Raw genomic sequence first — 57,671 nt, 5'->3', positions numbered from 1 at the left:
ACATGCAATACGGCCAATTTCACTACATAAAGCTTTAACTTCTTCCTGGATTGCTCCACGATCAGCAGTTGTATTTGTACCGTTAGCAGACTGTAGTGATAAGGTACGGATACGCTGTAACATGTTGGTTACTTCATCAAGAGCACCTTCAGCTGTCTGAGCAAGTGCAATACCATCATTGGCATTACGGTTACCCTGATTTAGACCGTTAATCTGAGAGGTTAATCTGTCTGAAATCTGTAAACCTGCAGCATCATCCTTTGCTGAGTTAATACGTAAACCTGATGATAAACGCTTGTAGGTTGTATCAAGAGAATGGGTTGCTTTACCTAACTGTCTGTTAGAGTTTAAGCTTGAAACGTTTGTATTTACATAAATTGCCATTTTAAAACTCCCGCTCAATTTATGAGCTAAATAATCTTTCTGTATTTGTTAACGGCAATTATTTTTTTTTCTTTAGAAATTATTTATCTTTTTTGGTAAATTTCTCTGTTTATTATTGATGCCTTATCACTCTTTTTTAGTATTACATATAAAGCACCTGCACCGCCTTTCCAGACTGGTGCAGAATGATATGCCATAACTTCAGGGATCTGTTTTAGCCAGTGAGCGACATGACTCTTCATAAGAGCTTTAGGATTTGATCTCTCGCCTTTTCCATGAATTATAAGGATTGTTCTAAATTCATGCTTTTTTGCAAAACCTATAAATTTCATAACTGTTTCATAAGCTTGCTCTATTGTTTTTCCATGCAGATCGATGTAATCTGCCTCAACATATTCACCTTTTCTTAATTTCTGTAAAACATATGGCTGAATACCAGGTCTTTTAAACACCAGAACATCATTTGGTTTAACCATATTCACAAAAGATGATGATGCTGTATCTGCTATTTCTTCTTTTGCATGTACTGCCGAAGACTGTCTTATTTTTGCAAGAGCTTCATCAATACCTTTTGATTTAAGTTCAATCTTATCTTGTACTATGACTTTTATCTCACCATCTAACAAAGATGAGAAATCTTCAGTTTTTTCTTTTGATTGCTCTTTTAACAGTTCTAAAAAATTTTCTTTATCTGACATTGTATTTATAGAGAAAAAACGATTTTCTGAATAACACAAAGGCAAACAAACATAACCCCTACAAATCTGATTTTATTGTACAGCCTTAAAGCAGATCTTGAATCAGGATCGTTTGCTCCACCAATACGGGTTAATCTTATTTTGCTGCCATTATATAAACGAGGTCCACCCAGAGAAATATTTGCATATGAACCTAATAGGTCCAGCACAGGTGATGAAATAAAACTTGTATACTCAGTTATATGCTGTTTTAAATGTTTTAAGATTCTGATAGCCGAAAATGAACACAACATCAGTGGAATAAATACAATCAGAACCGGAAATAATAAACTCTGTTCTAATTTATAAATAAATGATCCGAATACTTCGTTCTTTTTCTCTTTGAAATTAAAAGAATTATTCATCACAGCTACAAGCTGCATAACCAATGCACCTTCAAGATCAAGGATCATATACCAGACCATTATTGAAAACCAGTTTATGAACATTCTCATAGCTGTATATTCACAAAGCGCTTTGCATATTCCCATATCTGATAGTGTCATGCAGTCTCTTTTCATAAACTGCTGAAGTACTGCTCTGGCACTTTCTCTATTTTTGTTATCTATCTCCCTTTTTACAGAAAACATCTGGTACAGAGTACCTTTTGATTCAAGCAAAATAGGAAGAAGAATAAGAGACAGAATAACATCACTAGATACACAGAACCTTAGAAGTTCTAATGTCAGAACAAATGATGTAACTGTAGCTATCGGAAGAAAGATACCAGAAAATACAGTCTGTGAAATCGCATTCTCTGGTCGGTTTACTTTAGCGGCTGCCTTAGAAAAAAGGGGGGCCATTCCTGATAGGCACCACTTCTTTTTTGTAGGCAGAATCAACTCAACAACCATTGCAGTAAACAGAATTACTGCAGGATATTCAAGTATTGACACGAATGCAAAGAAAAGATCTTTTATTGAAGCTTCTTTTGCAGCATCAATTATCTGCTCTACAGGCATAAGCACTCCTATAGCATTTTTATTATTGCTAATACAAGTTTTGCACTATTCTCTGACGCGCTCTTAACGTTAAATTCGTAGGTTGCAACCTCGTTTTCATCAGCGTTATCAGAAAGGCTTCTGATAACAATGAAAGGAATATTAAAATTTGTTGCAACATGAGCTATAGGCGCACCTTCGCACTCTGTTGCAAGAGCGTCAGGAAAATTCTTTATAATTTCACTCTTTACAGCTTTATCGTTAATGAATTGATCACCTGAAACGATTAGGCCCTTTTTTACTTTAGTTCTTAACTCAGAAATTGTTTGTGACGCAATTTCAGCTTTTGCTAATAATTCTGAACTTGCATTGAATCTTTCAGGTTCGCCTGCCATCTGACCTTTCTTGTATCCAAATACAGAAAAATCAACATCGTGATATGCAACATCAGTTGAAAAAACAATATCACCGATATGTAGATTTGCTCCTAAGGCACCTGCAATGCCACAATTGATAACATAATCAACATCGTATAATGCAATCATTAAAGCGCATACAGAAGCTGCATTTGATCTGCCAATACCACTTCTTGAAAGAACAACCTCTTTTCCATCAGCAGTAGTTCCACAGTAAAAAATGCTCTTTCCTACAGTTTTTGTCTGACTGACGCTAATATTCTGTAAGAAATATTCGCACTCTTCGTCCATTGCACAGATAATACCGATTTTCATATTTTACCTCGTAATAAATATGTTTCGATTTTATCAGTTATGCATGTTTTAGTCACTAAAAGAAAAAAAACGATCGAAAAATCAACAAAATATTTTAAAAGTTTACTAGAATAAAACTTAATAAAAATGAGATTAGATTCTTTGATTTTGGATAAGAAAAGATCTCCTTTTGCAAGGAGATCCTTTACATAGAAGATTAGCCTAATAGGCTTAATGCAATCTGTGGACGGCTGTTAGCCTGGGTTAGCATTGATGATGCAGCCTGCTGAACAATTGTCTGCTGTGACAAGTTTGCAGCTTCCTCAGCATAATCTGTATCACGGATACGAGAACGAGCATCTGACTCGTTTTCAGCAATATTTGACTGGTTTGCAATTGTTGATTCAAGTCTGTTTTGTACAGCACCTAATTCACCACGTTTCTTATCAACAAAAGAAATATATGAATCAATACCTTCTAGTACATTTTGAGCTTTACATACTGTAGAAACATCAAATGATTTCTTATCGGTACTTAATCCCTTAGTTGATACTGAAGAGACTTCTTGCATTTTGCTCAACAAGAATGCAACTGACAAGTTTACTGTAACTGTATCATTAGCATTGGCACCTACCTGTAAAGATAGTTTACCTTTGCTATCTAAAAGACCTTTACCTGCACCTGCAAGAATAGAATTTCCAGCAAAGGTTGTTTTACATGCAATTCTTGCAATTTCACTTGATAACTGAGTAACTTCAGACTGAAGAGATGTTCTGTCAGTGGTAGTATTTGTACCATTTGCTGACTGAAGAGCTAGAGTACGAATTCTCTGAAGCATATTAGTAACTTCATCAAGTGCACCTTCAGCAGTCTGAGCAAGCGCAATACCATCATTAGCATTACGGTTACCCTGATTTAAACCGTTAATCTGAGCTGTTAATCTATTTGATATCTGTAAACCTGCTGCATCGTCTTTTGCTGAATTAATTCGCAAACCGGATGATAGACGCTTGTAGCTTGTATCTAATGCATGAGTTGCTTTTCCAAGCTGTCGCCCTGAGTTAATTGAAGAAATATTTGTTGAAACATATAGTGCCATTTTTCTCTCCTACGAATTAATTCCTTAATTCGAATTCGCTAGTTATATTTCTAGTTGTTTTCTTAACGGCAAATTTCGTTCACCACTTTAATATTTTTTTAAGATCTTTTTTGAATCGACACTATCATTTTGAATTTTATGCAAATTTTTATGTAATTTTTTTTTAATTTCTGTCGATATTTACCTCTTTTCATTTATTTGAGACAAAAAAAATTCAGGTCCCCTAAAAAGAGGACCTGAACTTTTTATCAGATTATAGCAAATTAGCCTACGATCTGACGGAGCATGCAGCGTAATGGCTCTGCTGCACCCCATAATAACTGGTCACCAACAGTGAATGCTGATAAGAAGTTATCACCCATGTTCATCTTACGTAAACGGCCGATAGGTACATATAAAGAACCTGATACCTTAGCTGGAGTCAGCTCCTTAAGAGTTACTTCCTTGTGGTTCTCGATTACTCTTACCCACTTATTCTGAGATAGAATTAACTGCTCTACATCATTTAAAGGAATGTTCTTGTTTAACTTGATAGTTAATGCCTGGCTGTGGCAACGCATTGAGCTGATACGTACGCAGTTACCGTCGATCTTTAATGACTCATCAGCGTAGCCTAAAATCTTGTTAGCTTCAGCCTGGCTCTTCCACTCTTCACGGCTCTGACCATTCTCAAGCTCTTTATCAATCCATGGTAAAGCACTGCCAGCTAAAGGAGCACCGAAATTGTCTGTTGGGAATGATGCATCATTCATCTTTGCACGAACCTTACGCTCGATATCAAGAATTGAGCTGTGTGGATCTGCAAGTTCTGAATTAACACAGTCATATAATGAACCCATCTGACATAAAAGTTCACGCATATTCTTAGCACCAGCACCAGATGCTGCCTGATAGGTCTGAGTAGAAATCCACTCAACATTACCAGTCTTGATTAGACCAGCTAAAGCGATTAAAAGTAAGCTTACAGTACAGTTACCACCAATATATGACTTGATACCGTCATTTAAAGCCTTGTCTAAAACTTCATGATTTACAGGGTCAAGAATAATCTTGGTGTCCTTTTCCATACGTAATGTTGAAGCAGCATCAATCCAGTAGCCATTCCAACCAGTATCACGTAGAGCTTTGTACATTTTAGTAGTGTAATCGCCACCCTGTGCAGTGATAATGATATCCATAGCTTTTAAAGCATCTAGATTATAAGCGTCCTGGAGAACACCATTATCTTTACCGCCAAATGAAGGAGCCTTCTGACCTGCCTGAGAGGTTGAGAAGAATACAGCATCGATTACAGAAAAATCATTTTCCTGTACCATACGCTCCATTAATACGGAGCCTACCATTCCACGCCATCCGATTAGACCTACTTTTTGCATTATATCCTCACAAAATTTGCAAAATTTAATTAATCTTCATTATGTAATATATTATTCTTATCACAGATAAACTCCCTGTGATAGGAATTATTCGATGCGTCAATGTTAACCTTTACGGTTTTTCCTGCCGCCGTTAGCTGAACAATATGTTCAATATTGCAGAATTTATTTGACACATTTTTAACAAAAGAGTCCAAAGCTGTTAAGAACTCTTGTGAATCATTTTTTGAATTTTCTGCTTTTACAATAGTCACAATCACGCTGTTATCGACAGTATCAATCTTTTGTAAGATAGTCTGCCCTTGAGCATCAAGCTTTAATGGTAATTGCCCGCGCAGAGATATCAGTGAAGGTTCATCACTGTTTCTGGTGAATTTACAGTAACCATAATAAAGTGCAAGTCCCATTATTATAATGATAAAAATCCTAAAATTGTTTCTTATTTTTGATAAATTAGTATTTTTTTCTGCATTAAAATAGGAAATTCTTCTGATAGCTCTGTCATAAAATCTGCTTTTTACCTCTGAACTATCTGTGTTACTATCTGTTTTTTCTTGATTTTTATTGTTTTCTATCTCTTCTTCTTGCATTTCATTTTCAAAGTCTTCTTCTAATTGTGCAATCCTCTGTTTTATTCCCTTTTTCAGATATTTAACTTTAAGAGGACTTTCTTTTCTTAATTCAAGAGATCTTTTTGTATTCCCTGTTATCCGTCTCATATGACTTACTGCAATAGATGCCATGGAAGGACCTGCAAGATTAACAGGTTTTTCCTTTTGCTCTGAACTTTGCAAAATAGTATTTTCAAAGTCATTTTTTACGCCATTATCTGTGATACCGACGGTGCAGTTATCAGTATTCTCATCATTTTGTTTAATAATGGAATTGTTTGTTTCTTCCACAGCTATATTTTTGTCCTTATCCGAATTTGACATATGAAAATCAACCTTAAAAATCACTGTTTATGTTATCATACGATATTTTCATAAATAATAAACAATTGCATAGTCTACAGGATTTATCATGACTCAGATTCTAGGCAAAGATGCACCGGTTGAACAGAGCATCGCTCATTTTGAGGAAATTTTAAAGAAATTAAATATCAGTGTGACTGAATCTAACTGGATGAACCCGCTTGAAGATGTGTACTCGGTTAATCTTTCAGTTACATCATGCCCTACACTCTACTCTAATGGAAAAGGTTCATCTCGCCTAGCCGCTAGAGCTTCAGCATATGGTGAACTTTTTGAAAGACTTGCAACTCATATGGAGTTTTCTGATTATTATCTTGGTTTGGATAACTCAAATGCCCCTTTTGTTCATTTCAAAGATGAAAAATGGACAAATATTGAGGAAAACCAAAATCAAATCCCAAATGAAATATTAAATGCATCATTGCGCAAATTCTATACTCAAGAATGTGATTTAACTCTTGAAAACCTTGTTGATCTGCAGTCTTCTTCATACTCAAGAGGTGTTTGCTCCATTCCTTTTACAAATGCAAGAAATGGAGAGATCGTATACTTTCCTGTAAACCTACTAGACAATCTGTACGGTTCAAACGGCATGTCAGAGGGAAACAGCGAATATGAAGCCTTAGTTCAGGGTCTTTCAGAAATTATCGAAAGACATGTGAAAAGAGAGATTATAAAGAAAGGTCTTGCCCTTCCTGCTGTTCCTGATGAAATTTTACAAAAATATGAAAAATCATATAAATCACTAAAAGATCTTCAAGGCGATGGATTGAAAGTCGTATGTTATGACGCTTCTCTTGGTGGAAAATTCCCTGTTGTCTGCATCGTAATGTTCAATCAGAGAAACGGAACTTGCTTTGCATCTTTTGGAGCTCATCCTATTTTTGAAGTTGCTTTAGACAGAACAATAACTGAACTAATGCAGGGACGCTCATTTAGCGATCTTGATAACTTTGATGAACCTGATTTTGATTTAAACAAAACATCAGATATTGTAAATCTTGAAAGCCATTTTGTAGATTCAACCGGAATTCTGCCAATGCAGATGTTCAGAAAAATACCTGACTATAGATTTGTAGCCTGGGATTTTTCAGGAAGCACAAAGGAACAGTACAAAGCTTTAAGATATATGATTGCAAAACTTGGCTTTGATATTTATATCCGCTCATACAATTATCTTGGTGTATATGTTTACAGAACCATTGTTCCTGGAATGTCTGAAATCTATCCAGTAGACGATCTAGTTTATAACAACACAAATCTTGGTATCGATTTTCAGGATGCACTGCTCTCTTTGCCAGATACTGATGAAACTGAAGAAACATATGAAAGCTATCTTCAGGAACTTGAAAATGAAGAGTTTGATAACGATACAAATGTTTGCTCTTTATTGGGTGTACTCCCAGATGAGAAATCCTCTTGGGAAAATCTAAGAATGGGTGAATTAAAATGTCTAGTTGCACTTGCAGCAAAAAATTATGAAGCTGCTTCTGAATATGCAAAATGGACTCTTCTATATAACAACGAAAGTATGTCTCTTGAGAACAGAGCTTTCTACCAGTGCATTATAAAAATTACAGACTGTCTGACTACAGGAAGTTTGAAGCTTGAAGATTATATTGATGGACTCAAGCTTTTATACGGAGAGAAAACAGTTGAAAACGCACTTGATCATATTGAGGGAAGAAAACGTTTCAACAATCTTGTGGGGAGTGATCTGAATATGAAGAGTTTTACCGCCCATCAGGAATTAATTAGAATCTACAACATATTAAAAGAGGCTCAAAGTTCATATAATGATTAAGATTGTATCTACCCTATTTTTGTTATTAACAGCAACCTTCATTCTTTCTGGTTGTGCACCAAAAGTTGAAGATAATAGTTTTAGTCTGCTAACTCAGGAGAAAAGAGAAAAAAAACTCAATGACATAAATGAGCTTGAAGAGTTTGGCAAAATTGGACTTTTCTCAAGATACAAAAATGCATCATTCTCTGTAAACTGCGCATATTCATATAACAAAAACAAGTTTTCATTGGCATTTACTGGACCTATGGGAATGCAATATGCGCTTATTGAAGTTTATGCAAATGGTACAACCTACATAAATGCTCAGGGAAAAGAATTAAAAGGAGAAAATGCAAGAGAGCTTTTAAAGGAGAATTTCAAGCTTGATATTCCAGTAGAAGATCTTCACAGAGTAATGATAGGTCTTCCAAGAGGAAAGGTAATTTATGACAATCTTGGCTATGCAAAAGAAGCATTGGTGGAAGATCAGTATAAGGTAATATACAGAAGCTATAAACCAATCAAAGAATATGTACTGCCAAATCTGCTTGAAATAATCACACCACAGACAAAAATTGTTTTAAGAATCAGTGACATCACCACTGTAAAGTAATAATTATGACTACAGTCACTACAATAAGCCCATGCAAATTAAATCTCTTTTTGTATATAACTTCAAAAAGAGATGATGGTTATCATAATCTTCAGACTCTGTTCGTTATTCTCAATCACGGCGATAAGATGACCTTTATCGATACAAATGACGATGAGATTTTGCTCTTAACTGATTTTGGCTTTCCTGTTGAAAAGAATCTTATTTACAAAGCAGCAATGGCTTTAAAAAGAGAGACTGGCTGTCAAAAAGGCTGCAAGATAAGTATCGATAAGATCCTTCCTCAAGGGGGAGGTCTTGGTGGTGGGTCATCAAATGCTGCAACAACATTGCTTATTTTAAATAAGCTTTGGGAGCTGAATCTGCCTGAAAATACTCTTATAAATATTGGAGCAAAACTTGGTGCTGATGTTCCTGTATTTATCAAAGGTTGCACTTGCTTTGCAGAAGGAATCGGAGAAATTCTTACAGAAAAGAAGATAAAAAATAGATACTACCTTGTTGCAACACCTGAGTGTTCAGTCCCTACAGCAAAGCTTTTTGCTCATGAGAAACTAAAAAAGGATTCAAAAGTCAGAACCTTTGATGAACTCATAAATACACCTTTTGCTAACTGTTTTGAAAAGGTTGTTGTACACGAGTATCCAGAAGTTCAAAATCTACTTTCAATTTTAAGTCAGTATGGAAGAGCCTTTATGTCTGGAAGTGGATCATCTTGCTTTGTGGGCTTTGACAATCTTGAAGACGCAAAAAAGGCACAAAAGCACATAACTAAACTTAATATCAAAAACTTTTTAACAGAATCCACAGATAGATCACCTGTACTTAAAACCCTTGATACAATTATAGAAAATCAAAGATAACCTTTTTTTTCATATTTCAAAAAAGAAATTTTCTTCTTTTATGTTTTCTGCAAAAGTTTTAAAATAGCCATGTTTCTGAAAATCTCAGAAACATGTTTTTTTCTAACCACTCAGGATCACATATCTTATGGCTGATATGAAGCTTTTTGCCGGTAATGCAACACCGGACTTAGCAAAAAAAATCGCAGACAGACTTTATACAAGACTTGGAAATGCAACTGTAGATCGTTTTTCTGACGGAGAAATTCATGTTCAGATTAATGAAAACGTTCGTGGTTGTGATATTTTCATCATCCAATCAACCTGCGCTCCTTCAAATGATAATCTGATGGAACTTATCGTTATGATCGATGCTCTTCGTCGTGCATCTGCAGGTCGTATTACAGCTGTAATCCCTTACTTTGGTTATGCTCGTCAGGACAGACGTTTACGTTCTGCTCGTGTTCCTATTACTGCAAAAGTTGTTGCTGACTTTTTATCAACCGTTGGCGTTGACAGAGTTTTAACTGTAGATCTTCATGCAGAACAGATCCAGGGCTTCTTCGATGTTCCTGTAGACAACTGCTTCTCTTCACAGATCTTTGTTGATGATATGAAGACTCTGAACCTAAAGAATCCTTGCGTTGTTTCTCCTGATATGGGTGGTGTTGTTCGCGCTCGTGCAATTGCAAAATTATTGGACAATGCAGATATTGCTATCATTGATAAGCGTCGCCCACGTCCTAACGTGTCTGAGGTTATGAACCTTATCGGTGATGTTAAGGATCGTGAATGTATCATCGTTGATGACATTATTGATACTGGTGGCACCTTGTGTAAGGCTGCAGCAGCTCTAAAAGAGAGAGGAGCCAAATCAGTTACAGCTTATGGTACTCATGCTGTACTTTCTGGTGATGCATACAAGAATATTTCAGAATCATCGATCGATCGCCTGATCGTTTCAGATTCTGTTCCTGCAACAGACAAGTTCCAGAAGTTAAAGTGTTTCCGCCAGTTAACTCTTGCTCCTATGCTTGCAGAAGCAATTCGCAGAATTAATAACGAAGAATCTATTTCTGCAATGTTTGAACAAAACTAATATCAGTTCAAACAAAAAAAACGTTATCTAAAAACGAAAAGTCTTTATGATAACGTTTTTTTTATTCGTAAATTATTCTTCTTCTTCTCTTTTTTCCTTAATAATGCCAACGGCACGCTCTACAGCATCAGTCCATGTCATTGCATGAGAGATATAACCATATATATCCTCTTTATTGAGAGTAACACCTGCATCTGATGCAATATTAAGAGCATCATCAATTCTGTGCTCTGTGAGTGCCAAAAGTACACTAATTATAACTGCAAGCTGTCCACCTGATTCTGAATAACATGAGGTAATAGCATTTAAAGGAAACTCATCAAATGTAGCTTCTTTAGTGTCATGCAACATCACCTGAGCAAAACGGAGAAAACCAGCAATAAAAGCCTGTGGCGCTGTAATATCGTCACACAAATTCTGAGCAAAAAGATCAACTAATTTGCCAAAATACAGTGAATGAATAAAAGGCTCATAATTTACATTATCAAGAGAAAAAGGCTTTTTATTCTGCTCGCAAACCTGTTTATCAGATAACACGAAAAGATTAAATGCTACTGCAATTGCAAGAAAATTTCTGATATCAAGCTGGGTAAGTCCCTGCTTATCAGCTAAATTACTGCCCTTCTTGATTGTAAGATTTGCTAAATGCTTTGAAGCAACCATGCCTTTCATTGCATTAGACATCAAAGGATAACTTGCTACAACTGAGCTGATTTCCTTATAGTCATAAATAGATGAAAACAGCTGAGCAAATGTTCTTAACATCTCATGCTGCCATCGTGGACGTTCCATTTTGTACTGATAATTGTCTGACGCTACCGTACCTAGAACAAAATCAAAATTCTTTGCCTCTGTACGATTGAAAGATACAACTGACATCTCACGTTTAAAGCCGATTGTCTTAACATCAGGGATCTTCTTTTTGAGCTGTTCAACTATACTCATAAATTCGGCAGCAGTTGCATAATCTATAAGCAGATAGTCAATACAAGCTAAAACCTCATCATCAGATCCGACCTCACCCATTGCATCTACTCGGATTGCGAATTTCATTCCCATCTTTCGCAATTTTAATATTGTCTCTTTATACTCGGGGTTAAGTTCTATAGAGTTTTCAAGCCACATGATGACATTAGAAACATCATATTTACGAACCTGCTTTAACCATATGGAAGTTGGCACTGTTGGTATCATAAGTGCAGGAGCTTTACCTAATAGTACTCTTTGATTATTGAAAGTGAAGACATCTCTAAGAAGAGATGGGACATTCTCTTTTCTGCAGAATCCAAAATTAAAAGTATTACCAGCAGAAAGCTCAAGACAGTAAAATGCAGTCTGGCCTTCAGCATTCTGAACAGCTATTCTGTCATAAACACGGCATAGTAATGATGGATTTACATCATCATTTTGTAGTACCTTACCTCTTAATGCCCAACTGTCAGTCATAAATATTCACCTGCTCTATTTTAATTTTTCTAATAAACGCTGATGGATACCATTAAAGCTTCCATTACTCATAACAAGAATGGAGGTTCCTTCAGGAGAAGCCTTTACAATATCATCGACAAGCTTTTCAAAATCACTTTCAACATGAAGAGGCTTTGTACTTTGAGATTCAAGCTCTTTTACATTCCATGTAACATTTGATGGTGCATAAACAAAAATCTCATCTGCATGCTTAAATGACTGAGCTAATTTTTCATGGTTTGCACCAAGTTTCATAGAATTAGATCTTGGCTCAAATACTGCAACCAGCCTCTTATTATCGCCAAGTCTTGCTCTAAGACCTGCAGTTGTAAGTTCAATAGCAGTTGGATGATGCGCAAAATCATCATATACGCTAACTCCATTAACACAGCCTTTAAGCTCCATTCTGCGCTTTGGAAGCTTAAATGTTTCAAGGGCTCTTGCCGCATCCTTAGCGCTAATGCCTGTATACATAGCAGCCCTTATAGCCATTAAAGCATTTTGAACATTATAGGTACCTGTTGCCTCATAATGTACGCTGTATACAAATGAATCACCATCATATACATCAAAATTTGAACCATCAGGAGTCTTTAAGATTGCATGTAAGCCATCTTTCCTGCCAACTGTATACAGCTCACTCCAGCAGCCCATATCGATAACCTCATCTAGGTATTTTTCACCTTCAGATTTGATTATCAGACCTTTTGACGGAACTGTTCTTACCAAGTGATGGAACTGCTTTTGAATATCTTTGACGCTATCAAATATATCAGCATGATCATATTCAAGATTGTTCATAACAAGAACTTGTGGATGATAATGAACAAACTTTGAACGCTTATCAAAGAAAGCACAATCATATTCATCAGCTTCAATAACAAAATACTCACTATCAGTGTTACGAGCAGAAATACCAAAGTTTTCTGGAATTCCGCCAATCAGAAAACCAGGATTTTTGCCATTGAACTGTAAAATCCAGGCTAGCATTGAGGATGTTGTTGTTTTTCCGTGAGTTCCTGCTACTGCAAGAACTGTCTTGTTAAGAAGGTAATGCTCTTCAAGCCACTGAGGACCTGAGACATATTTGTATTTTTCATCAAGCATGCGCTCAACTACTTCCATACCTCGTCTCATAACATTACCGACAACAATTAAATCTGGTTTATCATCTAACTGAGATGCATCAAAGCCCTGAATGAGTTTGATTCCAGATTGTTCAAGCTCTGTTGACATTGGTGGATATACATTTTTGTCTGAGCCTGTAACCTTATGTCCTGCTTGTTTAGCAATCATTGCGATACCTCCCATGAATGTACCGCAGATGCCTAAAATATGAATATGCATTATTAATCCTTATTTAATATTTTTTGCACAGTCGATATATTTTTTAAAGTTATTTGTATGACGAATAACAGTTTTCCCGTTTTCATATTCTACCGTTGCTATAGGAATATTATTCTTTTCTCCAAATTCAAGAGCCTTATCTGCACCTAATACCAATAAACCAGTATCAAGAGCATCACTTTCAAATGCTGAATCACTTATTACTGTTACAGACAGTGTATGATGAGATACAGGATAGCCTGTTTTAGGATCTATAGCATGAGAATAGACTGTTCCTGTCTTATCATCCTTAAAGAAATTTCTATAGGATCCAGCTGTTGTTACCGCTTTATCAAGAGCACAGATTGGGAATAAGACTTTTCTTTCAGGAGTAGTCGGATCTTCAACTCCAAGTCTCCATTTAAGCCCTTTTGAATTAACGCCGTAGGAACGGGATGCACCTGCAACGCTAACCATAAAATCTGTATAACCAAGCTCTATGAGCTTTCTGCAAAGGGCATCAGCACCTAGACCTTCACCTACAGTTGCAAGATCAAGTCTTACATTCTCATTATGTTTTACCAAATAACTCTTTTCACTGTCGGTTCTTATTTCAAACTTATCAAGACCTACAAGTTTAAGAGTCTCCTGAATTTCCTCAGAAGTTGGAGCCTGATTTTTCTTCTTATCCTTTCCAAAGCCCCACAGATTTACTAAAGGTCCAACACTAATATCTGTAGCACCGTCTATTCTTCTACCCTGATAGACTGTTTCCTGAATAATCTTTCCAAGCTCTCTTGAAATCTCATATGGCTTTGTATCGTGATATTCGTTAACTTTTGCAAGCTCTGCATTCTTATCAAAGGTCGAAATGATATCGCAGATCCTATTGAAAGTATCATCAGAGAGTTTCTTTAAAGCTTCCTCTCCGCCTTTAAATCCACCTGTAACATTAACTGTATAGAAAGTTCCCATGGTTTTGCCATGAACTACAGTCATCTTATGTTCATTTCTTTTTTCATCATTACAGCCTGTAACAGCAAGAGCTGCTACACAAGATAAGGCAATAGCCGCAATTGAACGCTTTAACATAACTTTATTTAAACCTGTTTGTGAGGAATTTCTGAAGCTTGACATGTTTTAAGAGGTTTCTGATTTTTCTTTCCTGCAAGAGCACATAATTTAGAACATGCAGCACAATTTCCGTCATCTAAAAGAGAGTTTCTTGCATCATCTTCAGATACTAGAGGTTTTCTTTTGATGAACAAGCTCATAGAAAGAGCTAAAACAAAAAGCAGAAATATTAAAAAGCTAGCTAAAAAAACCATATTGAATTATTCTCCTAATCTATCCTATCTTATCACATCTGTATATTTTGCTTAATACATGCTTTTTTGCATTAAGTCACGGTTTAATCTCAACAAATGAAAAAACCTACTATTTGTTAGCTGACAGATAGTAGTTTTCTTATTACCAAATTGTTCCGAAAAGCCCTTGGCTTCAGCCATGGAGAGCTGTCAATTATTTCTACAATTACTTCTTTTTAAGAACAATATTAATGAAGTTTAGATATTTTAACGCACCAGCTTTTATGCTCTTTGCATCGTTTCTTGCATATTCATTATCCATTTTAAGCCAGTCGTCCCAAACCTCCTGATTTGACTGCATTATCCTGATATCCTCTATCTTTGCATGCTTTGATTTTTTCATGATAGATAGGTAGTAATCCATATCATGAATGTAATCTAACTGTTCTAGACTCCAGGATAAAAGAAGCTCCTCTGGTAATTTATCGTGCAGATCCTTATTCATGCCGGTAACACATATATATACAAGACCATCTTTTTTAACAAAAGGCATTAGATGATCATCAAGATAATTGTCTGTTCTACCAAAAATTTCTAATACGGAGCAAATTTCTTTTACAATACGCACTCAAAGGAGATGAAGATGAATCCAATTATTCTTGTAATGGCACTTTTGGTAATTCTGACCTATACAATTGGTCTGAATCTTAAAAAAGAAGATTTTCTGATGCTTATTAAAAAGCCTGTTCCAGTAATTTCAGGTCTATTTGGACAGCTTTTGGTACTGCCACTTACTGCATTTCTTATTGCAAAGGCTTTTAGTCTTGAAGAAGTATTTTTTATAGGACTTGTGTTGATTGCATTATGCCCTGGCGGATCATCTAGCAATATCTTTACCCTTATTGCTAAAGGTGATCTTGCTCTTTCAGTTTCACTTACAGCTCTAAGCTCAGTTATTACACTATTCACTCTTCCTTTCTTTATGGCTCTTTGTTTAAATACTTTCTACCAAGACACAGAGTATTCATCTAACATTGAGTTTCCTCTTAAGAATATTCTTATTCAGAACTTTCTTCTGATGTTTATTCCAATAATTCTCGGAGTCTTTACAAAGATTACATTTAAAAACGGATCAAAAAAACTATCAAGAATTCTTGAAAAGATAGCTTTTCCATCTTTAGTTTTAATTGCAACAATGTTCTTTATAAAGAACGCAAAAACAATTTCTTCACATCTTGATATTATTCTTGTCGCTGTTGTCTGTCTTGTTCTTGCAGCAATTGTTGTTTCATCACTGCTCTCAAGAGCACTTTGCCAGGATTCCAAAACAAGACGCACCATCGTTATTGAGGTAACAATGCAAAATGCCGCACAGGCTATTGCTCTTTGTGTTTCTCCATTTGCATTCAATAATGAAATCATGAGTATACCTGCAATCATCTATGCACTTATCATGAATATTATTCTGCTTGCATATGTTGCACTCATTGTAAGAAAGGATAAGAGAATTCAAAAAAGTGCATAAATTTTGAAACAAATAGATGTTTTTTTGACAAAACAATCTTCATGAATGCTTGCTTAATTTGTGATAAAATTCATAAAAATTTTTTTATGGTTTGTCACAGATAAATAGGACATAGCATGCGTACAAGTCAATTTCTTATCTCTACTTTAAAAGAGGATCCTAAAGAGGCTGCAGTTGAAAGCCATCGTTTAATGCTAAGAGCTGGCATGATCCGCCAGATTGCCTCTGGTGTATATACCTGGTTACCAACAGGTATGAGAGTACTTTCTAAAGTAATTAATATTGTTCGTGAAGAAATGAACAAGACTGGTGCTTTAGAAATTGCAATGCCAATGGTACAGCCTGCTGACCTTTGGAAAGAATCAGGCCGCTATGAGAAGTATGGTCCTGAGCTATGCCGTTTCAAGGACAGAAAGCAAAACGAATTCTGCTTAGGTCCAACCCACGAAGAAGTTGTAACTGATATTGCTCGCAGAGAAGTTAAGTCTGCAAGACAGCTTCCACTATGCCTATACCAGATCCAGAACAAGTTCCGCGATGAAATCCGTCCTCGCTTTGGCGTAATGCGTGGAAGAGAATTTTTAATGAAGGATGCATACTCATTCCATACTGACAAAGAATCTTTAGCAAAGACCTATCAGGATATGTACGATGCATATTCAAGAGTATTCACCCGTATGGGGCTTGAATTCAGACCTGTAGAGGCTGACACAGGTTCTATCGGCGGTAACCACTCTCATGAATTCCAGGCTTTAGCTGAGGCCGGTGAAGATACTATTGCATGGTCTGATGGTTCTAATTATGCAGCTAATATCGAAATGGCTGAAGCTTTAGCTCCTGAATATGACAGAGAGCCTTGTGCTGATGCTTACTCAGAGGTGGCAACTCCTGGCTGTCATACTGTTGATGAGGCAGCAAAAGCTTTAGGTGTTGAATCAGAGAAGGTCTTAAAGAGCCTAATCGTTCATGGCAACAAGAAAGAAGATGGCAAGCATGAGCTTGTTATGATCTGTTTACGTGGCAACCATGAACTTAATGAAGTTAAGGCAATAAAGATTGACGGTATTAACGATCCTCTTGAGATGGCAACAGAAGAAGAGATTGCTGAATTTACCGGTGCTCATACAGGTTCACTTGGTCCTGTTGGTTTCAAAGGCCGTATTCTTGTAGACAGAACTGCAGATAAGATGTCAAATTTTGCCTGCGGTGCTAACAAGACAGGCTTCCACTTGATCAATGTTAACTGGGATCGTGATGTACCTAATTACGAGGTATTCGATCTTAGAAACGTAGAGGAAGGCGATAAGAGCCCAGACGGTAAAGGTACCTTACATTTACGCAAGGGTATTGAAGTAGGTCAGGTATTTATGCTTGGCACTAAGTACTCAGAGGCTATGAAGTGTACTGTAAAGGATGAGAATGGTAAAGACGTTCCAATGATTATGGGATGTTACGGTATCGGTGTTACCCGTGCAATTGCTGCAGTTATCGAACAGCACCATGACGACAGAGGTATCATCTGGCCTGAGTCTATCGCACCTTTCAAGGTTGCTATTATTGCAATTAAGCCATCTAAGTCTCAGATTGTAAAAGATACAGCAGAACAGCTTTACAAGCAGCTTCTACAAGCTGGTGTTGAAGTTATTTATGATGATCGCGATGAGCGTCCTGGTGTTATGTTTGCTGACATGGAACTTATGGGTATTCCTCATATCGTTACAATCGGTGAAAAGAGCCTTAACGACGGCAACATCGAATATAAGCTTAGAAAGACTGGTGAAAAAGAGAATATCCAAGCTTCAAATGCTTTAGATATCATCCTATCTAAGCTGGAGAAATAAAGCATGGCAATGAGCATAGATGAGCTTATAACTATGTCTAAGAATGTAGGGCTTGCAGCTTTAGATGGATGCCCTGCAGATACATATGAAAAAATGACTGCTCTTATTGAGCAGATCATTGCTATTGCCCCATCAATGAAAGACGGATTTATTCATGGCTTAAATGAAGTGATTAAAAATCTTTTAGAAGCTCAGAAAGTTGATGATCTAAACAAGATATACGATTTTGTAACTTATGAAATGGTTTATCTTCTGAACAACTACAGAAAGTAGTTGTCACTACTGTTTAATATCAAACATATTAAGAATAGATAAGGAAGTTCCTTCCTTGTCTTTTTTTATTTATAGATTCTGCACAAAAATAATTTCTCTATTTCATTTCAAAAAGAAAGATTTATAAAATTATTTTTGGTACATTATCTATTGTCGTAATTTTCTGTAATTCAATTTGTTTTTCATTTAAACATAAACGTTTTTTTATACTTGCTCTATAATTTTTACTAGAATTTATAGCCAACCACTAGCTGGATGCTACAAATAGGAACACAATATGGATGTAGTATTTGAAAATAGACCTTCTCTTCCTTTAAAAATAAACATCCTGACATCAAAAAACAGCTGGATGAACCATTTTGATAAAACTTTAAAAGCCAAGCTAGAAAAAAGAGGGCATATCGTTCGTTTAGTTGATTCAAAAACTGAATTAAAAAGTGCAGATATTTCTTTCTTTTTAAGCTGTTTTGAAGTCGTAGGTCAGGAATTTTTAAAAATTAGCGATCATAATATCGTTGTTCATGCCTGTGATTTACCTAATGGTAAGGGGTGGTCACCAGCAAGCTGGCAAATCCTTGAAGGACGAAATCAAATACCTCTAACATTATTTGAAGCCGTAGAAGCCGTAGATGCAGGCATGATCTATCTACAAGATTCCATTAAACTTAACGGTTTGGAACTTCTAAAAGAATGGCAGAACATCCTTGGTGAAAAAATCATAAAGATGTGTCTTTATTTCACTGATAACTATCCTGATATCATAAAAAAAGGTCAGGAACAAAGTGGTGAGGAATCTTTCTATCCTCGTCGTCTTCCTAAAGATAGCGAACTTGATATAAACAAATCGATAGATGAACAGTTCAATTTATTTAGAATCGTAGATAACGATAAGTATCCAGCATTTTTCATCAAGAATGGAAAAAAATACGTTTTAAAAATTTACGAAGAGAGTGCTGATAAATAAATTGAAACCTTTGCCATTGAGGTGAGTGGTGGGGGTTGGCAAAGGCTTCAAATTCTTTTAGATTATTTCAAGCTTTCCGTCTATTGCTCCTGCATTATCTAATGCTTCAAGTACAGACATCAGATCACCTGGTGCAAGTCCAACTTGATTGATAGCTCTTACAAGATCATCAAGTGTTGCACCTGTATCTAACTTAAACATCTTACCTTGCTTTTCTGCTACAGATATCTGTGAATCTGGAACAATTGTTGTCTGACCATTTGAAAAACTGTTTGGCTGAGATACTCTTGGATCTTCTGACACTGTAACAGTAAGACCGCCATGTGTTACAGCAACTGGCTTTAATTTTACATTGCTGCCAATTACAATGGTGCCTGTTCTTGAATTTACAACAATCTTTGCAGCATTTTCTCCCTGTTCAATTTCAAGATTCTCAAGAGTTGCAAGATACTCTACTCTTTTAGCAGGATCACGAGGAGCACTTACTCTTATAGATGCACTGTCCTGAGCTACTGCACAGCCGTTGCCATATAAATCATTGATAGAATCAACTACATTCTTTGCTGTTGTAAAATCAGCTCTGTTTAAATTGAATACAAAGAAATCGGTATCTGCAAAGTTATCAGGAACCTCTCTTTCAATAATCGCACCGTTTGAGATCCTTCCAACTGTTGGTGTATTTACAGTAACCTTTGAACCATCAGCACCTTCAACGCCTAAACCACCAACTACTAAAGAGCCCTGGGCAATTGCATATACATTGCCATCGACACCTCTTAACATTGCCTGGAGAAGGGTACCACCTCTTAATGATGAAGCTTCTCCGATAGCAGAAACTGTTACATCAATTGTCTGTCCTACTTTTGAGAATGCCGGCATTGTTGCATGAATGGCAACTGGTGCAACATCCTTGATTTTTAAGGTAGTATTATCACCAATTTTAATACCGAAATTATTCAGCATTGATCTGAAACTCTGCTCGGTGAATTTTGAATTCTTTTCACCTGTTCCTGACAGACCAACAACAAGACCATAACCTATAAGCTGGTTATCTCGAATTCCACTTATTGAAGCTATGTCCTTTAATCTTGCTGCATTTGTGACAGGAGCAAAGGCAGCTGCCACAAAACACAGTGCCATTACTGACAATAATCTGAAAAACCTCTTCATACCCCACCTCAATTTACTAGAAGAATATATTCAGTGCACTGTTAAACAATCTTGAAATTAAACCACGCTCCTGAGTATCTGCAAAATCTCCAGTTCCACCATACTGAATTCTTGCATTGGCTATTCTCTGTGATGACACTGTATTATCAGAACTGATATCAGAAGGTCTTATAATACCAGTCACACGAACATACTCATTACCGTTGTTCAGCATAAGCCACTTTTCGCCCTGCACCTGAAGGTTACCATTAGAGTATACCTTTACAACACTTACAGAAATTTGACCTGTAAGACTGTTTGACTGATTAGCAGAAGAACTGCCTTTGAACTTTGAGGAATTATCAGTTGATAAAGTCGGTGTCAAATTTTTGTAATGCAGATTCTTACCTGCAAGACTTATACCACCGTAATTGTTTGAGCCAGATTTATCAAGTGATGTTCCTGCACTCTTTTTTGCAGAAGTGCTTTCCTCAAGAACAACTGAAATAATGTCTCCAACTTTATGAGCAGATGTATCTGAATACATTCCGTTATTGAGAGTATATGGATTATAGATACCACCTGTTGGAACCACATTAGCATAGTCCTCTTCAGGTAGAGCAGGAGCATACTTAGGATCATCAGGTTTCTCATTAAATGCGTTGAGAACACAGCCTTGCAGCAGTAAAGCCTGTGATAATGCAACTACCAATAATACCTTTTTCATATTACCCTCCTATCAGACTTATACAGACTGAATTAGTGAACCCATCATGCTGTCAACTGTTGTTAATACCTTAGAGTTCATTTCATAAACTCTCTGAGCCTGAATAAGGTTTACTAGCTCTTCGGTAACCTTTACATTTGATGTTTCAAGCATATTCTGACGGATCTGGCCCATGCCATCCTGACCGCCTATACCCTGCTGAGGAGCACCTGATGCAGTTGTCTCTAAATAGAGGTTATCACCGATTGATTCAAGACCTGATGGATTGATAAAATCAGTTACTGTAATCTGACCGATATCCTGAGATGTATTCTGGTTTGCAACAATAACTGAAACCTGACCATCACGACCAACAGTCATAGATGTTGCATTCTCAGGGATCTGAATCTGTGGTAATAATGGGAAACCTTCACCAGATGTAACCATTATTCCTTCCTCATTCTTTGTAAACTGACCGTTTCTTGTATAGGCAGTAGTTCCATCTGGAAGTTCAATTTCAAAGAAGCCTCGGCCATCAATCATAAGGTCAAATGAGTTATCAGTTGACTCTACGTCACCCTGACCGAATTGTCTTTGAGTTGCAACAACCTTAGAACCGCAACCTACCATTAAACCTTCAGGTAGATAACTGTTAGCTGATGATCTGCCACCTGGCTGATTTACCTTCTGATAAAGTAAATCCTCAAAAATCGCTCTGCTGCGCTTAAAACCTACTGTTGATGCGTTAGCAAGGTTGTTAGATGTTACAGAGATATTAGTCTGCTGTGAATCTAATCCTGTTTTACTAATCCATAATGCCGGTATCATAGTTCACTCCCTGCTACTCGTAGCTCAATAATGTATTCTGTCTTTCATCCATAGTACCAGCTGTTTCCATCATTTTAACCTGAGTTTCGTACTGTCTTTGAATGCGGATTAAGCTGGTAAGTTCTTCTACAGGATTTACATTTGAAGATTCAAGCATGCCGCTTCTAACCTTCACTGTTAAATCCTGATCCATAGCTGAACCGTCTATATTTCTGAATAGACCGTCATAGCCTTTTTCAATTTCTTTATAAACCTCTGGTTTTACTAGTTTGATCCTGCCAAACTGCTCGATAACATTATTATCACCGCCCTGAGGTCTACCTGAGATTACACCATCTGTGCTGATTGCTACGTTTTCTAGCATAGCTGGCAGAAGAATAGGATCACCATCTTCATTTAACACATTAAGACCTGTTGCAGTCTTTAAGTAACCTTCAGTATCCAGTTGGAAACTACCAAATCTTGTATAGGCTTCATTTCCTTCTTTATCATTAACAGCAATAAAGCCTTCACCTTCAACGGCAATATCAAGATCCCTACCTGTAGTTTCAGCAGAACCTGCTTCCATATTCACACCAGGACGTTCTGTCATGGAGAATGCTCTAGTTGGATATGCATTAGCAAAAACTGACATGGCTCTAGCATTTTCAAAATCTGCTTTAAAACCTGTGGTATTTGCATTTGCAAGATTATTGCTTCGAACTGCAAGGCTATGGAAGTTTTCCTTAGCTCCTGACATTGCAACCCACAATAATTTATCCATGATATAAACCCTCAACGAGAATTATTTAACTGAATAAACTTAAGCAAATTGCATGCCAACCAAAATAATCTATTTATTTTTCAAGATCTTATTTTAAGAAGTGATTTTCTAAGGGAGATATAGACAAAAAAATGACTGGAGAGGCAAGCTCCCCAGTTCTTTTTTATTAACTTTCTGCAATCTGCTCTACCTTGCTTAGAGGAATTGAACCTGCACCTACAAGATTTAAAACAGTTTCGCTTGGATTTGAACCTAATGTTACAGAACCAACGTTTGCATAGGCTTTGAATGGAAGATTTACAATCTTGCCACCCTGCTCAGCTGTAATTGAGAAGGTATACATACCGTTAGGAGCCTTTTCACCTGTCTCACGATCAATAACGCCGTCCCAGTTGAAATCAAAGTCACCGTCTGCAACACCGCCACTAAATGAGGCTACAACTGATCCTGATGCATCCTTAATATCAATCTTGATATCTGCTGCACCATCGCCAGCAGAAATCTTAATACCTGCACCGCTTCCATTGAAGTATGCATTCTTAGAATCAATCAGAACACTTCTACCAATCAGGCTAGAGGCTGATAAAGCAGAACTTGAATTGATTGCTGCAATTGCGTTGTCTACATTGCTAGAAATTGCAGATAAATTTTCTACAACTGACAGCTGAGACATTGTTGTAACCATCTGGTTATTGTCAACAGGTGATGATGGATCCTGATTTGCAAGCTGTGTTGTTAATAACTTTAAAAAGTCAGCCTGATCTAGCTTACTGTTAGATTTTAAATCTGTTTGGTTTGCCTGCGAAGCCTGTGAAGCAAGGAGTGAGGAAGATTTACCAATCTTACTGTAATCAAAGTCGCTCATTTTCAACTCCTAATATATACCGGCAATACTTGCCATAAACGCTGTGTCTGATATTACTTATTCAAGTTGTATGCCAAGATCAGAAATAATATGATAATTACTTGAATTTTATTGATTAATTAAATATTAATTGATTTATAACCTTTGTGATTATCATCTGCCATGTGGCAAGCTTTGCCTAGTGGCAAAATGCATCATTAAACAGGCAAGTATCTTTATTATAAACAAATTATATAAAAAAAATGCTGAAGAACTTTCATCCTTCAGCAACCGTGCATTACTTACTAAGTTGTCAGTTTACATATTCTGTGAATTTCCAAGCTGTAGTGTGGCCTGCATCATTTTCTTTGCATTTGCAGCTAACTGTACAGCTGTCTGATAAGAACGGTTAGCACTTATCATATCTGCCATTTCCTCTACAGGATTAACATTTGGTCTGTAAATATAACCATTTTCATCAGCTAAAGGATGGCTTGGATTGTATTCTTTGATAGTTGGAGCATCTGATTCTACAACACCTTTTAAGCTTACACCGACACCGTAAGGTTCTCCTGTAACAGGATCACATACGCCACCGTAATTCTTTTCTGCAAGTAAAGCTTCATCCATTGCTGCAGAGAATAAAGGCCTTCTTGCCTTGTAGGTGGTTTCCACAGATGAACTTACTGATTCAGCATTAGCAAGGTTTGATGCTGTGGCATTCATACGAACAGACTGTGCATTCATTGCAGTTCCTGCAATATCCATGATTCTAAACAAGCCCATTTTCTATTCCCCCACTATACCGATGTTCTTAATGCATTCTTAAGTTTAGCAATTCGACCATTGAGAAAAGTCATAGTTGCCTGGTATTCCATTGTATTGTTAACGTACTTCATTCGCTCGGCATCAACCTCAACAGTATTTCCGTTACCAGTATCAGCCTGATATGGATTTCTGTACTTTAAGGTAAGCTCTGGCTCATCAGTGATGGAGTTTTCATCCATATGCAGTTCACTTGTCTTGACCATCTGTGATGGTTTTGTCATCTGAACCTTTGCAGCCTGTTTGAATGCAATGTCAAAATCTAAATCACGTGCCTTATAACCTGGAGTATCAGCATTAGCAAGATTACCTGCCAATACTTCAGCTCTGTGGTTTCGAATTACCATGGTATGCTGATGCACACCAAAAACCTTATCAAAACCTATAGCCATTTTTTTAATCTCCACTGTCAAAAATGCAACACTATTTACTGTTAATCAGATAGTTGCAACTATCGTGCCATGTGTAGTTTTTAAAATAATTACTATATATTTCAATAAGTAATAATTATAAAATGACAAGAATTCTTTACAGATGCTTTTATAAAAAAAACAGTGCCAATAATAAATACTGACACTGCCATAAGGAGGTTAATCGGCTAAGTTATTATAAAAATGCGTACTTCTGTGGTTTGAGACGATAAATGATACCTGGATTACAACGCATCATTTCATATTTATCACTCACGCCAACTAGTGTTTCTGTTGAACCTAAAATCAGATAACCACCAGGGTTCAGACACATTGTTAATTTTCTTAAAATATCAGCCTTTACTTCATTTGAGAAATAAATAAGAACATTTCTACAGAAAATTACATCAAACTTACCCATAAGAGCATATGAACCAAGAAGATTCATTGGTCTGAACTCAACCATACTCTTTACTCTTGGATCTATCTGCATCATGTTAGGTTTATGACATGGCTTGAAGAACTTTGCTTTTCTCTCTGCAGATAAGCCTCTTGATAGAGCATGTACATCATACTGACCTAATCTGCATGTTGTAAGCATTTCAGGTGATAAGTCTGTACCGATAATCTGAGTCTGTTTAGGATCAACATGAAGCATCTTACCTAACTGCTCTTGCACAATCATTGCAATTGAGTAAGGCTCCTGTCCTGATGAGCAAGCTGCAGACCAGATTCTGACAGGATATTTAGCTCGTTTTGCAAGCTCAGGCAAAATAGTATTCTCAAGAGCTGTATAAGGATATGTATCTCTAAACCATAAGGTTTCATTAGTAGTCATTGCATCAATAACTTCTTCTTGAATCTTATTGTTTGGAGTTTCTTCCATTGCTCTATTGATAAGCTCATCAACTGTCTGAATATTGAATTTAGACAGAAGTGATGACAGTCTACTGTTAACAAGATACTGTTTACCGGCACCAAGAACAATACCTGATTTTTCTTCAATAAAAGCAGCAAAACGACGATACTGAACGTCAGTAACTTCCTGAGAATCCTTGATTAGTGATGTTCTTCCATCAGCATCAGTTCTCATTACAGATGCGGTTTTATTGTTTACTGTTGATAAAGCAGCTTTAGCCTCAGCTAGTTTCTTTGCAATATCGTTATTATCTACAGGTGACTGTGTTGATGAAGCTGCTGTTGTTGCAGTAGATGTATTTGTAGTTGCAGCAGCAGTTGCTGTTCTCGTAAATAAAGATGAAGAAGCTGTTCTTGCAACAGTGCTCTGAGATGTAGCTAATGAACTTATGCTACTTTGCGCTGTTGTTGCAGTTTTTACAAAAGAACTCTGTGCTGTACTTGCAGTGGTTGTGCTAGTAGCAGGTCTTGCGCTAGTAGCTGCAGGTGCTGTTGATACAGTGCCTGTAGCTGTCCTTGCACCACTCAAACCTGATGTTGTAGTTGTACTTGCTGATACTGCAGATCCACTCAATGGTCTGTTTTGCAACGTACTTGCACTAGCAGCGGATGCTGGTGTTTTTGAAGAAGCAGAAGTACTTGCTGATGCTGTGCTTACAGTAGATCTTGATAATGTTGAAGCTGTAGCTGCTGTTTTAGATGAAAACAGGCTAGATCCTGCTGTTACACCAGTTGATACAGCAGGCTTTGCAACAGCATTTAATGTAGAAGTACTTCTTAATGCTGAAGATGAGCTCTGTGCAGTACCACCTAATGTAGTTCGAGCTCCTAAAGAAGAAGATGTCTTAGAAACAGCTGTTTTCTTCTCCTCGCTCGATGTTGAATTTGGTGGTGAAAATCTGTTTTCACTATTATCTGTTAACGCCATAACAACAAAGCCTTAGTAATGTTATTCTTATACTGAGAGATCAGTAATGATCTCTCATTTATAGTTATTTTGAAAAGGTGTGATAGCTATGATTTTTCTAATGCGCTGCTAGCGTCATTCTTATTCATAATCAGATCAGCACCTGATGATCCGGCATTTGTTAGGATAATACCCTTCTTAACAGCCTTTGCAAGCTCTAAAGGATTGAATTTTGGAATAAAATCATTTGCACCGGCCTTACTTACCATACCAAGGTTGAATACACCTGACAGTGAGGTATGAAGAACAATATAGACTGGTTTTAAAACAGGATCCTGTCTCACGGTTGCACAAAGTGTATAACCGTCCATTTCTGGCATTTCAACATCAGAAATTACACAGGCAAACTGCTGGTTGATAGGGCCGTTTGCAGAAGCTTCTTTTAATATATTCAATGCTTCCTTACCATCATTTGCGGTTACTACCTCAAGATTGAGTTTCTCAAGAGAACTGCATACCTGTCTTAGTGCAACCTTTGAGTCATCAGCAACGAGAACTTTAGGCTTATGCTCTTCAACAAGCTTTGAGAACTGCTCGTCATATATCTCATTGAGATCTTGAGTTTCAATCTTACTTGGAGAAATTTCTTCAAGGATCTTCTCAACATCGAGGATTTCAACTAATTCACCGTCAATTTCAGTTACAGCGGTCATGTAGTTGCTGTCGCCTGCTCCTTTTGGTGGTGGCATAATCTTATCCCAGTTCATATTCAGAATTCTCTCAACACTTGAAACTAGGAATGCATGAGTAGAACGATTGTATTCAGCAATAATGATAAAGCACTTTTCAATATCTCTTGATGGTCTTCCACCTATTGCATAAGCAAGATCGATTACAGAAATAGTCTGACCACGAATATGTGCCACACCGATAACGAATTTCTGCAGTTTTGGCATAACTGTCAGATGAGGACAAGGAAGAACTTCCCTTACTTTGAATACGTTAATACCATATCGTTGACGTAGACCTGACAGCTTGAATAGCAGAAGCTCCATACGGTTCTGGCCTACAACCTCAGTCAACTCATTTACAGAATCCATTATACCTATCATATTGTTCACCTTAGCGAGTCATTTTTTATTTTAAATTGGTGGTAACTAACATAAAGAATAATAAGCAAATATAACTTAACCTAAGAAAAAATAAAGAATTTGCTATCATAATCACAGTCAGTTTTTAAATTATGCTATTGATATAGATTATTTTTACGATTTTTTCTTCTGCAAAAAATTACAGCTATATCCTTTTTTTGCCAATAATTGTAAAGATATTGACACGGCTAATTCTTTTAATCGATACTTTGCCATATAATTCTATCGTCAAGAACAATTAGGCCTTTAACAATGTTTAAGAAAAAAATTCTATCAATAATAGCTGTGCTCATATCATCAGTTTTTGCAAACTGCTCTTTTGCAACAACTGAGGAGGCCCTTTTTCTTGAAAATGTAGCCAGGCAGTATATTCTTGCGCAGTTTACAGAAAAGAATGACAACATAAGATATAACATCAAAGTCAGCAAAGTTGACAGAAACAGAGACTTTGGTGGTAAATGCTCAGGATATCTGAGTGCAAAACTGTTAACGCCAGAAATAAAAAAGAACAGTATCGTAAAAATTATCTGCAGAAGAAAAAATAATCCTTACTCCATTCAGATACCTGTCTCTATTATTGTACAAAGAGCAACAATTGTAGCCTCTGATAATATTCCAAAAGGAAGTGCTATCACACAAAGCATGTTAGAAAAGAAATTCGTTAATGAAAATCTTATCCTTAATCAGAGCATTACCGATGCATCCTCAATTATAGGAAGCAAGACTAAAAAGGATATACGTGCTGGTGATTTTTTGAAGATATCCGATCTTTGTCTTGTTGCTAAAGGTGATGTTGTTACTATAAGTGCGCGCTCTCATGGACTTGAGATAAAAGCTTCAGGTATTGCTATGGAAGAAGGTAAACTAAACGAAACAATTGCCGTTAAAAATATAAAGTCAGGAAAAATTATTCGTGCTCTGGTTAGAAGTGCAAATTCTGTAGAAGTTGTTTTCTAAATATAGAAAAAAAATTTTTTTTTAATAATTTTTTCTTATAATTCATAAAATTACGATTTATTTCATAAATTTTAGTAAAAAATTGTTAAAGGATTTATATAATTTGTCGTTAACAAATTAACTGAATAATATTTTATATATTAAAATCTATTAGAGAAATAATTTATTGAGGATAGTATTATGGCAATCGATGTATTAAATGACCGTTCGTTTAACGGTATGAAAGAATCCGTTGCTACAGCCCCAAAAGTGGCAACAAATACTACCAGCGCTCCTGTTGCCCAGGCAAAGCAGTCTGTAAGCGAGATGAGTGCTCGTTCAGCCGATGCAGTTATGCTTACTGACGGAGCTAAGACATTAGCTAAAGCAACACAGAAAGCTCGTGATGCAAGTGGTATTGACGAAGCTAAGGTTGAAAAATTAAAAAATTCCATCAAAGATGGCACCTACAAAATCAATTATGAGTCTGTAGCAAACAAGCTTATAGATGCAGAAGATGAATTAGGCACTATTTTTGGATAATGTACTCTAGCAGGAGTGAGTACATAGAGCAGGATCTTCATTTTGAAGATCCTGTATTTGTTTGTAGAGATTATTTATTAGTCTTATTAAACTTTACTTTCAGCTGCGAGATGACTAGTCCTGAAATTGCAAGAACCATTCCAAGCAGTGTATATTCAGTAATTGTTTCATCAATCAGTAAGACCGCGCTTACTGTTGTTACAACTGGGACAGCATAAATATAAACATTGGTCTTTACAGATCCGATATACTCTATTGCCTTGTTCCAGAGAAGAAAGCTTAAAGATGAAGCTAGAACAGCCAAAAACAGATAATTAACAATATTTACCTCTTTTAAAAGGCAATCAGCCTTCAGCTCATAACCTTCAATCATCATAAGAACTATTGTTTGTAAAACAGCATAAAAGAATGATTTAATTGTAATTACAAGAGTTTTGATATTTCTCTTTTGAACTTTACATACAAAAATATTGTAAAAACCCCATACAATAGAGCATCCAAGAGCTAGCAAATCGCCTAAAGGATTAAGCTCAAGCTTTATAGAGTTAAAGCTAAGACAGGCAATACCAGCCATAGCCAGGATAAAGCCAAAAATAAAATTATTAGTAAGTTTTGCTCCTTTATTGAAGAGTCTGTCAAAAATAGCAACAAATAAAGGAGTTGTTGAGACGATAAGACTTACATTTGAGGCATTTGAATAAATAAGAGCATTATTCTCAAATACAAAGTATATAGTTACACCAAAAAAGCCCGCTAACGCAGAATAGAGTTCTACTCTAAAAGATATAAATTTAAGTGCAAACGGAGATAGAAGCAGAAGACATAATGTTGCTATAACAAATCTGTCAAAAAGGATCTCAACTGGAGTGAAATCTTTTAATAGAACTTTGCAACTTACAAAAGTAAGGCCCCAGAACAAAATTACAATAACTGCAAAACTGTGACCTAAAAACTTATTACGATTCATACTGCCTCCGAAAATAGCAGTATGTGCCAAATAATATGGCAAATCAAGAAAATTTTGCTTACATAATAATGAGTTATGTATGTATATTATATTACTGGCCAGAAACTGACCAGTATCAATAAATTGAGTGTTTTCTATTCAGTGGTCTTTTTTCTTTTTCTAGTTAGTTTTGCACTCCCCTGACCATTTAAATTTGGAGTTATCTCCTCATTGAGATTATTCACACTTGTTTTTTTAAGAACATTCTTCTCGTGACCGAAAATATCATTACACAGTCTCATAACATATTCACACTCAACACAAGGAAGTCTTAGGGCGTAACACATTTTTATTATCCTGTGTATGCTCATCTGCGTCTGTAAACTTGCAATACTTGCGATTTTCAAAAGATTTCTTGAAGAAAACGGTGCTGAAATCTGACGGACACCATTATCAAATCCCTGTTTTACAACCTTTCTAATTTCATTTGAAAATGTTATCAGTTTTGTACAGATGTCATCTGATAGATCAGGGAATGCATTCTTTAAAAGAGCTCTTTCGATACTTTCTTTTGGATAATCCATTTCAATGAATCTCCATCGATCTAAGAAGGCCTGGTTCATCTGACGGGTTCCATTATAAAAACCGGTCATATCACCAAAACCTTTTGTATTTGCTGTTGCGATAACTCTGAACTGCGGATGAGGATGAATTATTTCACCTCCGTTTGCAAGAACAGTCAAACTCTTTCCATCAAGAACATCATTAAGTACAGACAAATCGCCTGCACTCATAAGATCGATCTCATTTAAAATAAGTATTTCACCGTTTATCATAGCTCTGCTCAAAGGTCCGTATTCAAAAATGAGCTCTCCGTTTCTCAAAGTGCTATGACCAATCAGATCTAGTGATTCACATTTGTTTGATAAGGTGATCTGCTCAACTCCCCAGTTAAGTCTTGCAGCAATCTGCAGAATCATTGTTGTTTTTCCACAGCCTGATGGACCTGATATATAAAGACAGTCCTTGTATGGATGAAACAGATATAAAAGAACATCATTTAAAAGATTGAGCTCAAAAACATATGTCGGATCAATTTTTGGAATATGATCACTTATACGACAAGGCTCAATCTGAACATCCTGTTCAATCACTTTTTCATTATTGAAAACATTAGCTAAATTTAAGTTCATAATTTTTTCCATAGGTTATTGTTGTATTTGTGTAGAAATTTTTGATGCAACAATGCTGTTTGAATAAAATTCCTCACCAAGAGAGTCTTTATATCTTGTTGTCCTTATAAAACCTTTAACAAAAACTCTACTTTGAGATTTCTGATATTCAGACAGTTTTTGTATCTGTTCTCTACTATCTTTCGTAAAAAACTTGACTCTATAAACATCAAAACAGCTGCAGCCATCTTTTTCAAAGCAGGTGCTTAAAAGGATATAGATATACCTTTTTGCTTCATGTTTATATTCTGGATATACGATACCTTTTACAGTACCGCTTAAGGTAACCTCATTTATGTCCATTAGGCCTCCATTTTGATGGACTAATTGTAAATGAGGATTTTTTTTAGGCAGGTAGCAAGTGGCGCATTACGCCACTTTTAAAAATTAATTTATGATTTATAAGAAAAAAATATTTTTTAAGCAGAGATTGACAATCTTGATGGACCTTTTGCACTGGCAGATCCCTTGGCATTGTAGGTCATGTTTCTTGTGGTTGCATCTCTAGCCTCCATAAGAACAGCCTTGAGCTTATTTGAAGCTTGCATATTCATTACAATCAGTCTTCCGTTTACTTCATTTCTGAACTTGCATTTTTTAAGCTTATCCTTGAGTATAAGAACATTTGCTGCAAATTCAGTTTTTAATTTATCAACATCAGGATGGAGCTTGATTTTCTGATCGTTTGACTGAAGCTTAAGCATTAGATCAGATTTTGCTGATGATAATTCAGAAAGTCTAGCAACCATTCTGTCTCTAAGAGCTTCATATTCAGACTGAATTACACGAGTTAGCTTGTCTAAAATACTCTCCTGCAGATCAAGATAATACTTTAGAGGCTCAACATCGTTATTTTTTGTAACATTAACCTTATTAAATACAAATTTTCTTGATTCAGTCATATTATTTCTCCTTACAGTGCGCCTCTAATATCATACAGATCATAGATAATCTTAGTATCAAGTTCTAATTCTGTTGCATATGTATCTCCGATTGGATACTGTCTTAGAACTCTTGCACCATGTACATAACCATCTATTGTTGCCTTGAGGCTACTGTTATGCTCTACAGTATTTGAATTTACACTACTGTTTGACTGAAGGTAGATGCCATTAACCTGCTCTGCAAGCTCCCTGTATGCTTCAAGCTTTGAGGCTCTCATAGCCTTAATCTGTTTTAATTCTTTTGTTGCACCTGACTGTCTGGAAATTGACGCATAGCCAGTTGCTCTTAAAACAGGAAATTCAGATGGACGTGACACACCATCATTGTTTATTAAAATGTTACTGTAATTACCTAAAAAACTTGTTGAAGAACAAGATGTTAGACAAATTGCCATAACGCTTATAATAATCAGATTAAGGCTTTTCATAATCTCTCCTAGTCATTCGTACGAGAATACTGACTTTTATCATGCACATCTCGTACCAGCTTTCCAGAATATTTATAAGTTTCTGCAGGATAAATTACAGGAGAATCTCCATTATTTGCGCTACCTAAGAAGGATTTTTCCTTGTTATACATATAGTGCTGATAGTTGCCTGCTGATGTTGCAGGAACCTCTGCACCCTTTGGATAGTATTTAGAATTGAATTCCTTTAAATCAACGCTGTAATAATTATCCTTAAAATCTTTTTCTTTTTGTTTTTCTATTTGCTCTTTTGTTCTTTTATCTACAGTGTAGCTTGCAGAAGAAACAACTGTTCTTTTTGTAACTCTATCTACAATTACACTTTTCTTTCCATTAGGAACTACAAGTGAGCCTGGATCATACAGATATGAGCTAACGCCATAAAGCTGACAGTCCTTTTTTGCAGTTCTGTAACAGTATGGTAGTTTCTCATATGGAATAAAACCTGTGGTTGAACCAACTACAGTCTGAGTCTGCATATTTATGATTCTGCCCAACAGCACAATGCCCTTGTCATTTCTAGTCAGAGTACCCGCAAGAATATGTTTAACCATTGCCTTTCTTGCAACTTTCTTCCAGTCTCTTGAGAATACAAATTCGCCATCTTTGGTAATGGTAATGGCACCTGTCAGTTTGTACTCAAAGACTCCAATACCTCTTCTGTCAAGCTCATGGACAAACATCTCAGCCACAGCTTTTCCAAGATAACCTGAATTCTCATATGTATCAGTATCAACAAATGAGGTGATTGCTACCTTTGGAATAGAATAAGTTGGAGCTGGGGCATTAGGATCGTCACTGTAAACAAGATCTTTTCTAAGATCATTGATTAAAGTTGTATGCAGTGTATCTGCCATAGACGATACGATTTTACTTATTTCCATACCCTGCTGATTGTAGACATTTGAAGCTGTGCTCTGAACATGTACAGAATTATCAGCTTTGCCACTTGGGGCAGGATTTGCCGTACAGCCAACTAACAGCGCAGTTGCTGTTATGGCTAACATATTTAAAATTTTTCTCTCCATCCTGACCTTCTTTTGTCTGTATAATCAAATAAATCGGTTATTTCTGCTTAAAAGTTATTTTTTTAACTTTTTTCGCAATCTTGGTTCAAATTATGCAAGAGTTGTGCCAATGACAAAATACCAACACACAGGTGACATCATGAAAAAAATGACTTTTATCAAATTCGCACTGCCTTTGATTCTAGCCTTTTCATCAGTTCAGGCAAATGCAAAATGGTATTCAGCAACAGGTGAAGGTGAAGACAGAAATGCGGCTGTAAATGATGCAATACGAAATATAATCCTTCAGTCTGGTGCAAGTGTTCATATTGAAGAGTCTTTTAAGAACGGTGTTATGCAAAAAGACAGTTTCTCCATAAAAAGCACATCTCCAATTAAAAGGCTTGTGGTGTTAAATGAACAAACATCTTTTCACAGAGTTACTGTAAATATTAAAGCTTTTATTAATGAGAACCAGGTAAAAAAAGGATGCTCTGTTGCAAATATAAAAAAGACAATGATTCCTGTAGCATTCAAATATTCAGATTCTCAGGCCTATCAGGGAAGCATGGGAATTGAGGGAATTGAAAAAATCATAACAAAGCAGTTTCATGAAAACCTAAGAATGATTAAAACTGTTAATGTAAAAACACCTCTTAATATAAATCTTCCTAAGGATTATTCAAAAGAAGTTGATAATTCATTCGTATTTAAGAATCTGACAAGTATAGCAAGCCGTGAAAATGCTCAGTATGTTCTTATTGGAACTATAAATTCTGTTGCTGTATCAAAGGTTGGAAACAATTTACTTACTAATCTTTTATTCAGTGATACTAGATCACTGAATTTTGACATTGACATTTATGATGCCATAAATGATGAGCTCGTATTCCATCAAAATTATCAGATGGAGGCTGACTGGCCTTATGCTCAGTCAGACTATATTGATATAAAGGGAAATAACTTCAAGAGCACAGCCTATGGTCAGAGAATGTATGGTCTTTTAAAGGATGCAGCAAAGGATATCAGTTATGAAATACAGTGTGCACCTGTCAGTGCCAAGGTAATTGATATAGATGGCGATGATATTATTATTAACATAGGTAAGAATAACGGTATTACAAAGAATACTGAATTTACTGTTGTTCAAAGAACATCTGTTCAGACTACAACAGGAAAAGAATATGAAAGTTATGAAGATGCAGCAGGAACATACAAAGCAGTATCAATTTATCCTAATGCATCAAAGTTAAAGCCAGCTGATCTTCAGAACAATGTTCTAAATATAAACATCAATGATGTAGTAACCGTTCAGTAGTTTTTTTATGTTGTATCAAAATATTTTACTGTTATAATGTTTGCCGTGCGGCCCCATAGTTAAATGGATATAATAAGCCCCTCCTAAGGGCTAGTTGCAGGTTCGATTCCTACTGGGGCTGCCATCTAAATCATAAGATCACTCTTTATCTGCATAGTCACTAACTTTATCTTATCAATAATTGATGGCAATGCATCTTTTGAGAATTTTCTTGTAGTTCCTATCGTTGAAATCGCGCCTATTAGATGATTGTCAAAATCAAGAATTGGAGCACTGACACTTCTAATATCAAGATTCTCTTCACCATTATCAAAGGCATAACCTCTGTTATGAATAACTGCAAGCTCCTTTCTTAAGGCCTCAGGAGTTGCAATAGAATTGGCTGTAGCTCTTGAATAATCAAGAGAGTTTATAATCTGTTCACGCCTTGAACTTGATGAATAGGCAAGAAGACATTTTCCAAGTGCTGAATGAAGTAAGGAAACTTCAGATCCCACTCTTGAATTAATTCTAACAGATGAATTTGGTGATGAAATATTCAAAGAACAGTAAGCTTTGTCATCATCCATAATTCCAAAATTGACAGCTATACAGTCAATAGATGATATGAGTCTGTCAAGGTAAGGGGAAATAAGCTCGTTTAAATCTAATGATGCTGAAGCTGAGTTTCCAAGAGAAACGAGTTTCATCCAAAGCTGGATTGATTTATCGGAATTCTGCCTGATAAGTCTCAATTTAATCATATCATCAACTAATACATATACTGAGCTTCTTGGCAAATCTGTATAGGAAATCAGATCAGATATAGTACAGCGACGGTGTTTTTGGAGTGTTTCAAGAATAATCAGTGCTTTTTGAAGGGCAGGAACTCTCATTTTTCAGCTTCTATATATCTGTTTAATATTAACTATCTGTCTACTATTTTAGACAGATAGTTAAAAAATTCAATTAAATGAAATTAGATTATGAAGGAATTATCATGCCAAGTTCGCGCATCTTGGCAATCTTGTATCTTAATGTTCTTGGGGAAATGCCAAGTCTTTGAGCTACATCCGTTCTTGAACCTCTGCATTCAATTAAAGCATCAAGAATAATCTGATATTCTTGCTGTTTGAGCTCCCCACCAAGATCAGATGGTATCTTCTGGTTTCTAACAGGATCGTCAATGCTTTCACAATCTTGTGAATCGTCATTTTCCTGAAGTACATTGATGGATGGTGAAACAAATCCATCATCAGCTCCCGACTGATATATATCATCAAGAGCGTTCTCATCAAGAATAATGCAACTGTCATCAACAATGCCATTAGAAGCTAGAATTAAGGCTCTTTGCATTACATTATCAAGTTCACGAACATTTCCTGGCCATGAATATGAAAGCAGCTTGGTTCTTGCCTTATCATTGAGTTTTGGTATTGCAAGTGATGATTCTTTAGCATGCTTTGATAAAAGATACTCTGCAATAGGCTCGATATCCAATGGTCGCTTACACAAAGGTAACCATCTTAGAGGAAATACATTAAGTCTATAATATAAATCCTCTCTGAATTTCTTCTCTGCAACAGCCTGTTTTAAATCTCTGTTTGATGTAGCAATAACACGAACATCAAGAGCAATTGTTTTTCTAGAGCCTAATCTTTCAACTTCCTTTTCCTGTAAAACACGAAGAAGTTTTGCCTGTAGCCCTAGATCCATCTCAGTTATTTCATCTAGTAATATTGTACCGCCCTGAGCCTGTTCAAATTTACCTGGACAGGCCTGAACTGCACCTGTAAATGCACCTTTTTCATATCCGAATAAGGTCGCCTCAAGCATAGAATCTGGAATTGCTGCACAGTTGATTGCTACAAAAGGCCCCTGAGATCTTGGAGAATTGTCATGAACATATCGTGATAAAACTTCCTTACCAGATCCTGAAGGACCTGTAATCATAACTGTTGCATCTGTTGATGCTACCTTTGCAGCCATAGAGAGCAACTCTTTTGTTGCAGGATCAGCAAAAACTGGTTGTCCTTTTATCTGCTTGCTTACAGGAACATATCTTGAAACCTGATTTAATAGAACCTCTGGAGCAAATGGTTTTGCAAGATAATCAATAGCACCTTCTCGCATTGCTCTTACAGCGCCATTGATATTTGCATATGCTGTCATTAAAAGTACAGGAAGATTTGCGTACTTTTCATGAATTGTATTGAGTAAAGTATGGCCATCCATTCCACCCATCTGGATATCAGATATAACCATATCAACTTTCTGTTTAGATAGGATATCTAAAGCCTGTTCACCACCATCAGCCTCAAGGCATACATAACCTGTAAGCATTAGTGTATCGACAATCGCTTCTCTTAACTGGCTGTCATCATCAACGATTAGAATCTGGCTATTACTCATTTGATATCCTAATTATCTTTCTTTCAAGCCACAGATCTATTCTCATCTGCTAATGATACAGTTGGCTCATTTATGCCATCATATTTAGGAATTATCATTGTAAATACAGTTCCACTTTCATCAGATTTAACTTTAATACTTCCCTGATGTACTTTTGCAACTGCAGCTACAACAGCTAATCCTAAACCTGTACCATTACTCTTTGTTGTATAGAATGGCTCGAATATCTTTTCACATACATTATTCGGAATTACAGGGCCGTCATTGCAAACACTTATGATAACATTAGCAACATCAGCCTCTAGTGTTATATTAACGTTTTTTGCTCCAGCTTCAATGGCATTTGTCACTAAATTTGTAATTGCCCCGTTTAAAGCTGTCACATTTCCTAAGATCTTCATAGGTCTTGGACCGATATTTGAAGTAAGTGTTGCACCACTTTTCTCAATTACTGATGCTACAGATGAAGTTACACCTTCAACAATATCAACAGCATCAAGACACTTGACTGACTGCTCGCCTGATCTTGCATACATGAGAATATCACTTACCTGAGCTTCTAATGCCTCAAGTCTGGACATAAGTTTCTTTTGAAATAATGCTCTTGATTGAGCAGGAAGTTTTGAATTGCCTAAATTTGCAGCATATAGAATAGCTGCAGATAAAGGAGTTCTAATCTGATGAGCAAGAGATGCTGCCATCTTACCTAAAGATGAAAGTCTTTCCATATGATTGAGTTTATCGGTAAGTTCTCTTGTTGCAGTCTGATCGGTCATTTCAACTAACTGACCGCTTGATAAAGGCTTAGTTGAGACCTGAAGACGCTTACCGTCTTTTGTAGAAACCTCCTGACCGTCATCTTTTTGAGGTCTGAAAACTTCCTGAATAACCTCATACCATTTACGACCAACTAGAGTATCCTGATTGAGCATACTCAAAGCAGACTGATTTGCAACACTGATAATGCCGTTTGAATCTAAAACAATAATTGCTGCAGGCTCTTTTTCAACAATTTCCTTGTATAAATCAAGTTGAGTATCTTTTACGTCAGTCATGATATTTACTCCATTTTATTCTTTACAGGAAATATTCAACTTTCATGCCATATTGTACTTTTGCTTATATATCAGCATGTTAGATATAAGCAATAGATCTTATGACAGTTTACTGACGCTATTTTGAATTAGATTGAAAGCAGCAGTGACTAACTGCTGCTATATAGATTTATCCAAGAATTGCTACAGTTAAGACTGCAACAATAAACAGAGCTGTATTGTAGTGGATGAATGTAGGAATACAGGTATCCTTAATATGATCATGCTGGCCATCAGCATTAAGACCAGAGGTTGGTCCTAAGGTTGTATCAGAGGCTGGAGAGCCTGCATCACCTAAAGCTGCAGCTGCAGCAATTACGATAACCATAGAAGGAACTGAAAAAGACATACTTACACAGATTGGAATGTAAAGCATGGTTAAAATTGGAATAGTACCAAATGAGGTGCCAATGCCCATTGTGATAAACAGACCTACAACCATCATAAGTATAGTTGCAGTAATTTTGCTTCCTTTCATGTAAGGAACAATTGAATTTACAAGTGCATCTACACCACCAGTTGCCTTCATTACGGATGCAAAACCTGCAGCTACAAGCATAACAAAAGCAATATAGCCCATCAGATAGATACCATCACTGATCAGTGAATCCATATTTTTAAAGAGTATTGCTCTAAATGAGAACAGGATTGTAAGACCACAAAGAGCACCTAATGGAAGTGATCCTGATGCCAACTGAACAATTAAAGTTACAACTGCAGACAACATAGTAACATAATGGGATTTATTAAATCTTAAATCCTCTTTATTGATATTTTCTAACAGAGGGGCATTTGCTAAAACCTGGTATGTTCTGCTCTTTAAATATGAAAAATAAATTGCAATCAATAAAGCTACAAACATACCTACACCTAAAATCCAGGTATATGTCCAGATATCCTGAGTCTTTACCTCAACACCACATGAGGTCATATTGTCTGCAATAAGCCCCTGGAATATAAGACCGAAACCAGCAGGAAGAGCAATGTAAGGTGCTTTAAGACCAAATGCCAAAGCACAGGCAACTGATCTTCTGTCTAATTTCATTTTATTCATCAAAGTAAGCAGTGGTGGTACAAGAATAGGTATGAAAGCAATATGCACAGGTATCAGATTCTGAGACATTACAGCCATTGCAACAAAGATCCAGATAAGAACAAATTTCTTTGATGTAATCATCAATGCAATCTTCTTTGAAATCAGATCGGCAAGACCGTTTTTATTTACTGCAACAGCAAAAGCACCAAGAAGGATATAGCTAAGAGCAGTCTCTGAATTTCCCCCCATTCCACCAACTAAACTGTTCATAACATCACTGACAGATAAGTGACCTGCAATGCCACCTGCAATAGCAGAAACAAGCAAAGATAGGAGCACATTAACTCTGAACAAGCAAAGAATGCATAGTATCAATACTGATATGATTATGGGGTTTGTAATAAAATCAATCATAGATTGTCCAACTTAAAGTATGATGAATGTATATGAAAAGTCTAAGGTAACACAATCAGAAAAATTTAATTTTTGCCAGAACAAAACTCACAAAAAAAAGGGACAATTGTCCCTTTTTTAAACTTTGAGACTATAGGTATTAGCCTACAAATACTCTAGCGTTTCTGAATAGTCTTACCCATGGGCTATCTTCACCCCAGTTGTCTGGGTGATATGAGTTAGCAACTGTGCGCATTACTCGCTCAGGATGAGGCATTAAAATGGTAAATCTACCATCGGTATTAGTTACAGAGGTAATACCATTTGGGGAACCATTAGGATTTAATGGATATTGCTCTGTTGTCTTGCCATCATGGTCAATATAACGAACTGCAATTAAGCCTGACTTTTCAAGATTTGCTAAATGCTCTGCATTCTTAAACTCTGCGCGACCTTCACCGTGTGAAACAACGATAGGTAACTTAGAACCTTTCATACCTGCAAACAGAACTGAAGGAGAATCCTGAATCTCAACTTCAACAAAACGTGCCTCAAAACGCTCTGACAGGTTAGTAACAAATCTTGGCCAGTTATCAGCACCAGGAATTAATGGGGCTAGAGTTGACATCATCTGGCAGCCGTTACATACACCTAAAGCAAAGGTATCTTTACGGTTGAAGAATTTGGAGAACTCATCTGCTGCAGTTGAGTTAAACAGAATTGACTTAGCCCAGCCCTCACCAGCACCTAAAACGTCACCGTAGCTGAAGCCACCGCATGCTGCAAAGCCCTTGAAGTCATCTAGTTTTACTCTTCCTGATAATACATCTGACATATGAACATCAACGCAGGTGAAGCCAGCACGATTGAAGGCTGCTGCCATTTCACCGTGTGAATTTACACCCTGTTCACGAAGGATTGCAACCTTAGGTGCAATTCCCTTGCTGATATATGGAGCTGCAACATCCTCATTGATATCGAAGGTAAGCTCAGCAAACAGACCGCGATCGTTTGACTCATCCTTAGCTTCATATTCCTGACGAGCACAATCTGGGTTATCACGAAGAGATTGCATCTGATAGGTTGTCTGAGCCCAGATCTTACGGAACATCTGACGAGGCTCGTTGATAACATCATTACCATCTCGTGTGAATACGATTCTGTCATCAGAACGTAATGAACCGATCTCAAAAATGCAGTTTGCAAGACCGTGACCTGAAAGGATGTTCATAACTGTTTCAGCATCATCAGTCTTAACCTGAATTACAGCACCGATTTCTTCTGCAAACAGAGCTGGAATATCATATTCACCAAGGTTATCAAGACGTACGCTAACACCTGTATGTCCTGCAAATGACATTTCACAGATTGTAGTGAATAAACCACCATCAGAAATATCATGATATGCAAGTAGTAAGTCTTTTCTGTTCAGGAACTGAATAGAATCAAACAGCCCCTTTAGACGTACAGGAACATCAAGATCAGGGCACTTAGAACCTAACTGACGATATACCTGAGCTAAAGCTGAACCACCAAGACGATTCTGTCTTTCACCTAAGGTGATATAGATAAGTGTTGTATCACCCTTATCTGTTCTTAAAACTGGAGTTAATGTCTTTCTGATGTCCTCAACACGAGCAAAAGAAGAAATAATTAAAGATAAAGGAGCTGTTACGCTCTTCTTTTCGCCGTTCTCTTCCCATGTTGTCTTCATAGACATAGAGTCTTTACCTACTGGGATGGTAATGCCAAGCTGAGGGCAGATTTCCATACCAACAGTCTTTACAGCCTCAAATAAGCCTGCATCCTCACCTGGATGTCCTGTAGGAGCCATCCAGTTAGCAGATAATTTTACTCTCTTAAGCTCGCCAATATCAGCAGCAGCGATATTGGTAATAGCCTCTGCAACAGCTAATCTTGCAGATGCACCGTGATTTAATAGAGCAACAGGAGTTCTTTCACCTACAGCACCAGCCTCACCGTGGTAAGAATCATATGAAGCTGCAGTTACAGCAACATCTGATACAGGAACCTGCCATGGACCAACCATCTGATCACGAGCAACCAAACCAGTAACTGAACGGTCACCGATGGTAATTAAGAAGGTCTTTTCTGCAACGGTAGGTAATGACAGAACACGTTTTGCAGCCTCAAGAGGAGTAATACCATCAAGGTTAATCTCTGGTGAATTCTGCTTTAAGGTTACAACATCTCTGTGCATACGAGGTGGCTTACCTAAAAGAACATCTAAAGGTAAATCGATTGGCTTGTTATTGAAGTATGGATCCTCAAGAACAACTCTACGCTCCTTAGTAGCCTCACCAATAACAGCATACTGAGCACGCTCACGCTTACAGAATGACTCGAATAAATCAAACTTGTCAGCAGCAACAGCTAGAACATAACGCTCCTGAGACTCATTACACCAAATCTGCAATGGGGACATACCAGGCTCATCATTAGGGATCTTACGTAAATCAAAACGACCGCCTACACCACCGTCTGAAACAAGTTCAGGCATAGCGTTTGAAAGACCGCCAGCACCAACGTCGTGTATAAACATGATTGGGTTTTCATCACCTAATTCCCAACATGCATCAATAACTTCCTGACAGCGACGCTGCATTTCTGGGTTGCCACGCTGTACTGAAGCGAAGTCTAGATCTTCTGATGAAGCGCCTGAGTTCATAGAAGATGCAGCACCACCACCTAAACCGATATTCATAGCAGGACCGCCAAGAACAATCAGCTTTGCACCTGGATCGATGTGATCCTTTACAATGTGCTCACGACGGATGTTACCCCAACCACCAGCTAACATAATTGGCTTGTGGTAACCTCTTACTTCCTTACCATTGAAACTTGTAACTTCTTCTTCATATGTTCTGAAGTAACCGCAAAGGTTTGGACGACCAAATTCGTTGTTGAAGCTTGCGCCACCTAAAGGACCGTCAATCATGATCTGTAAAGCTGAAGCTAAACGACCAGGCTTACCAAAATCATGCTCCCATGGCTGAATTGCACCAGGAATTCTCAGATTTGATACAGAGAAACCACAGATACCAGCTTTTGGCTTTGAACCTACACCGGTTGCTCCTTCATCACGGATTTCACCACCAGAACCTGTTGCAGCACCTGGGAATGGAGAAATAGCTGTTGGATGGTTGTGAGTTTCTACCTTCATTAAGATAGGCATATCTTCTTCATGATACTTCCATACATGGTCTTGATCTGGGAAGAATCTGCCGGCCTTTGAACCTTCCATTACAGCAGCGTTGTCCTTGTATGCTGAAAGAACATAATCGCTTGTTGTATTGTAGGTGTTTCTGATCATTGAGAATAAGGACTTATCCTCTTGTTTGCCATCGATATTCCATGATGCGTTGAATACCTTATGACGGCAGTGCTCTGAATTCATCTGAGCGAACATATAAAGTTCGATATCAGTAGGATCACGACCGATTACCTTGAAACTGTCTAGAAGATACTGCATCTCAGGCTCTGATAAAGCTAAACCAAGTTCAATATTGGCTTTCTTTAAAGCTTCCATACCTTCTGTAGTTAAAGCAACGGTTGTATATGGTTTTGGAGACTGCTTTCCGAATAATGCAGCACCATCTTCTAAAGAGAACAGAACATTCTCCATCATACGGTCATGAATATTTGCGCTTACAATCTTCTTTTCATCTTCGGTAAATGTGCCGTTTTCTTTTACGATGTAGTAAGCAATACCGCGCTCGATACGTGATACCTTGGTTAGGCTACAGTTATGAGCAATATCAGTTGCCTTTGAAGCCCAAGGAGAAATTGTACCTACTCTTGGTATAACAAAGAACAATTCACCCTTATCCTCGGATACATCCTTGGTAGGACCGTAACTTAAAAGCTTCTTTAATACTTCAAGCTCGTTATCGTTCAATGGTTCCTTGCTATCAACAAGGTGAACATAATGAGTGCTAATTGAGCTTACCTTTATCCCATCTTTTGCAAGAGACTGGGTAATCTTATCTAATCTAAAGGAGGAGACGGCTGGAGAACCTAAAATGATATCCATCAGAATTGTTCCTGTATGTATATTACTGAAGTTTGAAATATTGAGCGATTGCTCAAAAAACATTTTTTTATTTTACCACATTCGTCGCATTTTTTTCTTTATTTAAATGTGAATTTTTATTACTTTCGCTTAATGGAAATCTTACAAATTTGAACGAACATAACCTTAATGATCTGATATACTTTAAGGCATAGGAGGATATAATAGTGAAAAAATCAAACAGACTGTTAAGAAACAATACAACAGCAAAAAGATCACGTCTTCGTCAGCAGTTTATTCACAGTTCAAGAATGCACCGACAGGCACGTCACAAGGTATTTTTCATTCAGGAAAATCCACAAAATTAAAAACAGGCACTCTTCTTGCATATAGCTAAGTTAAATATCAGTGTGGCAATTTTCTGCCATATAAAAAATATTGTGCAAGGAGAGATGTATGTACGGAAGAAATCTTAAAGCCTATCAAAAAACCAACATTAATGCGGAGCTATCTGTTGCAGATCCCTATGTTGTAACAAAAATGCTCTTTCAGGGGCTTAATGACAGAATGGCACAGGCTAAAGGGGCTATTGAAAGAAATGATCTGCTATTAAAGTCAAAAAAACTCTCATCAGCTATCGCAATTATTGAAAATTTGAGGTCTACATTAGACTTTTCAAAAAGCGAATCATTAGCTACTAATCTTTATAAGATATACTCATATATGATAAAGAGACTTAATGATGCTTCTATTGAACTTACAGCAGATGCTGTAAATGATGCAATGAAGGCATTTGCTCCAATTAAAGCAGCATGGGAAAGTATTTCTGTAGATGCACAAAAAGAAGCTCAGTCACTTCGCACACAGGAACAGCTTGATATTGATCTGAACCATGATGCTCATATGGCCAAGGGTTATATTTAATATATGAGTAAACTTGACGATCTTATAAGAAAAATTACTGAGACAGAAAATGCATTGTGCAAAGAGCTAGAACGGGAGGATCTTGGGTTCGCGCTCGATTATGGCGAAATCAACGAATCTCTTGTTAAAGAACTTTGCGAACTTATTCCTAATCTTAGTGAAGCAGAACAAAAAGAAGCGATTGAATTTCTAAGGGCATATGACGAACATATCAATGCTCAAAAAGAATACATTCAGACTGAACAAAATCGAGTAAAAGAGCTGTACAAAAGCGTAAAAAAAAGACATAACATAAGTAACAAGTACAGTCAGACAAGAAAGAACTCATTCTAAAACGCAGGTTTTCAAATGTTTACAGAAAAAAGCTCAAGTAAGTTAAGAGATGTCCTATTCTCTCCTAATACAAATTTAGACAACATTGCACATGATCTAAAGTCTCTTGATCTTACAGATATAGAAAAAATCAAAGAGCTTTCTCAAAAACAGCAGGTAATGGCAGATCACCTTATTGATCAGTTTGCTGTAAATATAGAAGCATTTGAAAAATATATGCCTGACATTGCAAAGACCTTCAAAAACTATAAACCAGAAAAGACAATGGAATTTTTCTGTACAGACAATGGAATTCCTAATCTGATTTTCATTGAAAGCAACGACATTCTGTACAAAACTTTTGACCCATTTGAGCTTTGCAAAAAACAGATTACCAATATTATTTCTAATAACAATATTACCCAGACAAGATACGGTATTGAAAAAGATCCATACGGTCAGCTTCATTTCAAATATCTAAAATCAGCTGTACAAATCGATGAATCTGTAAAAAGAGATTATTCAATTACAGCAAAGAAAATCGGATCTGTACCTAACTGTGTACTTCTAGGGGTTGGACTTGGCTATGAACTTGCCTACCTCTACGAGCAAGTAGAAGTTGCAAATCTAATCCTTGTTGAACCAGATCTTGATATGTTCTATGCATCACTTTATGCATTTGATTGGGCAAACTTACTCAAATTCTTATCAGATAACAAATTAGGAATTCACTTGATGCTAGGTCAGAGTCCTGAAAAATTCTATCAGGACATGACAAAGTTCTACGATATTCACGGTAGATTCCTAACAGGAACATGGCTTGGTATTGTTCACTACTCTAACAATAAAATCAAAGCAATCGCTGAGATTTTAATTAAAGACTACGAATCAATGCATGCTGCTATGGGATTTTTTGATGACCATCTATTCGGTACATCTCATGCTATAAGCAATATACTTTCAGGCAAATCATTTGTTCTTAAAGAACCAAAGCTTCCTGAAAACCTAGCATCACTGCCTGTATTCATTATCGGCTCTGGCCCATCACTTGACAATGATATTGAATTTATTAAAAAGAACCAGGACAAAGCAATAATCGTTGCCTGTGGTACTGCTCTTGAAACTCTCTATCATGCAGGTGTAAAACCTGATATCTATGCCTGCACAGAAAGAACACCAGAAATATCAGAATCCCTTGATATGATCCCAGATAAGGAATTTATTCAGGACATGATCCTTCTGACAGGTGACGTAGTACATCCAAAGACAACAGCAAGATTCAAGCACACAGCTATTTTTGGAAAAATTGATGAACCATTTATCAAGTACGTGGCTGCTCTTTCTGAACAGTTTAGAAAGATCCGTTGCGTTCAGCTAATGAATCCTCTTGTGGGTAATATGGGCGTGTCAGGCATGCTGTATTTAGGATTCAAAAATCTGTATCTGTTTGGTCTTGATAACGGAAAGAAAATTGGAACTGACTATACTCTGCACTCTCAGTATACAGCCACTTATAAAGAACACGGAAACCAGACCTCAAGAGGTGTATACAAGTTAACTAACATAGTGCCTGGAAACTTTGGTGGAACTGTTGAAAGTAACTATTTCTATAAATTATCAGCACACAACATAGATTTTATTTTAAGAATTTTCAAAAATGAAGAGAAGGTAGAAGTAAGTTGTGTAAACTGCTCAGACGGAGCTCTTATCGATTCTGCTAAATCTATGCACTCATATGAGCTGAACTTTGACAATATTCAGAATATTAATAAGTCAGAAGTTTTTGACTGTCTTGTTAATGAAATAACAGGACCTATTGAAGTACCAAAAGGATTCTTTGAAGAAATCTTTTATAAGAATGAATTCAATAGCGCTGTTGATAAAATCAGTTCTCTTATCCGTAAAAGAGTCTCCTCAAGAACAGAGGCAATTCAGCTAATGGAACACGTTTCTGAAATTGATTATTATCTCAGAGCAAATGCAGCGACTTATTTTATCGGAAACAGCTTAGAAGGTTCACTGCAGACATATTTCATAATCGGAGCACGCACTCTTTATAATTCACTAGATGAAAAGCAGTGTTTAGAGAAATTCCACAAGATTATGGATGTCATCGCAGACTTCTTAGATGAAACAAAATCTATTTATTCTCATATGCCAAATTATTCACTAGGTGAACACAGAAAGTATCATAAGGGAGGAAAAGTAGGAAAAGATTATCCTACAACTCCTGCAACTAGATTACCTAGAATTAGACATTTGAAGGATAAGTATGATGATCCTCTAAAGAAATTCGTAAAGAAATATAAATAACAATAGCAGTTTACTCAATTAGAAAATGACCTTAAATGGTCATTTTCTTATTTAGCAGGATCAGAAATTAGCTTATAGCTATTGCATCCACGACTGTCTCCTAAAGTACATCCATTCTTATAAAAGAACTGTGCCTTTGTTAAGTCTTTTGCAACGCCTTTTCCTGTTTTATACCCGACTTTGACAGTTCGTATTATATAAAAAGAAGCCTAACTATCTAATTTATAAGATAATTAAGTCTCTTTAAATTTTTCTGTAATGTAGTATATATTTTCTTCATAAAAATGCGTAATAAAAAGTAAAAAGAATGTTTCAAAATTTTTCTTTTGTAATAAGTTATTATTAAGTCCTGTCTGTAGTTTCCAAAGTCGCAAAAAATCAAATTTTGCTCACAGAGTTTATTTACAAAAGTTTGGTATTTGTATTTTTACGATCTATTTATGACAATGTTATGTACTTTTTTTTGAAGTACATCAGACTTATTTTTACTAGTTTTTGAAGGTTATCAAAATGTATAAGAAAGGTAATTGTTTGTCGCTTATGCGATCCTATAATTTAAACATAGCACATAGTAATCTCTGAGGAGCCAGATACTAATCTGCCTCCTCATTTTTTTACTTGCGTTTTACGCTCTTTTCTGTCTCTGAAGTTTTTTTAGGACGCTTTTTCAGAACAAGGCCTGTGCCTTCACGACGTGCTTTTGCAATAGCCTTCTGATCTTCCTTATCATGCTTTTTAGCAGCTCTTGCCCACATTCTCTCATTTGCTGCCTTCTTCTTCTCGGCTCTCATCTGAGACTGTGTCTGGCGCTTCTGAGCAGGCTTCTCGTTTGCATATGGGTTTTCACCTTCCTTAAAGTCAATAATAACAGGTGAGCCCATAATCTTTAGAGATTTTCTGTAGCAATTGATAATGTATCTTTTATATGAGTCAGGTACTTTTGATACCTTATTACCGTGAATAATAATTCTTGGAGGATTATAACCACCGGCATGAGCAAACTTCAGTTTGATTCGTCTACCACCTGATATTGGTGGCTCATGCTCTTCAATTGCAGCTCTTAAAATACGGTTAAGCATTGATGCGCTGTGTCTTGTAGTTGCGCCCTCATAAGCCTCATCGATTGATTCATATAAGTTACCAACGCCTGTACCATGTAGAGCAGAAATGAAGTGTACTCTTGCAAAATCAACGAAACCTAGTCTTGCATTAAGCTCAGTTTTGATTTCATCTTTAACTGACATATCAAGACCGTCCCACTTGTTTACAGCAATAACTAAAGCTCTACCTGATTCAAGAACGAAACCAAGTAATGACAGATCCTGATCGGTAATATGAGCTCTTGCATCAATAACAAGTAAAACAACATTAGCATCTTCAATTGCTTTTAGGGTCTTTACAATTGAGAACTTCTCAATCGCTTCTGAAACCTTACGGCGTTTTCTAACACCCGCTGTATCAATAACGATATACTTCTTACCTTCTCTTTCAAGAGGAATATAAATTGAATCACGGGTAGTACCTGGATGATCAGCAACAATAACTCTGTCTTCACCTAAAAGTCTGTTTGTTAAGGTAGACTTACCAACATTAGGCTTACCTACAATAGCGAATTTAATTGGCAGATCAGCAAAAGGTGTGGCATTTTCTTCAACTGCAGCTTCGCCTTTCTGTAGAGCTCTTACTTTTTCTTTGTGTGCAAACCAGTCATAACCGCCAGCCTGCATATCAACAGGAACATTTTCAAGGAACTGATAGCCTTCTTCCCAAGCTTTATACTCTTCTTCCTGAGCCTCTTTTTCCTTTTGCTCTAACTGCTCTGGAGTTAGGTCACAATCAAGAGGACCATCCTCACGAAGAAGTGGAGCAATAACATCTTCAAGAACGTTGTTAACACCTCTACCATGAGCTACAGCTGTAGGATAAACCTCACCTAAACCTAAAGCATAAAACTCAGCACCAGCAGTTTCTGGATCAAGGCCATCAACCTTGTTAGCAATAATCGCACATTTCTTTCCTGAACGGCGAATATAGTCAGCAACTGAGTAGTCACCTGGCAGAATACCAGCTCTTGCATCAAGCATGAAAAGAACAAGATCGCACTCATCAATAGCAAGAAGAGCCTGATTTGTCATTGATGTTGTTACTTCTTCTGGCTGATTTTTTGCATCTTCAGCAATACCACCAGTATCAATAAGAACGTACTCTCTACCCTCGTAAAGTGCTCGTCCGTATTTTCTATCACGGGTCAAACCAGGAAAATCTGCAACTAAAGCATCCCTAGTTTTAGTAAGTCTATTAAAAAATGTTGATTTACCCACATTAGGGCAACCTACTAAAGCTACTACCTTCATTGTATTCCTCACTTAGAGCCTGAAAAGAAAAATACGTTCTTTTAAAGCTTCATTAATCAACAAAAGCCCCTGCAGGTGCAGGAGCATCTTGATAAAGCAGAATAATGGCTTATTCTACTTCAATAAATTCCTCATCGTCCTCGGACTTAACACCAGCACTTGGCATTAGACCGTATCCACTGAGTTCTTCACGCTGCTTCTTTTCATATTCAGCAACGCGCTTCTCATACTCAGTCTTCTGACGCTGATACTCTCGAATCTGAGCTTCAATTGCTCGCTCCTGAGCTTGAATTTGAGCTACTAGCTTACGAGCCTCTTCACGGCGCTGCTCGATAGCTTCACGAGTTGAAGTTCCGATTCCTAAATTCTCTGTCATTGCCTTTGATGCAATAAGAGCAGAAGTAATTCCACTTACTTTTTCAAGATCAGTGAATCTCTTCTTTGGCTGAACCATATCAATAGGATCATAACAGATCAGATCTACACTTCCGTCTGATGAATATACAACAAGACAGTTTCCAACAATAAATGGAGCTACGTAAATTGGTGATGATGATACTTTGATTTTTGAATCAATAACACCATCGTTTAGGTTCATGAAATACACGTAACCTTCAAGGTCACCTACTACAGCATAGTTTCCATAAATTACAGGAGCTGTAACATTTCTGTATCCAAGCTGAGTATTAACCCATGCCTCAACGTTATCTGAACGTCTGACACAGTAAACATGACCATTATCGCCTGTCAGTACAAAATAATTATCGTCATAGGCGATATCCTTTGATGAATGATATGAAAGTCTGCTTGTTACTGCCTGTTTCTCAAGTGAATATCTTACAAAGCCAGAATTATAGGCTGTTGTATACATCTCAGAGCCAATTAGCAGAGGAGTAGATGATACATCTGACATTCTATCCAAATCAGAACTTCCGTTGTTCTGACCAACACCAACCTGATTTAAAACAAAGCCATCAAGCTGACTTAGCATCATAACTCGGCCAGATGCAGTGCCAATAACAACAAGCTCATCACCAACTGCAACTGGTTTTGACTGACTTCTTAAATGAAGAGATTCTGATAAATCTCCAGACTCCCATATCTTTGCTTTTGTAGTCAGAGAAAAAGCAGATAGTCTGCCTACTGAATCCATAACAAAGATCTTATCGCCAGATGCATTGAATACAGGGCTGGTTACGATTTCTGAACCAACAAAAGCTTTGTAGTAGATTGAACCATCTTTACGATTCATGACATAAAGATAGCCATTCTCTGAACCCACAGCAATATACTTGCCACGTGTAGCTACACCGCCTGAAAGTCTAGCTGATCGCTTGTTATCATTCTCATCTTCATCTGAAAGATCAATCTTCCAGCGCTTACTTCCATCCTTAACATTGATGGCATATATCTTTCCATCTCTTCCTGCAACATACATAACAGAATGAGAAACAACCGGAGTAAGCTGAGAGAAGAAATCATCAGATCCCTGTGTTGAATATGACCATACATTCAATGGTTCAAACACATTATCAACATCTGGAGATTCTACAGGCTCAAATAAATCCTTATTCGAGCTACAACCGGATATTACCAAGCATATTGCGGCAGTTAATGCTGCTGTTATAAGCTTGTTCTTGATCATAATGCCACCTTTGTTCGTTTTTATTATTCTTATTATTTGTTGAATGTTGATGCAGAAGTTGCAATATCTTCAGCTAATGCACTAGCTCTTTCAAAAGCAGGAGTATCGCCATCTTTACGAAGACTATCAGCTTTCATCTGCAAGAGAGTATTAATTGCAATCTTTTTGCTCTCGCACTCTTCGATTGCCTTCTTATATGAAGCAAGAGCTGCTTGCTTGTCGCCCTTTGCAAGGTTAATATCACCCTCAAGTTCATATTTCTCAATAGCATAAGCATCAGAGTTAACAGAAGAAAGTTCTGCTGTTGCCTCATCAAACTTCTTAAGCTGAGTATATAAATGAGCCTTCATAATTGCTGCATTAGGAGAAATTAACTTTCCGCCGTTTTCTTTTGCAAATGATGCATTCTTTAAAGCTTCTTCATATTTGCCTTCAACTGCATTATTAGCAGCAAGCTCTAGTGAGAGTAAAGAACCATAAACATCTTTATGCTCTGCTAAGAATGCCTCTACCTCAGCTTTTGCCTCTGTTGGCTTTAAAGCAAGTTTTGTCTTTAATGCTGTTAATTCATATGCATATGTCTGAGCTTTTTCAGTCTGGTATGAATTGTAATACTTATAACCAACCATAGCAGATAATGCGATTGCGACACCTACAGTCAGTGAGAGCCAGTTTTCTGACCACCATTTACGAACGACTTGTTCTCTCTCGTGGTCATCTGTTAAAACATCCATTGTTTTTCCCTTACTTGTTGATAATTGATTTGATTATTTTAACACTTTCTTCAAGTGTATATTCTTTTTGCTCTGAATCCTTGTCACACATATTTTTAATTGTGACAGTATTGTTAGCAATTTCACTTTCACCGATAATGACAGCCACCTTAGCACCTGATTTATCAGCTCTCTGGAACTGCTTTTTGAATTTACCGCCACCGCAGTGGTTGAATACTCTAACATCTTCAAGAGCATCTCTTAAAAATGAGCTTACCTGTAACTGACGAAGTTCGCACCCCTCACCAGAGCCTAAAACATAAACGTCTGCTGCTGAATCTGCCTTAACCTTCTGTAAAGTTTCAAGCAGTAAAACCAGTCTTTCCATACCAAGAGCAAAACCTACAGCCTTGGTTGGAGCTCCGCCTAACTGTTCAACCAGGGTATCATAACGGCCACCGCCACATACAGTACCCTGTGCACCCAGTGCTGTGGTAACCCACTCAAAAACAGTCAGATTGTAGTAATCAAGGCCTCTTACAAGACGATGATTGATTGTATATTTGATACCTAACTTATCAAGATATGATAATAAAGAATCAAAATGAGCTTTTGTCTCTTCACCAAAATAATCTGATAATTTTGGAGCACTCTTTAAAAGCTCTGCTACATTTTCATCTTTGGTATCTAAAACTCTTAATGGATTGGTATGAGTTCTTCTCTTGCAGTCCTCATCTAATTCATCAAAATGAGCTTCAAGGAAAGCTACTAAAGCTTTTTTGTACTCTGCTCTTTCCTCTGATGAACCTAAAGAGTTAATCTGAAGTTCAAGATCGTTCTCAATACCAAACTTCTTCCATAATGAATATGTAAGAGCAATAATTTCAGCATCTATATCTGGACCTGTAAGGCCGAATACCTCTACACCGGTCTGATGGAACTGACGATAACGGCCTTTTTGTGGACGCTCATGTCTGAACATAGGCCCCATATACCATAATCTCTGTTCCTGGTTATAAATCATATTGTGTTCAATACATGCACGAACACAGCCAGCTGTACCTTCAGGCCTTAAAGATAAATGCTCTTTTGATCTATCTTCAAAAGAGTACATTTCCTTCTCAACAACATCAGTAACTTCACCAATAGCTCTGCAGAAAAGATTTGTCTTTTCAACGATTGGCATTCTTACTTCCTGATAGCCGTATGAAGTTAGAGTTGAACGAATAACTTTCTCTATCTTCTGCCATACTGATGTATTTTCAGGTAGCAGATCGTTCATACCTCTAATAGCCTGAACTGTTTGTGCCATTTTTTAATATTCCCTGTTTTTTTTACTTTACTCGAGCTCTAACTCGATCTTCAATAATTTGAACAGCCTGAGAACATGGGAATTTTCCCATCATCTCACCGTTTTCATAAATCAGACAATTTCCTTTAGCAGCACCACATACTGCAATATCAGCATGTTTAGCCTCACCAGGACCATTTACCACACATCCCATTACTGCGATTTTAATGCTCTGACGGATATCAGAAAGCCTTGATTCTAGCTCATTGACTGTAGCTACAACATCAATTCCTCTTCTACCGCATGTTGGACAGGCAACAATTTCTGCACCACGTGAACGAAGATGTAAACTCTTTAAGATTGCCCAGCCAACTTTAATTTCTTCTACAGGATCAGCTGCAAGAGAAACCCTTATAGTATCACCAATGCCGTCTTGTAAAAGCTGGCCAATACCGATAGCTGATAATACAGTACCACCTGTAAGACCGCCAGCCTCAGTAATTCCAAGATGCAGTGGAGCATCTGTCTTTTGTGCAAGCTGTCTGTATGCAGCTACACACAGATTGAGTTCTGATGCCTTAACAGAAAAAGCATAATCAGTAAAGTTATGCTCATCTAGTGTCTGCGCAGCTCTAAGTGCAGCCTCAACCATTGCATCTGGACAAGGTGAGCCGTACTTTTCTAAAAGATCCTTATCTAGAGAGCCCGCATTCACACCGACTCTTATAGGAAGGCCGTGATCTTTTGCAGCCTGACAGACCATTTCAATCTTTTCGTGAGAACCAATATTACCAGGATTGATTCTAAGTGCAGCTGCGCCCTTTTTAGCACATTCAATCGCAATTCTGTAATCAAAATGAATATCACTGACTACAGGGATATGAACCTGCTTTACAATCTTTTCAAAAGCATCTGTAGCTTCTAATGTTGGTACAGTCACTCTAACGATGTCCGCACCAGCTTTTTCCAATGCTAAGATCTGATTTACTGTTGCTTCAACGTCCATTGTATCGGTACATGTCATTGATTGTACTGAAATAGGAGCATCTCCTCCAACTTTTACAGTACCAACAGTAATCTGTCTTGACTTTCTTCTCTGAATTTTAGGAGCCTTCCATTCCATAATTCATCTCTTTACTGTTTAGGAAGCTCAAAATTAACCTGTTTTGCAGAAGGTACACTAACTTTTGCACCTACATACTTTACAGATATCTTTGACGAATCTGATACATAGATTCTAAGTGGGATTAAGCCTGCTGCAACAACTGTATCACCAGCTTTATAATTTCCCTGCTTTAGTGTTTTACCATTACCGGTTATCTTCATGGCAACATTGCCTGAAACTTTTACTGTTACACTATTTACGCCTGCAAGAGGATCACGCTTTGTTGCTAGTCTTACTGAAGATGAAATATCTTTAGTAGATGATGAAAGTTCTACCTTTACCTCACGAACTTCCTTTACTTTTTCATCGGCAGTGGCTTTAACCTCAGGTTCAGCAGTATTGTCAGCTTTCTTAGTGTCCTTTGCCTTAATATTTACAGTCTCAACTTTCTTGTCATTTGAAACTGAGTTGTTTGACTGCTTAACACTAGTTGAACCTGTATCAATATTTACACTCACTAGGGAATTTGCATCTTCCTCATACTGTAAAGGAGCATCGTCTTCCTGAACAGGAGCATTCTTAACTGTAAGAGCAACAACTTCATTACCTGTATTTTCAGATAGCTGAGGTTGATTCTTTCTCTTTATTAGTTCATTTGAGTTAAGAGTCTTATCCTGCTCTTTTGCAATCTGAGTATTTAAATCTACGTTGTTTTCAGGTAATTCAACAATGTTTGTCTTCAGTTTTGAATTCTCTGTATCCATAACTAAAGCACCATTTTTCTCAATCTCAGGCGTTACTGTATCCTCTATTACAAGAGCACCTGCGCTCTTTGGAGCAGATCCTGAGAATGCAATATATGCAACAGAAACTGCCATTATTAAAGCAGCAACTGATAATATGATTGCAACAAATTTCTTCCAGCTCTCTGTTTTTGCTGATTTATTTCTTGCAGCCACTTCCTTTGATTTCTCAATTGCACTTAAACGTACAGTCTCTTTATATAGATTTACAAGGTAATTTGGATCAAGATTGAGTAACTTTGCATAGTTTTCAATATGAGAACTTACAAAAGGAACAGCTGTTAACTGATTTAGTCTGTCATACTCAATATCTGCAACTGAATTAACTCTTAAATTAAGCTTGTGAGAAACAGTGTTTAATGACAGGCCTAACTTTTCTCTAGCATGCTTTAAAATTGCGCCTGCTCTTCTTGGAACATCATCTTCAGCTAAAGATGTTCTCTCAGGCACAGCATCAGGATCTTCTATCATGCCAAAATCAGAAGATTCCAGTACATCCTGCTCGTCTTCATTTGTATTGATATTATGTACTACTTCATCTGCACTAGCAGCTACCTGCTCGTTTGCTTCTTGTGAAGGTTCAACCACGTCATTTAAATTCTGACCTAAAGACTCCTCATTAGGTGTCTTTTCCATCTCGCTTAATGTTTCGTTTTTTGTTTCCATATAAGGCTCGGTTACCTCATGTTTTAATATGTTTTGATTTTTATAACGGTCCTGTCTGTTTCTTAAAGCTCTTAACTTTTTTGAACTCATGTTTTAGCCCTGATTAACCTTTGCTTCTATTTTTTTTCTTGCAAGCTTATCTTTTACCTGACCTGCAAGCTGTCCACATGCCGCAGAGATTTCATCTCCTCTGGTTGTTCTTTTTATTACAGTAAATCCAGCATCAAATAAAACCTTATAGAATTTATCAATTCTGGTATTTGATGGCTTTTTGTAATCACTGCATTCGTGCTCATTAAAAGGAATAAGATTAATTTTGCAAGGAATTGTTCTTAGCAGTTTTACAAGTTCATGTGCATTTTCAACACTGTCATTTACATGATCTAACAGAACATATTCAATTGTTACACGACCACAATTAGCATTTGATTTGTCGATGTAATTTCTTACAGACTCCATTACTTTTGCTATAGGAAATTTCTTGTTGATAGGAACAAGTTCATTTCTGATTTCATCATTTGGAGCATGAAGAGATAAAGCTAATGCAACGTCAAGTTTTCCTGCAATTGAATTTAGTACATTTGCAACGCCTGATGTTGATATAGTTACTCTTCTTTTTGATAACGCAAAAGAATAATCGCTTAAAAGAAGCTCTGTAACCTTAATTACGTTTTCAAGATTAAGTAATGGTTCACCCATTCCCATCATTACAACGTTTGAAATTGGTTTTTGCTCCTGATTCTGACTGAATCCAACTCTTGTTGCAGCCCTAAAAACCTGACCTATAATTTCATTTACAGTAAGGTTTCTGTTAAAGCCCTGAGCACCGGTTCTACAGAATGAGCATTTTACAGGGCACCCAACCTGTGTGGAAATGCAAAGAGTATTTCTGTCAGGCTCTGGAATTAAAACAGTTTCAACTAGCTGGCCATCACCAATATCCAAAGCCCATTTAGTTGTTCCATCTGATGCAACCTGCTCTGATACTATTTCAGGTGCACTGATGGTGCACATTTCTTTTAGCTTTGCCCTGAGATCCTTATTGATATTGGTCATTTCATCAAATTCAGTAACACCAAACTGATATATCCAACGCAATACCTGCTGTGATCGGAAAGATTTTTCTCCAATCGAAACAAAGAATTCTCCAAGTTCTTTTGGAGAAAGACTCATAAGGTTAATTTTCTCAGTCACTGTCTTATTCTCTTTTATTTGCACTCAAAATGAGAATTATATCATTTAATCATATTATTTTTTTCTAAAAACATTCTTCAAAGCTAAATTTTCGAAAAATACTATCTTATTTCTGAGATATTGATTATGGCGAAATTATGGATCAGCACTAAGTTCACACTTTTGAACTAAGTATAAACATTGGATGCATAATTCGTGTTTATACCGCTCAACAAGCTTAAGCGGTGTTCTTTAACAGTTATTGTA

Annotated in this window: 55 protein-coding genes and 1 tRNA gene (1 of these 56 running past the window's edge); 17 read left to right on the top strand and 39 right to left on the bottom strand. The window is 36.9% G+C overall.

Annotation, left to right across the window (positions count from 1 at the left end; translation table 11 throughout):
- From J5V48_RS04725 to J5V48_RS04695, 7 genes are all read right to left on the bottom strand, one after another.
- On the bottom strand, positions 1 to 384 hold part of the coding region annotated (locus tag J5V48_RS04725; protein WP_219937413.1) for a flagellin N-terminal helical domain-containing protein (this coding region is incomplete at its 3' end). Its footprint begins 398 nt before the window's first position; 384 of 782 annotated nt are visible.
- Between the two features lie 83 nt (positions 385 to 467).
- Complete coding sequence (locus J5V48_RS04720) at positions 468 to 1,082, bottom strand: Smr/MutS family protein (protein WP_219937412.1); 615 nt, start codon at positions 1,080 to 1,082, stop codon at positions 468 to 470.
- A 5-nt stretch (positions 1,083 to 1,087) separates the two neighbouring features.
- Positions 1,088 to 2,083, bottom strand: coding sequence for a cobalamin biosynthesis protein (locus J5V48_RS04715; protein WP_219937411.1), 996 nt, complete (start codon positions 2,081 to 2,083; stop codon positions 1,088 to 1,090).
- Positions 2,084 to 2,091: 8 nt separating this feature from the next.
- The gene (locus J5V48_RS04710) at positions 2,092 to 2,793 is read right to left on the bottom strand and encodes a 5'-methylthioadenosine/adenosylhomocysteine nucleosidase (protein ID WP_219937410.1); all 702 of its coding nucleotides are present in this window, start codon (positions 2,791 to 2,793) and stop codon (positions 2,092 to 2,094) included.
- Positions 2,794 to 2,989: 196 nt separating this feature from the next.
- A complete protein-coding gene (locus J5V48_RS04705; RefSeq protein WP_219937409.1) occupies positions 2,990 to 3,871 on the bottom strand; it encodes a flagellin N-terminal helical domain-containing protein in 882 nt (293 codons plus the stop codon).
- 263 nt (positions 3,872 to 4,134) lie between these two features.
- Complete coding sequence (gene asd / locus J5V48_RS04700) at positions 4,135 to 5,247, bottom strand: aspartate-semialdehyde dehydrogenase (RefSeq protein WP_219937408.1); 1,113 nt, start codon at positions 5,245 to 5,247, stop codon at positions 4,135 to 4,137.
- Positions 5,248 to 5,276: 29 nt separating this feature from the next.
- Positions 5,277 to 6,206, bottom strand: coding sequence for a hypothetical protein (locus J5V48_RS04695; protein ID WP_219937407.1), 930 nt, complete (start codon positions 6,204 to 6,206; stop codon positions 5,277 to 5,279).
- A 64-nt stretch (positions 6,207 to 6,270) separates the two neighbouring features.
- On the opposite strand from J5V48_RS04695, the gene J5V48_RS04690 reads away from it, so the two are divergent.
- From J5V48_RS04690 to J5V48_RS04675, 4 genes are all read left to right on the top strand, one after another.
- Positions 6,271 to 8,025 (top strand): YcaO-like family protein, encoded by a 1,755-nt coding sequence (locus J5V48_RS04690; protein ID WP_219937406.1) that lies wholly within the window; start codon positions 6,271 to 6,273, stop codon positions 8,023 to 8,025.
- A complete protein-coding gene (locus tag J5V48_RS04685) occupies positions 8,018 to 8,620 on the top strand; it encodes a lipoprotein insertase outer membrane protein LolB (protein WP_219937405.1) in 603 nt (200 codons plus the stop codon). The genes J5V48_RS04690 and J5V48_RS04685 overlap by 8 nt, the downstream gene beginning before the upstream one ends.
- Before the next feature lie 5 nt (positions 8,621 to 8,625).
- A complete protein-coding gene (gene ispE, locus J5V48_RS04680; RefSeq protein ID WP_219937404.1) occupies positions 8,626 to 9,483 on the top strand; it encodes a 4-(cytidine 5'-diphospho)-2-C-methyl-D-erythritol kinase in 858 nt (285 codons plus the stop codon).
- A gap of 127 nt (positions 9,484 to 9,610) precedes the next feature.
- A complete protein-coding gene (locus J5V48_RS04675; protein WP_219937403.1) occupies positions 9,611 to 10,561 on the top strand; it encodes a ribose-phosphate pyrophosphokinase in 951 nt (316 codons plus the stop codon).
- A 72-nt stretch (positions 10,562 to 10,633) separates the two neighbouring features.
- On the opposite strand, the gene J5V48_RS04670 is transcribed toward J5V48_RS04675, so the two are convergent.
- From J5V48_RS04670 to J5V48_RS04650, 5 genes are all read right to left on the bottom strand, one after another.
- Complete coding sequence (locus tag J5V48_RS04670) at positions 10,634 to 12,007, bottom strand: hypothetical protein (protein ID WP_219937402.1); 1,374 nt, start codon at positions 12,005 to 12,007, stop codon at positions 10,634 to 10,636.
- A gap of 15 nt (positions 12,008 to 12,022) precedes the next feature.
- Positions 12,023 to 13,375, bottom strand: coding sequence for a UDP-N-acetylmuramate:L-alanyl-gamma-D-glutamyl-meso-diaminopimelate ligase (mpl, locus tag J5V48_RS04665; protein WP_219937401.1), 1,353 nt, complete (start codon positions 13,373 to 13,375; stop codon positions 12,023 to 12,025).
- Between the two features lie 9 nt (positions 13,376 to 13,384).
- Complete coding sequence (locus J5V48_RS04660; protein ID WP_219937400.1) at positions 13,385 to 14,446, bottom strand: FAD:protein FMN transferase; 1,062 nt, start codon at positions 14,444 to 14,446, stop codon at positions 13,385 to 13,387.
- Positions 14,447 to 14,454: 8 nt separating this feature from the next.
- Entirely contained in the window at positions 14,455 to 14,628 is a 174-nt protein-coding gene (locus J5V48_RS04655; RefSeq protein ID WP_219937399.1) for a hypothetical protein, read from the bottom strand.
- 259 nt (positions 14,629 to 14,887) lie between these two features.
- A complete protein-coding gene (locus J5V48_RS04650; protein WP_219937398.1) occupies positions 14,888 to 15,214 on the bottom strand; it encodes a hypothetical protein in 327 nt (108 codons plus the stop codon).
- A gap of 90 nt (positions 15,215 to 15,304) precedes the next feature.
- Here J5V48_RS04650 and J5V48_RS04645 point away from each other — a divergent pair, with 90 nt between their 5' ends.
- From J5V48_RS04645 to J5V48_RS04630, 4 genes are all read left to right on the top strand, one after another.
- Positions 15,305 to 16,186: a bile acid:sodium symporter family protein gene (locus J5V48_RS04645; protein WP_219937397.1), complete on the top strand. Its 882-nt coding sequence runs from the start codon at positions 15,305 to 15,307 to the stop codon at positions 16,184 to 16,186.
- Between the two features lie 116 nt (positions 16,187 to 16,302).
- A complete protein-coding gene (locus tag J5V48_RS04640) occupies positions 16,303 to 18,027 on the top strand; it encodes a proline--tRNA ligase (protein ID WP_219937396.1) in 1,725 nt (574 codons plus the stop codon).
- 3 nt (positions 18,028 to 18,030) lie between these two features.
- Complete coding sequence (locus J5V48_RS04635) at positions 18,031 to 18,300, top strand: hypothetical protein (RefSeq protein WP_219937395.1); 270 nt, start codon at positions 18,031 to 18,033, stop codon at positions 18,298 to 18,300.
- 277 nt (positions 18,301 to 18,577) lie between these two features.
- Positions 18,578 to 19,264: a formyltransferase family protein gene (locus tag J5V48_RS04630; RefSeq protein WP_219937394.1), complete on the top strand. Its 687-nt coding sequence runs from the start codon at positions 18,578 to 18,580 to the stop codon at positions 19,262 to 19,264.
- Positions 19,265 to 19,321: 57 nt separating this feature from the next.
- Here the strand turns inward: J5V48_RS04630 and J5V48_RS04625 are convergent, their stop codons facing one another.
- The 8 genes from J5V48_RS04625 to J5V48_RS04590 all read right to left on the bottom strand — a co-directional run bounded on the left by J5V48_RS04625 (position 19,322) and on the right by J5V48_RS04590 (position 26,236).
- Entirely contained in the window at positions 19,322 to 20,404 is a 1,083-nt protein-coding gene (locus J5V48_RS04625) for a flagellar basal body P-ring protein FlgI (RefSeq protein WP_255557719.1), read from the bottom strand.
- Between the two features lie 46 nt (positions 20,405 to 20,450).
- Positions 20,451 to 21,140 carry a flagellar basal body L-ring protein FlgH gene (locus tag J5V48_RS04620; protein WP_219937392.1) on the bottom strand — a complete coding sequence of 230 codons (690 nt, stop codon included), beginning with the start codon at positions 21,138 to 21,140 and terminating at the stop codon, positions 20,451 to 20,453.
- A gap of 18 nt (positions 21,141 to 21,158) precedes the next feature.
- Positions 21,159 to 21,947: a flagellar basal-body rod protein FlgG gene (flgG, locus tag J5V48_RS04615; protein ID WP_219937391.1), complete on the bottom strand. Its 789-nt coding sequence runs from the start codon at positions 21,945 to 21,947 to the stop codon at positions 21,159 to 21,161.
- A 13-nt stretch (positions 21,948 to 21,960) separates the two neighbouring features.
- The gene (gene flgF / locus J5V48_RS04610) at positions 21,961 to 22,710 is read right to left on the bottom strand and encodes a flagellar basal-body rod protein FlgF (RefSeq protein WP_219937390.1); all 750 of its coding nucleotides are present in this window, start codon (positions 22,708 to 22,710) and stop codon (positions 21,961 to 21,963) included.
- 166 nt (positions 22,711 to 22,876) lie between these two features.
- Positions 22,877 to 23,575, bottom strand: coding sequence for a flagellar hook assembly protein FlgD (locus tag J5V48_RS04605; protein WP_219937389.1), 699 nt, complete (start codon positions 23,573 to 23,575; stop codon positions 22,877 to 22,879).
- Between the two features lie 297 nt (positions 23,576 to 23,872).
- A complete protein-coding gene (gene flgC, locus J5V48_RS04600) occupies positions 23,873 to 24,340 on the bottom strand; it encodes a flagellar basal body rod protein FlgC (RefSeq protein WP_219937388.1) in 468 nt (155 codons plus the stop codon).
- A gap of 14 nt (positions 24,341 to 24,354) precedes the next feature.
- Positions 24,355 to 24,771: a flagellar basal body rod protein FlgB gene (gene flgB / locus J5V48_RS04595; RefSeq protein WP_219937387.1), complete on the bottom strand. Its 417-nt coding sequence runs from the start codon at positions 24,769 to 24,771 to the stop codon at positions 24,355 to 24,357.
- A 214-nt stretch (positions 24,772 to 24,985) separates the two neighbouring features.
- The gene (locus J5V48_RS04590) at positions 24,986 to 26,236 is read right to left on the bottom strand and encodes a CheR family methyltransferase (RefSeq protein WP_255557718.1); all 1,251 of its coding nucleotides are present in this window, start codon (positions 26,234 to 26,236) and stop codon (positions 24,986 to 24,988) included.
- Between J5V48_RS04590 and J5V48_RS04585 the strand changes: the two genes are divergently transcribed.
- The gene (locus J5V48_RS04585; protein WP_219937386.1) at positions 26,208 to 26,651 is read left to right on the top strand and encodes a hypothetical protein; all 444 of its coding nucleotides are present in this window, start codon (positions 26,208 to 26,210) and stop codon (positions 26,649 to 26,651) included. The two genes, J5V48_RS04590 and J5V48_RS04585, sit on opposite strands and share 29 nt — an antisense overlap.
- A gap of 70 nt (positions 26,652 to 26,721) precedes the next feature.
- Here J5V48_RS04585 and J5V48_RS04580 read toward each other — a convergent pair whose 3' ends face one another.
- Positions 26,722 to 27,726, bottom strand: coding sequence for a chemotaxis protein (locus J5V48_RS04580; RefSeq protein ID WP_219937385.1), 1,005 nt, complete (start codon positions 27,724 to 27,726; stop codon positions 26,722 to 26,724).
- 291 nt (positions 27,727 to 28,017) lie between these two features.
- On the opposite strand from J5V48_RS04580, the gene flgA reads away from it, so the two are divergent.
- Together flgA and flgM are read left to right on the top strand one after the other, a co-directional pair.
- The gene (flgA, locus tag J5V48_RS04575; protein ID WP_219937384.1) at positions 28,018 to 28,722 is read left to right on the top strand and encodes a flagellar basal body P-ring formation chaperone FlgA; all 705 of its coding nucleotides are present in this window, start codon (positions 28,018 to 28,020) and stop codon (positions 28,720 to 28,722) included.
- Positions 28,723 to 28,902: 180 nt separating this feature from the next.
- Positions 28,903 to 29,244: a flagellar biosynthesis anti-sigma factor FlgM gene (flgM, locus tag J5V48_RS04570; protein ID WP_219937383.1), complete on the top strand. Its 342-nt coding sequence runs from the start codon at positions 28,903 to 28,905 to the stop codon at positions 29,242 to 29,244.
- Positions 29,245 to 29,314: 70 nt separating this feature from the next.
- Here the strand turns inward: flgM and J5V48_RS04565 are convergent, their stop codons facing one another.
- The 6 genes from J5V48_RS04565 to J5V48_RS04540 all read right to left on the bottom strand — a co-directional run bounded on the left by J5V48_RS04565 (position 29,315) and on the right by J5V48_RS04540 (position 33,840).
- On the bottom strand, positions 29,315 to 30,211 hold the full coding sequence (locus tag J5V48_RS04565) for a DMT family transporter (RefSeq protein WP_219937382.1): 897 nt from the start codon (positions 30,209 to 30,211) through the stop codon (positions 29,315 to 29,317).
- 134 nt (positions 30,212 to 30,345) lie between these two features.
- A complete protein-coding gene (locus J5V48_RS04560) occupies positions 30,346 to 31,383 on the bottom strand; it encodes an AAA family ATPase (RefSeq protein ID WP_219937381.1) in 1,038 nt (345 codons plus the stop codon).
- A 15-nt stretch (positions 31,384 to 31,398) separates the two neighbouring features.
- Positions 31,399 to 31,725 (bottom strand): single-stranded DNA-binding protein, encoded by a 327-nt coding sequence (locus J5V48_RS04555; protein ID WP_219937380.1) that lies wholly within the window; start codon positions 31,723 to 31,725, stop codon positions 31,399 to 31,401.
- A 116-nt stretch (positions 31,726 to 31,841) separates the two neighbouring features.
- On the bottom strand, positions 31,842 to 32,324 hold the full coding sequence (locus tag J5V48_RS04550; protein ID WP_219937379.1) for a flagella synthesis protein FlgN: 483 nt from the start codon (positions 32,322 to 32,324) through the stop codon (positions 31,842 to 31,844).
- Positions 32,325 to 32,335: 11 nt separating this feature from the next.
- On the bottom strand, positions 32,336 to 32,794 hold the full coding sequence (locus tag J5V48_RS04545) for an LPP20 family lipoprotein (protein WP_219937378.1): 459 nt from the start codon (positions 32,792 to 32,794) through the stop codon (positions 32,336 to 32,338).
- Between the two features lie 8 nt (positions 32,795 to 32,802).
- Positions 32,803 to 33,840 (bottom strand): FlgO family outer membrane protein, encoded by a 1,038-nt coding sequence (locus J5V48_RS04540; protein WP_219937377.1) that lies wholly within the window; start codon positions 33,838 to 33,840, stop codon positions 32,803 to 32,805.
- Between the two features lie 160 nt (positions 33,841 to 34,000).
- On the opposite strand from J5V48_RS04540, the gene J5V48_RS04535 reads away from it, so the two are divergent.
- Both J5V48_RS04535 and J5V48_RS04530 read left to right on the top strand, forming a co-directional pair.
- The gene (locus J5V48_RS04535; protein ID WP_219937376.1) at positions 34,001 to 35,158 is read left to right on the top strand and encodes a flagella assembly protein FlgT middle domain-containing protein; all 1,158 of its coding nucleotides are present in this window, start codon (positions 34,001 to 34,003) and stop codon (positions 35,156 to 35,158) included.
- 49 nt (positions 35,159 to 35,207) lie between these two features.
- Positions 35,208 to 35,282 (top strand) — tRNA-Arg (locus J5V48_RS04530).
- Position 35,283: 1 nt separating this feature from the next.
- On the opposite strand, the gene J5V48_RS04525 is transcribed toward J5V48_RS04530, so the two are convergent.
- From J5V48_RS04525 to purL, 5 genes are all read right to left on the bottom strand, one after another.
- On the bottom strand, positions 35,284 to 36,033 hold the full coding sequence (locus J5V48_RS04525) for an IclR family transcriptional regulator (protein WP_219937375.1): 750 nt from the start codon (positions 36,031 to 36,033) through the stop codon (positions 35,284 to 35,286).
- Between the two features lie 88 nt (positions 36,034 to 36,121).
- Complete coding sequence (locus J5V48_RS04520) at positions 36,122 to 37,549, bottom strand: sigma-54-dependent transcriptional regulator (protein WP_219937374.1); 1,428 nt, start codon at positions 37,547 to 37,549, stop codon at positions 36,122 to 36,124.
- 23 nt (positions 37,550 to 37,572) lie between these two features.
- The gene (locus J5V48_RS04515) at positions 37,573 to 38,604 is read right to left on the bottom strand and encodes a sensor histidine kinase (protein WP_219937373.1); all 1,032 of its coding nucleotides are present in this window, start codon (positions 38,602 to 38,604) and stop codon (positions 37,573 to 37,575) included.
- Between the two features lie 169 nt (positions 38,605 to 38,773).
- Positions 38,774 to 40,093 carry a Na+/H+ antiporter family protein gene (locus J5V48_RS04510; RefSeq protein WP_255557717.1) on the bottom strand — a complete coding sequence of 440 codons (1,320 nt, stop codon included), beginning with the start codon at positions 40,091 to 40,093 and terminating at the stop codon, positions 38,774 to 38,776.
- A 139-nt stretch (positions 40,094 to 40,232) separates the two neighbouring features.
- Positions 40,233 to 44,126: a phosphoribosylformylglycinamidine synthase gene (gene purL, locus J5V48_RS04505; RefSeq protein ID WP_219937371.1), complete on the bottom strand. Its 3,894-nt coding sequence runs from the start codon at positions 44,124 to 44,126 to the stop codon at positions 40,233 to 40,235.
- Between the two features lie 206 nt (positions 44,127 to 44,332).
- On the opposite strand from purL, the gene J5V48_RS04500 reads away from it, so the two are divergent.
- From J5V48_RS04500 to J5V48_RS04485, 4 genes are all read left to right on the top strand, one after another.
- Positions 44,333 to 44,473 carry a hypothetical protein gene (locus J5V48_RS04500; protein WP_219937370.1) on the top strand — a complete coding sequence of 47 codons (141 nt, stop codon included), beginning with the start codon at positions 44,333 to 44,335 and terminating at the stop codon, positions 44,471 to 44,473.
- 88 nt (positions 44,474 to 44,561) lie between these two features.
- Positions 44,562 to 45,029, top strand: coding sequence for a flagellar export chaperone FliS (gene fliS, locus J5V48_RS04495; protein ID WP_219937369.1), 468 nt, complete (start codon positions 44,562 to 44,564; stop codon positions 45,027 to 45,029).
- A 3-nt stretch (positions 45,030 to 45,032) separates the two neighbouring features.
- A complete protein-coding gene (locus J5V48_RS04490; protein WP_219937368.1) occupies positions 45,033 to 45,362 on the top strand; it encodes a restriction endonuclease subunit S domain-containing protein in 330 nt (109 codons plus the stop codon).
- Between the two features lie 15 nt (positions 45,363 to 45,377).
- A complete protein-coding gene (locus J5V48_RS04485; RefSeq protein ID WP_219937367.1) occupies positions 45,378 to 47,654 on the top strand; it encodes a motility associated factor glycosyltransferase family protein in 2,277 nt (758 codons plus the stop codon).
- Positions 47,655 to 48,268: 614 nt separating this feature from the next.
- Here the strand turns inward: J5V48_RS04485 and der are convergent.
- The 7 genes from der to rlmN all read right to left on the bottom strand — a co-directional run bounded on the left by der (position 48,269) and on the right by rlmN (position 57,425).
- The gene (gene der, locus J5V48_RS04480; RefSeq protein WP_219937366.1) at positions 48,269 to 50,008 is read right to left on the bottom strand and encodes a ribosome biogenesis GTPase Der; all 1,740 of its coding nucleotides are present in this window, start codon (positions 50,006 to 50,008) and stop codon (positions 48,269 to 48,271) included.
- A gap of 109 nt (positions 50,009 to 50,117) precedes the next feature.
- Positions 50,118 to 51,653: an outer membrane protein assembly factor BamB gene (locus J5V48_RS04475; RefSeq protein WP_219937365.1), complete on the bottom strand. Its 1,536-nt coding sequence runs from the start codon at positions 51,651 to 51,653 to the stop codon at positions 50,118 to 50,120.
- 32 nt (positions 51,654 to 51,685) lie between these two features.
- Entirely contained in the window at positions 51,686 to 52,387 is a 702-nt protein-coding gene (locus J5V48_RS04470; RefSeq protein WP_219937364.1) for a YfgM family protein, read from the bottom strand.
- A 10-nt stretch (positions 52,388 to 52,397) separates the two neighbouring features.
- Positions 52,398 to 53,678, bottom strand: coding sequence for a histidine--tRNA ligase (gene hisS / locus J5V48_RS04465; protein WP_219937363.1), 1,281 nt, complete (start codon positions 53,676 to 53,678; stop codon positions 52,398 to 52,400).
- A 22-nt stretch (positions 53,679 to 53,700) separates the two neighbouring features.
- A complete protein-coding gene (gene ispG, locus J5V48_RS04460; RefSeq protein WP_219937362.1) occupies positions 53,701 to 54,780 on the bottom strand; it encodes a flavodoxin-dependent (E)-4-hydroxy-3-methylbut-2-enyl-diphosphate synthase in 1,080 nt (359 codons plus the stop codon).
- Between the two features lie 11 nt (positions 54,781 to 54,791).
- Positions 54,792 to 56,321, bottom strand: coding sequence for a helix-turn-helix domain-containing protein (locus J5V48_RS04455; RefSeq protein WP_219937361.1), 1,530 nt, complete (start codon positions 56,319 to 56,321; stop codon positions 54,792 to 54,794).
- A gap of 3 nt (positions 56,322 to 56,324) precedes the next feature.
- Positions 56,325 to 57,425: a dual-specificity RNA methyltransferase RlmN gene (gene rlmN / locus J5V48_RS04450; RefSeq protein WP_219937360.1), complete on the bottom strand. Its 1,101-nt coding sequence runs from the start codon at positions 57,423 to 57,425 to the stop codon at positions 56,325 to 56,327.
- Positions 57,426 to 57,671: the final 246 nt, after the last annotated feature.

Origin of the sequence: Succinivibrio faecicola, assembly GCF_019448115.1 — a bacterium.
GTDB classification, from domain to species: domain Bacteria; phylum Pseudomonadota; class Gammaproteobacteria; order Enterobacterales; family Succinivibrionaceae; genus Succinivibrio; species Succinivibrio faecicola.
This window is presented reverse-complemented; position numbering and strand designations above follow the sequence as displayed.

Coding starts and splice junctions, on each gene's coding strand:
- J5V48_RS04710 (WP_219937410.1), bottom strand. CDS start 2,793: ATGAAAATCGGTATTATCTGTGCAATGGACGAAGAGTGCGAATATTTC.
- J5V48_RS04520 (WP_219937374.1), bottom strand. CDS start 37,549: ATGAGTAATAGCCAGATTCTAATCGTTGATGATGACAGCCAGTTAAGA.
- J5V48_RS04555 (WP_219937380.1), bottom strand. CDS start 31,725: ATGGACATAAATGAGGTTACCTTAAGCGGTACTGTAAAAGGTATCGTA.
- flgC (WP_219937388.1), bottom strand. CDS start 24,340: ATGGGCTTGTTTAGAATCATGGATATTGCAGGAACTGCAATGAATGCA.
- J5V48_RS04535 (WP_219937376.1), top strand. CDS start 34,001: ATGAAAAAAATGACTTTTATCAAATTCGCACTGCCTTTGATTCTAGCC.
- J5V48_RS04540 (WP_219937377.1), bottom strand. CDS start 33,840: ATGTTAGCCATAACAGCAACTGCGCTGTTAGTTGGCTGTACGGCAAAT.
- J5V48_RS04630 (WP_219937394.1), top strand. CDS start 18,578: ATGGATGTAGTATTTGAAAATAGACCTTCTCTTCCTTTAAAAATAAAC.
- J5V48_RS04705 (WP_219937409.1), bottom strand. CDS start 3,871: ATGGCACTATATGTTTCAACAAATATTTCTTCAATTAACTCAGGGCGA.
- flgF (WP_219937390.1), bottom strand. CDS start 22,710: ATGGATAAATTATTGTGGGTTGCAATGTCAGGAGCTAAGGAAAACTTC.
- fliS (WP_219937369.1), top strand. CDS start 44,562: ATGTACGGAAGAAATCTTAAAGCCTATCAAAAAACCAACATTAATGCG.
- J5V48_RS04625 (WP_255557719.1), bottom strand. CDS start 20,404: ATGGCACTGTGTTTTGTGGCAGCTGCCTTTGCTCCTGTCACAAATGCA.
- J5V48_RS04685 (WP_219937405.1), top strand. CDS start 8,018: ATGATTAAGATTGTATCTACCCTATTTTTGTTATTAACAGCAACCTTC.
- J5V48_RS04510 (WP_255557717.1), bottom strand. CDS start 40,093: ATGATTGATTTTATTACAAACCCCATAATCATATCAGTATTGATACTA.
- J5V48_RS04560 (WP_219937381.1), bottom strand. CDS start 31,383: ATGAACTTAAATTTAGCTAATGTTTTCAATAATGAAAAAGTGATTGAA.
- flgA (WP_219937384.1), top strand. CDS start 28,018: ATGTTTAAGAAAAAAATTCTATCAATAATAGCTGTGCTCATATCATCA.
- J5V48_RS04690 (WP_219937406.1), top strand. CDS start 6,271: ATGACTCAGATTCTAGGCAAAGATGCACCGGTTGAACAGAGCATCGCT.
- J5V48_RS04645 (WP_219937397.1), top strand. CDS start 15,305: ATGAATCCAATTATTCTTGTAATGGCACTTTTGGTAATTCTGACCTAT.
- J5V48_RS04455 (WP_219937361.1), bottom strand. CDS start 56,321: ATGAGTTCAAAAAAGTTAAGAGCTTTAAGAAACAGACAGGACCGTTAT.
- J5V48_RS04470 (WP_219937364.1), bottom strand. CDS start 52,387: ATGGATGTTTTAACAGATGACCACGAGAGAGAACAAGTCGTTCGTAAA.
- J5V48_RS04580 (WP_219937385.1), bottom strand. CDS start 27,726: ATGATAGGTATAATGGATTCTGTAAATGAGTTGACTGAGGTTGTAGGC.
- J5V48_RS04720 (WP_219937412.1), bottom strand. CDS start 1,082: ATGTCAGATAAAGAAAATTTTTTAGAACTGTTAAAAGAGCAATCAAAA.
- ispG (WP_219937362.1), bottom strand. CDS start 54,780: ATGGAATGGAAGGCTCCTAAAATTCAGAGAAGAAAGTCAAGACAGATT.
- J5V48_RS04545 (WP_219937378.1), bottom strand. CDS start 32,794: ATGAAAAGCCTTAATCTGATTATTATAAGCGTTATGGCAATTTGTCTA.
- flgB (WP_219937387.1), bottom strand. CDS start 24,771: ATGGCTATAGGTTTTGATAAGGTTTTTGGTGTGCATCAGCATACCATG.
- J5V48_RS04655 (WP_219937399.1), bottom strand. CDS start 14,628: ATGAGCTTGTTCATCAAAAGAAAACCTCTAGTATCTGAAGATGATGCA.
- flgM (WP_219937383.1), top strand. CDS start 28,903: ATGGCAATCGATGTATTAAATGACCGTTCGTTTAACGGTATGAAAGAA.
- hisS (WP_219937363.1), bottom strand. CDS start 53,678: ATGGCACAAACAGTTCAGGCTATTAGAGGTATGAACGATCTGCTACCT.
- J5V48_RS04515 (WP_219937373.1), bottom strand. CDS start 38,604: ATGACTGACGTAAAAGATACTCAACTTGATTTATACAAGGAAATTGTT.
- J5V48_RS04670 (WP_219937402.1), bottom strand. CDS start 12,007: ATGACTGACAGTTGGGCATTAAGAGGTAAGGTACTACAAAATGATGAT.
- flgG (WP_219937391.1), bottom strand. CDS start 21,947: ATGATACCGGCATTATGGATTAGTAAAACAGGATTAGATTCACAGCAG.
- J5V48_RS04640 (WP_219937396.1), top strand. CDS start 16,303: ATGCGTACAAGTCAATTTCTTATCTCTACTTTAAAAGAGGATCCTAAA.
- J5V48_RS04490 (WP_219937368.1), top strand. CDS start 45,033: ATGAGTAAACTTGACGATCTTATAAGAAAAATTACTGAGACAGAAAAT.
- asd (WP_219937408.1), bottom strand. CDS start 5,247: ATGCAAAAAGTAGGTCTAATCGGATGGCGTGGAATGGTAGGCTCCGTA.
- purL (WP_219937371.1), bottom strand. CDS start 44,126: ATGGATATCATTTTAGGTTCTCCAGCCGTCTCCTCCTTTAGATTAGAT.
- J5V48_RS04635 (WP_219937395.1), top strand. CDS start 18,031: ATGGCAATGAGCATAGATGAGCTTATAACTATGTCTAAGAATGTAGGG.
- J5V48_RS04485 (WP_219937367.1), top strand. CDS start 45,378: ATGTTTACAGAAAAAAGCTCAAGTAAGTTAAGAGATGTCCTATTCTCT.
- J5V48_RS04605 (WP_219937389.1), bottom strand. CDS start 23,575: ATGAGCGACTTTGATTACAGTAAGATTGGTAAATCTTCCTCACTCCTT.
- ispE (WP_219937404.1), top strand. CDS start 8,626: ATGACTACAGTCACTACAATAAGCCCATGCAAATTAAATCTCTTTTTG.
- J5V48_RS04550 (WP_219937379.1), bottom strand. CDS start 32,324: ATGACTGAATCAAGAAAATTTGTATTTAATAAGGTTAATGTTACAAAA.
- J5V48_RS04475 (WP_219937365.1), bottom strand. CDS start 51,653: ATGATCAAGAACAAGCTTATAACAGCAGCATTAACTGCCGCAATATGC.
- J5V48_RS04565 (WP_219937382.1), bottom strand. CDS start 30,211: ATGAATCGTAATAAGTTTTTAGGTCACAGTTTTGCAGTTATTGTAATT.
- mpl (WP_219937401.1), bottom strand. CDS start 13,375: ATGCATATTCATATTTTAGGCATCTGCGGTACATTCATGGGAGGTATC.
- J5V48_RS04675 (WP_219937403.1), top strand. CDS start 9,611: ATGGCTGATATGAAGCTTTTTGCCGGTAATGCAACACCGGACTTAGCA.
- J5V48_RS04650 (WP_219937398.1), bottom strand. CDS start 15,214: ATGCCTTTTGTTAAAAAAGATGGTCTTGTATATATATGTGTTACCGGC.
- J5V48_RS04525 (WP_219937375.1), bottom strand. CDS start 36,033: ATGAGAGTTCCTGCCCTTCAAAAAGCACTGATTATTCTTGAAACACTC.
- J5V48_RS04620 (WP_219937392.1), bottom strand. CDS start 21,140: ATGAAAAAGGTATTATTGGTAGTTGCATTATCACAGGCTTTACTGCTG.
- J5V48_RS04715 (WP_219937411.1), bottom strand. CDS start 2,083: ATGCCTGTAGAGCAGATAATTGATGCTGCAAAAGAAGCTTCAATAAAA.
- J5V48_RS04660 (WP_219937400.1), bottom strand. CDS start 14,446: ATGTTAAAGCGTTCAATTGCGGCTATTGCCTTATCTTGTGTAGCAGCT.
- der (WP_219937366.1), bottom strand. CDS start 50,008: ATGAAGGTAGTAGCTTTAGTAGGTTGCCCTAATGTGGGTAAATCAACA.